The sequence below is a fragment of the Enterococcus sp. DIV2453a genome (assembly GCF_050533535.1).
GTDB classification, from domain to species: domain Bacteria; phylum Bacillota; class Bacilli; order Lactobacillales; family Enterococcaceae; genus Enterococcus; species Enterococcus faecalis.
Window position 1 is genome coordinate 2,598,187 of sequence record NZ_CP172899.1, and the last position, 57,671, is coordinate 2,655,857.

Genomic DNA, 57,671 nt, shown 5'->3' on the forward strand with positions numbered 1-57,671 from the left:
TCCTTTGGCAATCATTTGTGTGCCTAATAAAATATCCGCTTGTCCTTCACCAAATGTTCGCAAAATCTTTTCATGCGCACCTTTGCGACGGGTCGTATCAACATCCATTCGGAGAATACGACTGTCTGGTAACAACGTTTGTAATTCTTCTTCTACTTTTTGTGTGCCTGTTCCGTAGTAGCGAATTTTATCTTGGCCACAGTTAGGACAGCGATAAGGAATCCGTTCTTCATGTCCACAATAATGACATTTCATTGTTTTACTATCCATATGCAAAGTTAAGGAAATATCACAATTCGGACACGGCAACACATAGCCACAATCGCGACACATCACAAATGACGAATATCCACGGCGATTAAGTAGGAGAACACTTTGTTCGTTTTTCTCTAAGCGTTCTTGGAGTTTTTCTTGCAACGACATGGAAAAAGAAGAGACATTGCCATTTTCTACTTCTTGCCGCATATCCACTACATCAATCGTAGGCAAAGTTGCCGCTTGATTGGCACGCTGTGTTAATCGTAACCGCTGATAAACATTTTTTTGTGCGCGAGCGCGTGATTCCAAGGACGGCGTGGCACTACCTAAAACAACAGGGCAATGATGGTACTCCGAACGCCAAATCGCTAAATCTCTCGCGTGGTAGCGGGGGGTTTCTTCTTGTTTATAACTTGCCTCGTGTTCTTCATCAATAATGATCACACCGATGTTTTCGATTGGCGCAAAAATGGCAGAACGCGCGCCAACCACCACTTCCGCTTCTCCTCGTTCAATCTTCCGCCACTCGTCGTATTTTTCACCTTGCGATAAGCCACTGTGCATTACAGCAACATGTTCGCCAAAGCGACTTTTAAAGCGTTGCACCATTTGCGGAGTTAAAGAAATTTCAGGGACAAGCATAATGGCTGTTTTGCCTTGGTTAAGAACTTCTGCAATGACCTGTAGATAAACTTCTGTTTTCCCGCTTCCTGTAATACCTTCCAATAAGTAGGTTTGGCTTTGCTGTTCTTGGACCGATTGTAAGATTGTTTCCACAGCCACCTGTTGTTCTGCATTCAAAGATAACGCAGTCGTTTTTTCAAACGTCTGATTAGCAAACGGATCACGATACGCTTCTTTTTCAATGAACGTTAACCAGCCGTTTTTGGCCGCTTCATTTAAAAGCGCGGTACTGAAACCTAATTCTTTCATTTCCTTCACAGCGGTGACTTTTTCAGTGCCTAAGCGTTGTAAATAGTAAAGAAGTTGCTCTTTCTTCTTAGCTCCCTTGCGTAAACCCAAACGAATTTCCTCTAATTGTTCAAATTCCTTAGCGGCTTGAATGAAGCGGACCATTTTGACTTTATTTCTCGTCGTAACTTCGTAGCGAATATCGACTTTTTGCTGTTTACGCAACGCCATTAGTTGAGGCAAAAGCCCACGTTCTTGCGCTTGGTCCCACGAAATTTCCTCTAAACCATAAAATAACTGATCTTGTAATTCTTCAGAAAGCTCATCCGTTAAATAAATATATTTTTGGTAATCGGCACGCATTACGCTAGGCAACATGGTTTGCAAACAAGTGATTTTAAAAGCAAACGTTTTTTCCTTCATATAATCAGCTAAAGCCAACATTTCTGTATTTAAAACAGGTTTTAAATCCAACACCGCCACTAGTTCTTTCAACTGAACATTGGTTTCGTCAAGAACCGTTGCAGCTATTGGTTCAATGGCTAAAACAAACCCTTGAACATGCCGATTACCGTTACCAAAAGGCACTTCTACACGCATGCCGACAGCCAATTGCTCATTTAAATTTTCAGGAACTAAATAAGTGAATGGTTGATCGGTTTGCATCGTTGGTACATCCACAATAACTTTGGCTACTTTTTGCATGGTGCATCCTCCTTTTTATGTAAATTCTCTTTGCCTATTGTACTAAAGATTGACTGATTTGTCTTGTGTGTCTCGTTGGCACCTTTCAGAATAAACGAAGAGAAAGCCTCTGAAATAGACAGACGGCTTTCTCCATTCGTTGACAATCATTCAATTAATTTTTTTCGTCACGTAAACGGTTTTCTAATTCTTTTTGTTCTTGTTCACGTTGGCGTTTGCGTTCTTCACGTTCAATGCGTAGACGTTCACGTTTTTCTTCAGGATTTGGATCACTGATCACTGTTCCTGCTTCGATTTCTTCTAACGCACGACCCACACTTTTTACAGAATCAAAGGATTCAACGGTTGGTTGAACGCCTTCATCTAATTCATGCGCACGTTTGCTTGCTAAAATAACCAAAGAATATTTTGAAGGGACTTCTTTTAATAATGAGTCAATTGACGGTTTTAACATCATAAGGCTACATCTCCTCTAACATTTTAATATATTTTCCAATTACACGGTCAACACGGAAGTGCTCACTCGCGATAATGTCTTTAATTCGTTGCACGGCTAAAGGAACTTCATCATTCACTACCGCATAATCATACAGCGCCATCATTTCGATTTCTTCTCTGGCCACAGCCATTCGTTCTTCAATCACAGACATTTCGTCTGTTCCGCGGCCAATAATTCTTGATTTTAATTCCGCTAAATCGGGGGGTGTCAAAAAGATAAATACGCCATCAGGCACTTTGTCTTTGACTTGTTTAGCCCCTTGGACTTCGATTTCTAAAAAGACGTCTTTGCCTTCATCTAGCGTCTGGTTAACATACGTTAATGGTGTCCCATAATAGTTACCAACATATTCCGCATATTCCAACATTTCTCCAGCTTCAATCATCGCTTCAAATTCTTCTCTTGAACGGAAATAGTAATCTACTCCATCCACTTCGCCTTCTCGCTGTTTCCGAGTGGTCATTGAGATTGAATATTGAAAATCATTTTCTTCACTGTCGAAAATAGCCTTTCTTACAGTCCCTTTCCCCACTCCTGAAGGACCTGACAATACGATTAATAACCCGCGCTCTGACATAACGACTTCCTTTCAAAACATAATTTCACAGTATTAGTTCTATTTTGCACTTTTTTTCTGCAATTTTCAAGACTTTCTTGGAGATTCACTGAAAAAATAACATTTCTTCTTTAATTTGGCTTTCATAACTTGTTCTTTTTTTAAACAAATTACCTAGAATTCCTATACAGGCAGCCATTTTTTAAGTAAAATGAAGTGATGACTCCTTTAGGATGAAAAAACGTGAATAAGAAAGGACTGAGAAACATCGCACGAATTAAACCATTTACATTGTTTCTGCTAGGCTTAGTTGTCAGTTGTGGGGCCTTTTTTGCCCAACCTACTGTGACTCATGCAGAAGAAGATATTACCGCGATTGCTAAAAAAATGGGGACGACTCTGAAAGCGGATGGCATTCCCAAAGCAGCCATCGTTGTTGATGCTGATTCTGGAGAAATTCTCTGGTCGCAGCAACCAGATTTAGCGTGGAATCCTGCCAGTATTGCCAAAGTGATGACCATGTATTTGGCCTTTGAAGCAATGGAGCAAGGAAAATTTACAATGGATACGACTGTGACTGCTACGCAAAAAGATGTCGATATTTCTAAAATATATGCCATTAGTAATAACAAAATTACGTTAGGTGTTGCTTATCCAGTCCGTGAACTGTTAAAAATGATTGCTGTCCCCTCTTCTAATGTGGCGACTCTCATGTTGGCAAACTTAATTTCAGGGAACCAGCCTACTGACTTTGTTCATTTAATGAATCAAAAAGCGGCTGAATTAGGGATGACAAATACTACCTATTACAACTGCAGTGGGGCGCAAGCAAGTGCCTTTAACGGCCTGTATCAAATGCAAGGAATTGACCCAAATGGCGATAACGTCTCTACAGCTAGAGATTTAGCTTCACTAACCTATCATTTTCTGAAAAATTATCCAGAAATTTTAGAAATCACCAATAAACCAGTGGTGAAAACAATGGTCGGCACGCCTTACGAGGAAACGTTTGAAGCGTACAATTATTCTTTACCAGGCGCTAAGTATGGTTATCAAGGCGTGGATGGTTTAAAAACAGGCTCTAGTCCAACAGGCGGCTTTAACTATATTGCGACTGTCAAACAAGGAGATTTCCGTTTAATTGAAGTCATTTTAGGCGTTGGTAATTGGCAAAACCAAGATGGTGAATACGAACGGCATGTGGCTGGTAATGCTTTGCTGGACTATGCCTATACGACATACGAACGCAAAAAACTTTTAGACAAAGGACCACAAACCATTGATCACAAAAAAGTCACTTTGGCTAACGATTTATACGGTGTCGTTCCCAAAGGCAGTCAGCCTACTTTTAAATTAGTAGCAGGACAGGTGCAAGTCGACACGCCTTTGACATTGTTAAATAGTACTGTTCAAGCGCCTAAAGTGGCTTACCAAGAAGTTAAGCCAAAACAAACAACAGCTGAAGCTGCGGAAGAATCAAACGAACATTCTGGGGATACCACCGTTGCAGAACCGAATCATTTTATTCCCAAATCGATTGCCACAAGTGTTTTAGTCCTTTTCGGGCTGATTTTCTCAGTAATTACCCGTCAGCTTCAAAAACGTTTAGAACGTCAGAAAAAACACGGCAAAGAAAGCAGTAAAACTGCATCCATGCGGACAATCTTTTTAAGTGCCGCAGTTCTTTCTTTCCTATGCGCCGTTGGCTTGTTTCTTTTATTCTAATTAAAAAAAAATACCACCAAGCGTGAAATGCTTGGTGGCATTTTTTATAAGCCCATATTAGAAAGCGTATTGACCACGTTCATCAATTCATCGCGACGACGAACTTGTTTGTCGACAGGGCCGTCAACTTCTTTCACGTCAATGCGAACAACAAAGTGACGATTCAAAGTAACAAACGTGTCTTCGTTAATTTGGATATTTAATTCTGTTTCAGAATAGCTTGCACAAGCATCTTGCCAGACGTCAAATGGTTCTCTGTCTGAAGCGACTTCTGTTTTTACCACAGAACGACCACTTAATTCTTGAAAGGTTACATCATAAAATTTAGTCATTGCTTTCACCTCTGTCATTTATTCGTTACTTCTATATTATAGCGTTTTCTGGAAAAACACGAAACCATTTTCTCTATTCGACATTTTGAATTTGTTCCCGAATCTTTTCTAAGGTTGTTTTCATTTGAACGACACTATTTTTTATTTCAATTGGACTTGATTTCGAACCAATCGTATTGACTTCACGGTTCATTTCTTGAATTAAGAAATCTAGTTCTCGGCCCACTGGTTCTGTTTCGTCAAGCAACTGATGCAACTTATCAATATGGATATCCAAACGATCCAATTCTTCATGAATATCGCCTTTTTCCAATAAAATGGCCATTTCTGTTAATAAGCGTGTTTCATCCACTTGGCTCCCTAACCATTCGTTTAATTTCGCTTCAAAACGTTGACGGTATTCTTGTTCAAAAACACCCACAAACGCTTGCAGCTCTTGAATTGATTGGGTCAACACTGCTACATAGTCAAGCAGGACTTGTTTAATTTGCGTTCCTTCTTGCACACGGCTTTGGTCAAGACTAGCGATGGCTGCTTCAAATGCTTGAACAAGAAATGGTTCAAATGTCTGATCAGCAATTTCTGCTTCCACTATTTCGACAAAATCATTTTGCTTTAATAAATGGTTGACCGTGCTCCCTGCATCAAACGTTGCTTCCGGATAGTTTTCCTTTAAATGTTGATCTACCGAAGTTAATAATTGATCAATTAAGTCCCACTGCACGCGCACTTCTTTTTGATTGTTGCCGATTTTTTGGAGATTTACATAGACTTCCACACGCCCACGTTTTAACGTGCGTTTGATTACTTGCCGAATCACCAGTTCATAGGCATTCAGTTCCTTTGGCATACGCAATTGAATATCTAAAAACCGCTGATTAACACTTTTGACTTCGATATCCAATTGATAATTTTCATTTTGAATGGTCTTTTTTCCAAATCCAGTCATACTTTTCATTGACAGGGTGCTCCTTTTACATGGATTTAATTGTTTTGCTTAATTCAGCAAATTCTTCGTTGGTTAAGGTGATGCCTTTACCCATTTTTTCGTGATCAGGGGCCCACTCACGCAAATCAAATTTTGGTGGACGACCATTCCAACTAATTAAATTCAATTCTTTACGCCAGCCACGAGCATTCTCAGATAACACAGCGACTTCTTCTAAAATTTCATATGAAAATTCTTCTTTCATAACATTCACTCCTTGTTAGTATTCCTTAGGTTATTGTACCATCTTTTCCTCGACACTTAAAATACACATCTTTTTTCTATCACCCTGTCTATATAAACATACGCAACTTTTTCAAAAAATCAGTAAAAAAAAGCGACAACTGCTCGTTTCAATCGTGTCAGTCACCGCTTCTCTGTCTATTCTTTTTCTGTATAAAGATCCACCACTTCAAAACTTTGGCAAACTAATAACATGTCGGGATAAAATTGTAACTGATAGGGGGACAGTTCTTCTTTAAAGAACCGCGCATGCTCTTCATACCAATAATCCAACGTCAAATCTCCTTCACCTTCCGCTTGCGCAAAAGATTCTGAGACCTTATTCATGGGCATAATTTCAACTTTGGTTGTTCGAATAATAGCCAGAGGTTGAGACTGACCATCTAAAATTATGTCGTATTGACCAGCTTTAGGGAGTTGTTCTTCTTCCATTTTATAAATATCTAAAGAAGAACATGTCGCTGTCTTACGACCAGAAACAACCAATTGACCCAAACGATTACCCATCTCAGAAGAGCCATCACCAAACATCCACACATCGGGCATCAACATATCTAATTCATGTTTATCTAAAAAGTTTTGCCAAAACACTTCTACATTTTTTAACATCCTTTGCTCTCCTTTTTATTTTTACTTCACGCAACCTTCTTTCACTAATTATACATAACTGATTGCTTTTCTCCTATACTATTTTTACAAAATGAAAACTAAAATAATGTCAGTAGTATTTGGACAGAAAAAAAGAGGACTAAGTAACAAAACTTAGCCCATCTTTTTATTTTGCTTGTCGTTCTTTGATTTTCGTGAGTAAAGATTGAACATGCTGGCGTGCCGAGGCTTCATCTTCTTGAAGCATCTTTTCTGATAAAATAAAGGAGCCGCCCACTGCTAATACTTCTTTTGCTTCCACATACTCTATAAAGTTTGTTTCATCAATCCCACCAGTTGGTAAAAATTGAACATCATAAAACGGACCGCTTAAACTTTTAATGGCTTTTAACCCGCCATAAATATCGGCTGGGAAAAATTTAACCACTCGTAAGCCATACGCCAGCGCTCGCTGAATCTCCCCAGGCGTAGCTGTTCCTGGAAAAATAGGCACCTCATTTGCCAGACAAAAATCAATGACTTCTGGAACAATCGCTGGTGAAACAATGAACTGTGCACCGTTCGCTACTGCCTCTTGGGCTTCTTTCAAGGTTCTAACAGTTCCTGCACCCACAATTAAATTCCCTGAAGCAGCAAGTTGTTTGATGGCAGGCAAGGCCAGCTGACTCCGAAAAGTGACTTCAATAAACGGTAATTCGTTTTCTACTAAGACTGATTCTACTTGTGGCAAATAGCGTAAATCTGTTGCAGTGTATAGTGGTAAAAGTTTGCATGTCGCTAATTGTTGATACAGTTGATTTTTTTCAACTTTTGTTTCCATTCTGTCACTTCCTATTTTGTTTGGCTTTGGTTGCTTCGTACAGTCCTTGAATATAGGTCAACCCCATTGCTCGATCATATAAACCATAACCAGGCATCGCTTTTTCATCCCAAATTGCCCGCCCATGGTCAGGGCGAATAACGCCTTCATACCCTACGTCTACCAGTGCTTGCATTAATTCCGCCATATCTAACGAACCAGCGACACTCGGATGCGCCGTTTCTTCAAAACGATGCTCGCCTAAATACTTCACATTGCGGAAATGAACAAAATTAATTCTGTGACCTATTTCACGAATCATAGTAGGCAAATCATTCGTCGGGTCCGCACCGAGGGAACCTGTACAAAATGTAATCCCATTTGCTGGTGAGTCCACCAAGGAAAGGATCCGTTTTAAATCCGCTAAATTTTTAGTGATTCTTGGCAAACCAAAAATTTCCCAAGGTGGATCATCGGGGTGAATCCCCATTTTGATATTTTCTTCTTCACAGACAGGAATCACACGTTCTAAAAAGTAGCGCAAATTTTCGACCAAATCTTCTTCTGTTACGCCGGCATACATGGCTTTCAATTCTTGAAATTGTTGCAAACGCTCCTCTTCCCAACCTGGTAACCGGAATCCTTTTGACTGACTGTGAATTAATTGATACATGTCTTCTGGCTGCATGTTCTCTACCACAGCTTGATCAAATAACAACGATAAGCTGCCATCTTCATTCTCATACGCCAAGTCCGTTTTAGCCCAACCAAAAATAGGCTTGAAACTATAGCACACTAAGGAAATTCCGCATTTCCCCAAGTTACGCAACGTCTGGCGATAATTATCAATATAGTGGTCTCGTTGATCCGTCCCCGCTTTAATGGCGTCATGAATAGCGACACTTTCAATTCCTAAAAGTGCTAATCCTTCTTGTTCCACCGATTGTTTAAGTGCCTGAATTTCGGCTACTGTCCAAACATCACCTGGTAGTTTATTTAACAAGGTACCGACAACGCCAGTAATTCCTGGAATCTGTCGAATATGTTTTAACGGAATGGCATCGCCTGCCGCTCCGTACCATCTAAATCCCCATTTCATTGCTTTCACCCTTTACTACATTCTTAAAAATCATCGTCCTCATCCTCTTCATCCTCAAAGGAAGTCATAGAAATATCCCATGCTTGCACACTTTCTTTGCCTTGCGCAACAATTGCTTGCGCCGCTTCAGCAATCGGTGTGCCCAATAATTGATGGTTTATCGCTTCTAAGACCATTGGTAGGTTGGTACCACTCACCACAAAGATTTTCTTTTGTAGTGCTGGTTCGAGTTCGTTAATCACTAAAACTGCCTGATTGTAAGGACTCGCACTTAATAAGTCAACCATGACCAACACGCCATCCCCTTGTTGGACGTTCTCAATCGCTGTTTTAATTTGTCCGCCTAGTGCTTGGACATCGTCTCCACTATTTAGATTAACAGTTTCGATATTTTCGGTTGTGCCCATAATCACGGTAGCTGCGTCTTTCGCACCGTCACTTAGTGCACCGTGTGTAGCAATCACAATCCCTAACATAAAAGTTCCTCCTTCAATTCAGTGGCTTGAGTCATTACTTCAAACAGTCATGCAATGACTCAAGCGACTGGCCTTTTTTATAAATTAAATTTGCCTAAAACCTCTTTTAAACTAGTTTTTGGTGCAGAAGGCGTTGCTTGGAAATAAATATCTTCTACGCCATACACCTCATGTAGTTCTTTTAATTTTTCGGCATCTTCTTTGTTTAAATAAACTGATTTGGTTACTAATAAATCTTTTTCTGGATTCTTCTGTGCAATACCGCCGATGTTTAACTCCTTCATAGGGACTCCGTGTTTTACTAAGTCATAAATTACAGAGACGGTTTTAGCGATTAAAATACAGTTGTACTCTTTGAATTGGTATTCATCCCAATAAAATTTGGCTTTTTCCGGCGTAATGACAATGGTTTTTTGTCCTGTCCGACTGCCTGCACTTTTGTATAAATCACGCATAAATTTATCCTTTGCCACCACTTCATCGACAACGAAAATGGAATTAACACCACTTTTTTGGGACAAGGTCACCATCACTTGTCCATGAATTAATCGTTCATCTACTCTTGCTAAATTTACTACGCCCATCTGATTCACGTCCTTTTCTTTTTATAAAATACCGACTGTTGCTAAGACAATTAAAATACCTGTTAACCACAATAATGCTTGCGTAACTTTCAAGCCTTTTTTCGTATAGAACCAATACACGCCCATTACGACAGCTAGCGGCAAGAGTCCTGGGACAATCTGATCAAGGATATCTTGGACCACAAACTCACGGCCAGAAAGTTTAAATTGAAGAGTTGAAGAAACTTTGACATAATTACCAGCTAAAATCCCCATCATGAACAACCCTAAAACAGATAACATTTCAATGGCTTTTTGAATCCCAGCACTTTGCATTAAACCTGTGGCATTCCGCCCCATTTTGAAGGATTGTCTCGCAAAGAACACGCCTAACAGTACTTGATAAAGGGCAAACGCCACAAATGGGAAAATCGCACCTAATGCGCTACCTTGTTGCGCCCACGGCACCGCAATCGCAATAAAAATATATTGAACCGTGCCTGAGTCAATCGCATCACCAATCCCAGCTAACGCGCCCATCAATCCAGCTTTGGTGTTATACATTAAATCATCTTGCATCATGATTTCGCGGCCTTCATGTTCTTCTTTGGCCCGCTCTTGTTCCATGGAAGCCATCAGCCCAGTAATGACCCCGCCGCCCCAACTTAATTGCGTATTGAAAAACAGCAGTTGACGCATATAAGCGGCTTTTAATTGTTCATCGTCTTTATATAATTTCTTTAAAAGTGGCATCATTGCGTACAATAACGAAGGCGCCAAGTAACGTTCAAAGGAATGGGGAATTTCATTGGCAAAATGCCAACGGAGATAGGCTTTTGTAACATCTTTATTGGTAATTTCTTCTGGTGCTAAATTCGTTGTTTTCGGCACGACTTTTTCTGTTGTTTCCGTCATTTCAGTTCCTCCTTTTTCTTTTAAAACCCGTCATCGTAATCGTCATCATCATCAAAATCAGTGGTGGCACTGGCGGAACCAGCACTTTCTGCTACAGGTTTGCCTTTTTGGACTTGCACAAAAATTAACGCAATAATTACGCCAAAGATGGCATACGTTACCATGGTAATTTCCAATGACTTAAAGACGATACTCATGAAGTATGCAAGGAAAAAGAAAACCAAGAAATCTTTTCGACCAATGACATAGACCGTTGTCGCAATCCCAATTGCGGCTAAACCACCACCTACTACTTCTAACACGTGAATCACAACGGTTCCTTCTAATGCTTTAATAATATCGGCAATGACTGGTGCCCCTAAATAAAGAGCAAAAAAGACTAATGGAACGAATAAAATAAATGAGGCAATCGTTGGATACCAGATAATTGAGCGGGCAATTTTTTTAGAATTTAGTTCAGCCACCGCACGATCGGTATACTTCCCTAAAAACGTGTTAATAAAGAAACGGAATTGATATAAATAACTTCCTAAAAGACCGACAGGAACCGCTACGGCGATAGCCGCTTCCGGCTTCAAATTCCCTAGCAACGCAACTGGCACAGCAATCGCTGCCGCAATTGATGGTTCTGCTGGCATAGAGCCACCTGGTGAAAAAACACCCATGTAAATCATTTGTAATGCTGCGGTGACGATCATCGCTTTCGGGACATCGCCCATTACTAAACCTGCTACTAACCCTGTCATTAAGGGCGAGAAACGCAACGTTAACGTTGCTCCTCCTCCAAGCCATCTGGACATAATTGCTGCCACCCAAAGCGCCATTATCAAACTTTGTAAAACACTTAACGTTTCCATAGTTCCTCCTTCTTATCCTTGGTTTTGGATATACTTTTCTAGCTCTTCAATCCCTTGACGTAAACGTTCTTCCGAAATCTCAATAGGAATTAAATGAACCTTTTCTTTTGAATCAATAAATTGAACCATTGCATCGAGTACTGCTTCTTCTGGGTAAAGGCCCATTTGTCGTAACGACATGGGCAAGTTTAGCTCTTGATAAAAAGGGATTAATGCGTCTATGATGGCCCACCTTTTTTCCAATGCTAATTGATAGAAGATGCCGTAAGCTACTTTTTCGCCATGTAAATAGTCATGACTTTTTGGTAAAAATTTACTCATAGCATCATGCATGGCGTGTGCTGCTGCATTGCGGGCGTATTTGTCACCGAAGCCGCCGACTAATCCGGAAACGGCGAAAACAATTTCTGAAAGATGGACAAATTCAGGCGTGAGTTTGCCCTCGTCCATCGCTGCTAAGGCTGCTTTTGAGTCCCGCATAATCGCTTCTTGCGAAAGCTTGGCGGTCGCTCCCGCTAATTGTAAAAAGGGTTCCCCTTGCAAATGGGCTTGGCGTAAAATGGTCTCTGATTCATACCATTTCGCTAACGTATCAGCTAAACCAGCGACAAAATAATCACGGGGTGCATCCAGAAGCAACTTAGGATCAGTGATTAAAAACGCAGCTTGGCGAAAGAAATGTTCCGTTTTGCCTTCGGCCGCACCATTTTCTTGATACATCACAGCTAATGGTGTCCACGGCGCACAGTTACTAGCCAAAGTAGGGACCAAGCCAAAATTCAGATTGTTTAAATGGGCGCTGTAGCCCACTAAATCGGCTAACTTACCGCCGCCGACTCCCAGAAGAAAGTCAATCTGGTGTTCCTTTATTTGCTGTGAAATTTGTTCGGCGCCAAAATAACTACATTCTCCTGTGTAAGTGTGATAGAAGAATTGATACTCTGAATCTGCCAAGAAGGGCAAAAATGGCTGAGCTTTTTCAAAGGATACGGTGCCATGCACCACCAAAATTCGTTGGGCGTGATATTCCTTGAAAAGTGACGGCACCGAAGCTAAGGCGCCTTCGTGGTAACGATAAAATTGCGGTCCAACTTTCACTTTTAAATCAGTTAACATGCTCCTCCTCCTTCTTAACTAACGTAACGACTGACTTCTTGCACTGCCCGTTGAGGTAAAATACCTTGCACCACGTCTTCCACATCTTGCACGCATTTTTCTCCCATCGCTTGCAGGCATTCCATGGTATAAGCGGAGGTGTGCGGCGTCATTACTACATTTTCAAACGCAAGATAAGGATGATTTTTCCGACCTGGTTCCTCTTCTAAAACATCTGTCCCAAGCCCAGCAATTTTGCCCGATTCTAAGCCGGCAATCATGGCTTCTTCATCAATCAAGGCGCCTCGTGCGCTATTGGAAAGATAGACGCCGTCTTTCATCTTGGCAATTTCCGCCGAGCCAATCATGTGATAACTTTCTTCAGTTAAATTGGCACATAAACAAATGATGTCAGCTGAAGCTAGCAACGTATCTAAGTCTACTTTTTTGGCTCCATAACTTTGCAGATAAGTGGCGGATTTATAGGGATCATACGCTAACACGTCACAGCGAAATCCGTTTCGTAACGTCTCAACGACACAACTTCCTGTGTTCCCAACACCAATGACACCCACAGTTTTGTTAAATAACGTCCGACCGACAAAATTCGCTCGTTTTTCCCATTGATCTGCTTTAACGCTGGCATCTGCAGCCACGGTTTGCCGTAAAACAGCTAGCAAATTTGTGACATTGTTTTCCGCCACGGCATCTCGTTCTACTAAAGCTGGGATGATGGAAACAATTGTGTCATGCTGTTTTGCAGCGTCTAAATCGATGTTGTTATACCCAATGCCGTGGCGAGAAATCAGCAATAATTCATCTTTATGTTCAAAAAATTCTTTCGTGAAAAATGGCGTCACGCTAGCAATAATAATCGTATATCCTTGTAAACATTCCGCTAACTCTTTGCCACCAATTTCACTGTCGACTGTAAAATGCTTCACGGTGCCTATTTTTTCTAAGCGCGTCAAGTGTTCAGGAAAAATTTGACCAAAACTACTGGAATTCACTATGGCAATTTTTTGTTTTTTTAACATGACTAAACTCCTTTACTGACTTTTTACGACTTCATGCCCGCCAAATCCTTGTCGCAAAGAAGCGACCACTTTGTTTGAAAAATGATTTGCTAGCATACTTTCATTTCGAGTAAATAAGGACAACGCTGTCGTTGGGACGGGCATCTCCAAACGCAATGCTTCTTCAATCATCCATTTGGCTTCGCCATTTGCTGCAACTTTCCCTTCTAAATTGGCTAACGTAGGATTTTCCGCAAAAACCTCTTTCGCTAAGCCCATCAAGCGAGCTTCAATAATCGAGCCGTGATTCCACACATCGGCTACTTTCTCCAACGCAAAATCATATTCAGCAGCTTCTAATAAATTGAATCCTTCGCCCATGGCTTGCATCATGACGTACTCAATCCCGTTATGCACCATTTTCAAATAGTGACCAGCTCCTGATTTTCCAGCATAAAGATACCCTTGTTCACAAGCTAAATCTTCAAAAAATGGGGTTAACACCTTGACAGCTTCAGGCGCACCGCCAACCATTAAACACGCTCCTTCCCGCGCTCCTTTGATGCCACCAGAAGTACCACAATCAATAAAATAAATTCCTTTTTCCTTAGCAAGCTGAGCATTCGCGACACTATCATGAAAATTTGAATTGCCACTATCCACAATGATATCCTCTGGTGCTAATTGCTCTACCAATTCTGCCACTAATTGATTGGTAATCTGACCAGCGGGGGTACTTAAAAAAATCACCTTCCTTTTATTAAGCGCTTTCAATAATTCTGACAACGAATCTACAACGGAAAGACCCTGTTCTCTAGCAGTCGCTCTTGCTTCCTTTGTCACATCAAAGCCAATAATGGGCCAGCCTTGTTCGTGAACATTTAATGCCATGTTCAAACCCATTTTCCCAAGTCCAATAAAGCCAATGTCCATTTTTCTTTCACCTGCCTCTTTTGATACTTCAATCATAAAGGATAAAAAAAATAATGTAAACGATTACACTAATTAAAAAATATTTTTTATTTTTTAGCAAAAATCTTGCCTACTCAAAAGGTAAAACGTTTTTATTTTTAAGGAGCTTTCATACAAAAAACACAAGTAAATCTCTTGGTATCACGTTCTTTTTACTGGCTACTTTCTTTAGTTGAGAGAAGTCTTTTCAAGACCCCTTCATTTTTCAGAAAAAAGATTATTTATTTTTTTTGGCTTTTTTTAAAGAATTTCTTTTTTGTAGAGAAAAAGAGAAATTGTATTTGTCCTCTTTTTCCACTATAATCAGTCTATACCAACAATGAAAAGGCATTCATTCTATTTTAAAAAATAAGATTGGAGGAACGTGTTAATGAAAAACCACTATTTGGATCAACGGATTCGGATCAAAAAACCGAATTTGAGCCTCACAGAAAAGAAAATTTCCGATTACTTTGTTCATTCTGAATCATTATTGACACAAATGACGTTAGAAAGTCTGGCCAACGAAATTGGCGTCTCCCAATCTTCCGTGTATCAATTTGTAAAAAAGATTGGCTATTCTGGGTTCCAAGAATTTAAAATTGATATCGCCAGGAATTCTAATTATCAGCCGACTTTTCAAAACGTCAATAGCGTGAATGGCGCCGATGATATTTCACCAGATGATGATAGTATTACCATTGCTAAAAAAGTCTTACAAGCCAATATTTATTCCCTCAGTAACGCCACACAGTTCTTAACAAAAGAGCTGTTAGATAACGTGTTGGCTTTGATGTACTCTGCCAAAACGCTTCACTTTTTTGGGCAAGGCGGCTCCTCGATTGTGGCTTTTGATAGTTTCCATAAATTCATTCGGACCAACTATCGGTGCAACTACATTTTTGATTACCACATGCAGTTAAGTTTTGTCACAAAATTAACCAGTGAAGATTGCGTGTTTATTTTTTCCCATTCAGGCAAAACCAAAGAATCAATCAACCTAGCACGACAAGTTAAAAAAACCAACGCAAAAATGATTACGTTAACCGGTAACAGCGGTTCAGAGTTGGCAGGCTTGTCCGACGAAGCAATTATTGTCGTCACCGAAGAAGGCTTGTTTCGTGCGGAATCCTTGGCTTCACGGATTAGTTACTTAACGGTAATGGATATTTTATACACAAATACGATGTATCACAATTTTGATCAAAATGCCGATTCCTTGAAAAAAATCCGTGATAACATTAGCACGACTAAGACCGATCCGCATTATTTGTCGTAAAGATCTGAATGGTGCTTATTTTTGTAATATCGGTCCTCGCAAATTGGCTTTATACCGTGACTCTACATTTTATGAAGCAAGTGAACTATCATGGAGGTATTTAAAAAGCGACCAATTTTTTGGTCGCTTTTTATCTTGTGGGTAAAAATAAATTAGAAAAAAGAACTTGGGGGTTATGTCCAAGTTCTTTCTAAATCTTAAGACAATTAGTTAAATGCATGTGTTGTCTTAGCTTCATTTTAAGTTTGCTTATTTCGTTCATTCCATTACTTTAAATTGTTCGGACACATATTTAGCGTAAGTTTTATGTTTACTTACTAGCTCATCATGTTTTCCTGAACCAGTTACTTTCCCTTTTTCAACAAAGTAAATGCTATCCGCATCAACAATTGTCGACAATCTATGGGCAATAACCAATGTTGTTCGGCCCTTCATTAAATTGGACAATGCCTCTTGAACCTTCATCTCAGATTCTGAATCTAGGCTAGCAGTAGCTTCATCTAACATTAAAATCTTGGGATTCCGCAAGAATGCACGAGCAATTGCAATACGCTGTCTTTGTCCTCCAGAAATTTTAACGCCACGTTCACCGACTTCCGTATTCAATTTATCTGGCATTTCTTCTACAAATTTTCGCGCATATGCTAGTTCCAAGACATCCCATAGTTGTTCATCTGAGAAGTTTTCTGCTAAGCCATACGTTAGATTATCTCTGATTGTCCCTGCCATAATCGCAGAATCCTGTGATACAAAGCCGATTTGACGACGATAATCTGATAATTTGATATCTTTTATGTCAATATCTCCAAATTTAATTTGTCCTTCTGTAGGTTCATAAAACCTTTCAATTAAACTAAAAATCGTCGATTTCCCGCCACCTGATGGGCCAGCAAAAGCAATTACTTGGTTTGGCTGAGCAGTAAAAGAAATGTCTGTTAAGATAGGTTCCTCTGGTGCATCTTCATAAGAAAATTTTACATTTTTAACTGATAAAGTCTTTTCCGATAAATCAATATCTTGTCCACTTTCAAAGTCTTCAGGTTCTCTAGATAACAATTCTTGCACTCGTCGCGTTGATCCTGCTGCTTTAGCTACTTCAGAAAATAACGTCGCAATGATTGGCATGGCGCCAATAAGATTAAATAGATACATTAAGAAACTCATCAATGTTCCGATTGTCATCACACCAACGGCAATTCGATGCATCCCATATGCTAATAGCCCAAATACCATGCTCATAAAGACCATCATCATAATTGGTTGCATAGATGCATCAAATATTGCTTCTTTTTTCCCTACATTAAATAACCGATCCACTTCATTTGCAGCACGAACCTGCGCCTGAGATTCAGCATTAGAAGTTTTGACTAAACGAATTTCACTCAACGTTTCAGTAGCAAGTCCGTTAAATTGACTCATAGCATCTTGGCGAATGTGACTAACTTTTGAACCAAATGCCATTACTGGAATCATACAAAGGATTACAACAGGAACAGCAATTACCATAGCAAGCGACATATGCCAATCCATTTTAATCATCATATATACCGTACCAATAACTGTAATCACACTGGCAACTGTTTGAGGAAAAGTAACGGCTAACAATTGCTTAACTTGATTAGTATCATTTACGACCCGGCTGGATATTTCACCCGCTTTAACAGAGTCAAAATAAGAAACTTTTAGAATAGTTAATTTATTCCATAAGCGTTTACGCATATTTTGGATGACATTTTCACCAAAAATACCTAAAATTGTCCCTCCTAATGCAGAAACGAGTGCTGAAAATATAAATAACCCAACAACTTTACCTAATAAACTATAATCTACTCCCTTTTGAAAATTATTGACTAAACTTGAAGCAAGTTTTGGAACGTACACTTGGACACTAGAAGAAATCACAAGAAATATCATCCCGATGCCAAGCAGTAAATAGTTAGGCTCTGTCATCTTGATTAAGCCTAAAAATTCTTTAAACGAAAATTTTGTTTTATCTGCTCGGATAGAATCATGACTATTTTTGCCGCCTCCACCTACTGCCATTATCTTCTCCGACCTCTCTTCCATCCTTCAAAGCCACCGTATTCACCATTGAATTCACCAAATCTACCAAAGCCATCATGTCCCATCATCTGTTCTCTAGCTCTACCATATCTAGCTGATATTTTTCTGAAATGTTCCCAATTTTTATCGTCGCCAAAAATTGTTTCAATTTTATCTAAAAATTCTTCACTAGAAATATTCTTTTCTATACGTTCTAAATAATTATTTAAAGACTCTAGTTCCTCCTCTGAGAAGCCCTTAAACATTTCTTCATTAAATCCATTAGAAATATTTCCTTGAGTACTTAAACTTTCTCGTCCCTTATCGGTCAATACAACGAATGTGACCCGAGCATCTGATTCATTTTTGACTCGTTTAACTGCTTTAACAGACTCTAATTTTTTTATGATTTGTGTCACACTAGAAGGTTTTATATCTAAATATTCAGCGATTCTTCCAGCTGTTACATTTTCTTCAGAAGCAAGCAATTTTAACGTTTCAAAAGTGTTATCTGGTTTCTCCTCTATGCTAGAAGCAAAGATTAAGTAAGGTTGTTGAGCAATTTTTAATAGTTTATTTAAAATATCTGTTTTTTTCATAATTTCCTCCAAAAAATTTATTTAGTTTATATATAAGCTAACGAACTAAATAGTAATCTATTTAGTTTACTTTGTCAACAACAAACTAATTATTTGTATGTAGATATAACCAAAATGAAAAATAGCATACAGAAACTGCCGATTTGTTTTATCGATTCATCTGTTCCTCTACTTAAAAATCTATTTGTCCATTCAATCATGAATACTAAAAAAACGCTTGGCACAAGCCAAGCGTTTTGATTCTCTCTTTACATCGAACCTTTAAAAACATCTTTATTCTTAGCAAAATAATCAACACCAGAGTAAATGGTGAAAATCAAGCAAGCATATAGCATGATTTGATCTAGTGGTAGATGAAGTGCTGAAAATGGAATGTTGTTAATGAACAGTAAAATAATTGCAACCATTTGGGTAGCTGTTTTTACTTTTCCTGGCCAAGCTGCTGCCATTACTTCGCCATGTTCGACTAATAACAACCGTAAACCAGTTACTGCCAATTCACGACAAACAATAATTGCTACAATCCAAGCGGGTACTTTGCCTTGACCAACTAAGACGATAAAAGCGGTCATCACTAGCATTTTGTCCGCTAATGGGTCCGCAAATTTTCCGAAGTTCGTAACCAAGCCTTGCGCACGGGCAATTTTGCCATCCAACCAGTCTGTAAAACTAGCAACTGCAAAAATAATCGCGCCCACTAATTGGGTAACGGCTAACGTTGTGTCGCCAAAACTAATCGTTCCCCAGTCCATTGGCACTGACACAATAATAATAAAAATCGGAATCATAAATATTCTTAAAACTGTTAATTTATTTGGTAAATTCACTTCAATTGCCCCTTCCTTCTCCTGTTCTATTTTACGTTATCTTGCTGGCAGTGTCACGAAAAAAAGAAAAGAATCTGGAATAATTGCCGTTTGACCGTTTATTCAGAAATATTCTTGCCTTTTTTTAGAAAGAGCTGGTAATAGCCTAAACCTAAATTAATCATTCCAATCAATGTGATACTGTCTAAAAATTTAGAACCATAGATAAAGTAGAAATACAGTTGTAAGCCAACAATCAAGAAGCCCATGACCAACAGAGCGATTGAAAATATGGTGATAAGATTAAATTTTTTATTAACTATTTTAAGCATTGATAACCCCTTCTCTCTTGAATTATTATTGTCGTCTTTTTAACCATTCGCTGTTAATTATAAAAGAAAAGAATCTGGAATAATTGCCGTTTGACAGTTTATCCAGATTCTTCTTACACCATTTCTAACGATACGTAATCCCTAATGTAACATCCTTACGAATTAAAACTGGCGTTTTTTCCAGTGTTAAATCGGCGCCATCGACTTGAATGGCGACGTTATTTGAGGCGCCTAGAATCAGTGTTGCATTGGCGGCATTCGCAGGTAAAGCTGTTGTTTCTGTTTCTCCTGCTTGCAGGGTGTGTTGGTACGTATAGTTGCCATCGACCATCACGCCAATCCAGCAAGAGCCTTCAGTCCCTTTAAAGGTAATGTTGATTGGACTATTCGCATCTTTAACCGTTGCAGTTACTTGATTATTGGCATCACTCACCACAGCCACAGCTGTTTTCTTCTCTGGTTCGCTTGAAGAAGACGGCGGTGTACTACTTTGTGTGCTACTTTCTGGGGCTTGACTTGATTCTTTGGGTTTTTCCACACTGGCACTAGTTGCCGGTGTTTGAATAATCGGTTCGGCTTTTTGATCTTGCCACATAATATACAGCACTACGACCGCAATGGCTAAACCAATTAACGAAAAGGCAATGGCTGGTAAGTTCCGCAGTAACCAACTGGATTGCTTTTCTTCGTCATGCAATTGCTTACGTGATCCTTCAAGCTCTTCATACACTGGCTTGGGTTCTTCGACAATTTCAGGCTCTTTGCCATCATAGATATCTACCAATTGATTGCCATCTAAGCCGACCGCACTTGCATATTGGCGGATAAACGCCCGCACATAAAAGGTGCCTGGTAAGGACTCAAAATCGTTTTGTTCAATAATTTCTAAATATCTTTTTTGAATTTTTGTCATTTGTTGCAGTTCATCAATTGTGATGTTCTTCTGCAATCTTGCTTCTTTTAGTGTTTCTCCAATATTTACGCTGGCCACTCGTCCATCTTCTCCAGTCTATTTTGTTAATTTATCGATTGTCTCATCAGTCTTTTTCAATTGCCAAGGAAAACATTCCCGTCCTTTAAGAATACCACAAAAGAAGCCAACTGAGGATAACAAAATTGAAAGATTTCAAAGATTTTTCTTTTTCTTAAACAGTTGGTTTATTGCTCGGTTTCTCCTTTAGGATACATGTAGAAACGGCTCAATCCTTCTTCACGAATAAAGGTCTCTGCTACTTGGCGGACGTCGGCTAATTGAATACTTTCAATGACTTCAATCTTATCAAACAGCGTGGTTTCCCCAAACAATGATTGTGAAAATTGGTTGGCGATATACTCTAAAGAGTTTAAGGATTGGAAATATTTACCAATCATTTTTTTCTTCAATAAGGACAAATTTTCTTCCGTTAATTCTGGACTTGTTGTGGCAGATAATAAAATAGCTTCAATTCGTTCTGCTAAGACTTCTGGTTGCTCACTATCGCCGCCAATATCCGCAAAATGGAAACTGCGATCTAAATTAAAGTCATAACTAAAACTATCATCTAACAAGCCTTCATCATAAAGAGCCAAATAGTTTTGAGAGGTATTACCAAACAATAATTGTAACAACAAGTTCACGGTGACTTGATATTTCATTAAGTCACGACCCGTTGTTGGCACTTCATCTAAGCCTTTCAAGCCAACAAGCACTTTTGCCCGTGTGACTGCCATTTCAATGGCGCTCTCTTTGACAATGTCAGCAGCTGTTTCTTCAGGAAAATGCCGACGAATAGGTTGGGCGGCAGGAAACTCTTTCGCCGCTTGGTTTTCACGAATGAAGGCCATTAACGCTTCAGGGTCCATTTTCCCTACCACGAATAAGGTCATATTACTTGGATGATAAAACGTATTGTAACATGTATACAAATCCTCTGCGGTAATCTCCGCAATACTTGCCACTGTACCGGCAATATCAATATGCAATGGATGTTTCGGATAAAGGTTGCCTAAAATCCCAAAGAACAAGCGCCAGTTAGGATCATCTAAATACATTTGAATTTCTTGTCCAATGATGCCTTTTTCTTTTTCGACCGTTTCCTTCGTAAAATACGGCGATTGCACAAAATCAAGCAACGTTTCTAGATTTTGTGTCACTTGATCCGTCGTTGAAAACAAATAACTCGTTTTCGTAAAACTGGTAAAGGCATTCGCTGAAGCCCCTTGTTGCCCAAATTTTTGGAAGACATCGCCATCTTCTTTTTCAAACATTTTATGTTCTAAAAAGTGGGCGATTCCGTCAGGTACTTCAATCATTTCCTCTTGACCAATTGGCACGAACGTATTGTCAATGGAACCATAATCGGTCGTAAACAAGCCATACGTTTTTTGGAAATCATTTTTCGGTAATAGGTAAACCTTTAACCCATTTTCCAGTGTTTCTGTATACAATGTTTCTTTAATTTGTGCATAGTCTTTTTTAATCATTTTCCGTTTCTCCTTCCAAAAAGAAGATCGCTTGAAGTTCCAAGCGTTTGGCTACTTCTTGGATTTCTGGAATAGTCACGGCATTAATCCGCGCAATCCATTCCTCCGCCGTCAGCATCGTCTGCGGCATTAATTCGTTCAAGTATTCTTTTTCCAGCCACGCGCCTGCATTATCTAACGCTAAGATATACTGATTTTTTAACATTGCTTTCGTTTGTTCAATTTCTAATTCGCTAATCTTACCTAAGCGAATATTTTCCAATTCTGTCGAAATCAAACGCAAGACCTGATTCCGATTTTTGCCATCGATTCCTGTTTGAACCGTCATGAAGCCACGGAAGGTGTCGATACTACTAGAAGCATAATACGCTAAATGCTCTTTCTCACGGACATTCATGAATAATTTAGAATGCGGGAAACCGCCAAAAATCCCATTAAACACTTGCAACGCAAAATAATAGCTATCGCCATAATAAATATCTGTGTTATAAGCCAAGTTTAATTTCGATTGGGCTAACACCTCACGCTCGGTCCGCTCTTCAATCACATTGCGAATTGGTTGATTGTAGAAAATCGCGGCTTTGCCTTCTTCACGAGGCGTAAACGGTAATTGCTTGAATAGTGGCACTAACTCCGCCTCATTGACATCGCCTAAGACAAAAATATCCACTTGATCTTCCGCCAGCATTTTTTGATAATACGCTGCTAATGACGCCGCTGTTTCCTCAGCTAACGCCGCAACGGTCCCGAAACTAGGGATTTTTTGATCCTCCGATTGATTAAAATAGACACTTTGAAGCGCCAAAGAAGCATAGGTTTGCTTATCCTCCACAATACTTTCCAAGTACGCTTTCAAGTTCTCTTTCTCCCGTTGGAAGGTTTCCGCTTCGAATTGGCCCGCTTGAATATTGGGGGCAAAAATAATTTCCTTCAAAAAGTCCACCGCTTCGGCAAGCACCTGACTATCCTGTAAATAATGATCATTGACAATGTTCATAGAAACATTAAACCAATGTTGATTGCCTTTTTTGGAAACGCCAATCCCAAAGCTGGCGCCGTAAAGTTCCGCCAAACGCTCACTTAACTTGACTTGATTCGGGTAATTCAAGCTGTTGGTTTCCATCAAACTGGACAACAGCGTTCTTTTTGTAATGGTTTCATGATTTAATCGTGTATTAAAGCGGACTAAAAGACGCACCGTTTTATATTTTTCTGTAGGAATGACGTGTAAATTCACGCCTTTAACTAATTGAACAGACATTGCCGCATCGCTCCTTCATTTGCTTCATCTTACCTAAAGAATGCTGTGAAATATATGTATCGCGTAAATTCTAAAGCATTTTTTAATGTTTTTTCCAATAGCTCCATTATAACACAGCTTCAGGTGCTTTCTGAATGATAAGAGTTTTTCAGTTCAAATTTTCAAGAAGATTCGGTATACTGTTTTTAAAGTGAGGAGGGAAAAAAGAATGATTAAAGAATTTAAAGAGTTTATCATGCGCGGAAGTGTCTTAGATCTAGCCGTCGGTGTTGTCATTGGTAGTGCGTTTACTGCAATCGTGACACAAGTGGTGGAAGGCTTGATTACCCCGTTAATTAGTCTGATTTTTGTCTTGACGACTGGGAAAAAGAGTGCCGACGATGCATTGGGTGCCCTTGTCTATAAAGTCGAAGGCGTTGAATTCAATATTGGTAGCGTGATTAGTGCACTTATTACATTTTTAATTACGGCTTTCGTCCTCTTCTTGATTGTCAAAGCGGCCAACAAAATGAAAAACCGTGGCAAAAAAGAAGAAGCGGCAGAAGAAGAAGTGGTACCAACGAGCGAAGATTACTTAAAAGAAATTCGCGACTTGCTAGCGGCACAAACACCGCCTGCTGAAACTGTCAAAACAGACAGCACCGTCACAGAGAAATAAGCAAAAAGTCATCCTGAGGGGATGACTTTTTTGTTTTGTCTTAGAGAGATGGTCCTGCGACAAGGTTCCAGGTGACGTTCCCTGTGTAGGTCCCTGCTTTGAGTTGTTGGTAAGGGGTCGTAATGTTTAAATATTTGTTGCGCATTAAAGAATACCACATTCCTTGACCTTTTCCACCAACTGCATTCCCCACTAATGTAGCACCACCACCAATTGTAATACTATTGGTAGCTAGAAATTCGGGTGCAGCAGGATTATTCGTAAAAATAACCCCCCCTACTCCTGAAAACATATTTGTTGCTTCATCATAAGATACAACAAATCCTGATTGAGTAAAAGAGAATTCACCTGTCAATGTCTCTTCACCATTGACCATTTCAGGAATTGTGGCAGTAACATGCCAACCCTCTTTCGTCCCTCTTAAATCACCTACTCCATAACGGGTTTCAGATATAGAAGAAATGGCGGATAAATCATCAGATATCATTTTTTTCTGAAACGAAATCATTTCAGGAATATAAAGCAAATCAAAATCAGTGTTTGTAGCACCTGGGTCAGGTCTTACTGTATTTGCTCCGTCGAAGTCCCCATCTGGCAACTTCCCTCCGCCAAATTCCACCTGCACTGGCGTATTCCCTGTCGTCACAGCCTGTGCCGACAGCGGTGCCAAACTAGCGCCAACCACTACGCTACTTACCAACAAACTTGCGAGTAATTTCTTTTTCATTTTACATACCTCTCTTTTTTTAATTGATTGTTTAAGAACGGACGGAAGACCATTTAAACAGCTCTTCCGTCCGCTATTGTTTACCTGTTTATGCTTAAATCGCTGGTCCTGCGACAAGATTCCAGGTGACATTTCCTGTATACGCGCCTTTTTTCAGTTCTTGCATTGGTGTCGTTACATTTAACGTTAAGTTATCTAGACGACCTGACCAAGTCCCTTGCCCCTTTCCTAGAGGAGCGTTAATTAAAGCTGCGGCGCCGCCACCAATCTTAAGGCTCGCACCGTTAAAGCTAGGGGCCGTTGGATCATTAGCGATATTCATGCCATTCAGAGTATTGAAGCCCCCGTAAGAACTCGTACTTTCATTGAATATGGCATAGTATGGTGTCATTCCAAAAGTAATCTGTCCATCTAATGTATCTGTGCCATTACTCATGCCCACTACTTCGCCAGTGACATGCCAGCCTTCTTTGGTCCCACGGACATCACCCACCATGATCGATTTTGGCGCAGTTGAAATGGGTCTAATAGCGGTTATATCCTCACCAATTTTTACGGGAGAAAAGTCAAAAATTTTCGGAATGGCTAATAAGTCAAAATTCGTATTCGGTTGCGTCGGATCGGGATCTACGATTGGGCCAGTATCATCCCCCTGATCTTGCAATGTTCCACCTTCAAATTCTACCTGTACTGGTGTATTTCCTGTCGTGACAGCCTGTGCCGAAAGAGGCGCCAAGCTAGCCCCAACAACTGCGCTGCCAACGAGTAAACTTGCAAATAATTTCTTTTTCATCTATGTACGTCTCCTTTTGTTTAAGAATTTCCAGAATGTACTTCTGAAGCTATGGCCTTAATTATACAAGATTCCCCTGTGTCTGTGATTTTAAATATTTAACCGCGCATAGAAAAAATCAACAGTTCTTTTAATATCAATGATATCTCTTGGTTTTAAACATAAATTTCAACACTTTTTGACATTCGAAAGTGTTATTTAATGATTTTCGCGGCAAAATCGATTAATAAACAGCAAGAAAACGTCAAAAAGTAAGGGTTCAACTCTTACCTTTTGACGTTTTCTCCTAAATTCTTATAAATTTATCCGCGATTTCGGCGAAAAAATCTTCAAATTTCATTTAATGACAGCCGTTTTTGCGTTTGCTAATCGCCAAGACTTACAACTTGCGGCGACGCGCAAATTCCACAAACTTAAATTTGTTTAAGCGGTGACGAGATTCCGTATAGCCAAAACAGCGGGTATCTTCCAAGTTCATGATACTGCGGACCACGACGACATGATTGCCTTCCACTTCACCAATCAGCTGCTTGTCCATCTCTGTGAGCGGTTCCACGGTAATTTCTTTCTGGGCATAACTAATCGCCAAGCCAAGGTCGTTTTCCAGATAATCGAAAATCGAATCTTCGGCACGATGCTTCGGCAGTTCAGGGACAATCTCTTTAATCAAGTAATCAATATCTAAAATATCGACTTCCCCTTCAATCTCCCGTTGCCGAACTAAGCGCCACACAGGGGCCCCTTCGGTCCAACCAGTCAACTGAGCCAAGTTGCGCTCCACAGGAATTTCTTCTAAGGAAACTACATGAGTATGACTTTCAATATGTTGCGTTTGTTGTAACTCCTTGTAACTGGTCACCCCTGAAATAGGAAAATTAAATTTTTTAAAGTTTAAGACAATCGAGCCTTTGCCTTGCTTTTTCTGAATGTAGCCAGCGTTAATCAGTAAATTCAAGGCTTTCCGAATTGTTTCACGGGAAACATTGTAAGTTTCCACTAATTGATTTTCACTAGGTAATAAATCGCCTGGCTGATAGTCGCCTTGGACAATTTGTTGTTCTAATTCTAAAAATATGTCATGAAACTTGTTCATGCCGATCCTCCTCTACCAACAATTTCTTTTCTAAAAGCATAGCATATTCCCTCCGAAAAACCTAGAGCTGGTCAGAAAAATCCCCCGCACTTTCTGCCTTGCTTACGCCACTGACTCCCCCAGCCAAACCACTGCTTGACCGCCTTTTTTTCGGACCCAGCGCAGTCTGTTACAGCCCCCTTCTGGAAAACTTTTCCCAAGAATCTAGGGAAAATCCTTGTAATTCTGATTCGTTCATACTATACTGTAGTCAAACGAAACATGTCTATACAAGTTCGCAAGGAGGCGCCAAACATGACCATTTTAGAATTAACATTCGCAACGAACCAACTAACGACGACTTTTTTTAACCATAAATTGGAACCGCTTCACCAAAAAACGTTCCCTTTTGAAGCCTTGACTATCGAAGAAACGGTTCCTGAACTGTGCCAATTGATTGTGGCAGAGGCTGCGCCGATTCTGGGGGGAATTGTGGCTGATTTCCCAGCGGACTTCTTTTCGCCAGAGGAAACGTTGGCGCTGGTTCCGCAAGCGGTGATTCAAGCATTCGCGGAACAGTTGAACACGCCACTTTTAACGGCAGCCGAACAAGCGGCGGCACCGAATCTGCTGGAAGCATTTGGAGAAAAACGGCAGTATCTGGCTTGGCATTTAGATTATTATGGCTACGTGCCTGGGAAAAATGAATATGCGGTGGAGTCCCTGTTAACTGTCGGCAATGGCTTTTTAGGCTTGCGCGGCACAACCCCTGAGATGACGATTTCTGATGATCATTATCCAGCGACCTACATTGCGGGGCTTTATAATACAGCGGCTTCGGAAGTTGCGGGTCAAGTAGTGGAAAATGAAGATTTCGTCAATGCTCCTGATAACCAACACATCGCTTTAAAAATTGGCGATGCCACTGACTGGTTAACGATTTCTCCAGACACGCTACAACAATTACATCGTCAATTGAACTTGAAAACGGGATTGTTTGTCGCAGAAATGATATTGAAAGATGCGGACAATCAGCAAATTAAATTAACGACGAAAAAAATCGCCAATATGGCACAGCCGAATGACTATCATCTGCAATATACGTTTGAGCCGTTAAACTTTTCGGCCCCGATTACTTTGAAAACCGTCACGGATGGCAGTGTCTACAACTATAACGTGGCGCGGTATCGTAACTTAACAGCCAAACATTTTCAGGTGACAGCATTAAGCGCGCAGGAAAACAAAACCGTGATTGAGGTTTGTACCAATCAATCCAACTTGAGCGTCCGAGAAACGGCCTTGATAACCGGTGATTTTTTTGAAAAAGAAGCCATTATGATTCAAGAAGAAGCGGAAAAAATCGCCCAAGTGGTGACCGTGATGGCGCACCAAGGCACGCGCTATACGCTAGAAAAACAAGTCTATGTGCAAGCCAGCCACGCCGAACAAAGTTGGCAAGTACCGTTTACGCCGAAGGACTCTTTTGCGGCCGCCGCTCAGGAAAGCGCCCGCGCTTGGCAAACCCTTTGGCAACAAGCCAACATTACCGTGACAGGCGATTTGATGTCTCAAAAACTTTTACGGATTCACAGTTATCACTTGCTGGCTTCGGCTTCGCCTTTTAGTAACCAAGCGCAAGCATTGGACGTCTCGATTACCGCCCGAGGCTTGCATGGTGAAGCGTATCGTGGACATATTTTCTGGGATGAAATTTTTATTTTACCTTTTTATATTCAACATTATCCTGACACGGCGAAACAATTGTTGCTGTATCGCTACCATCGATTAGAGAAGGCGAAGGAAAATGCGGCGGCTAGCCAGTATCGTGGCGCAATGTATCCGTGGCAATCAGGACGTGACGGGCGTGAAACCACGCAAAAACTTCACTTAAATCCGTTGAATGGACATTGGGGCGAGGATCATAGCATTCTGCAACGGCATGTGTCCTTGGCGATTGCTTACAATGCTTGGTTGTATTGGCATAGTACACAGGATCATGAATTTATGAAACAATATGGCGGCGAAATGTTGTTAGAAATCGCTCAATTTTGGAACAGCGCTGCGACGTTAGATGACGCAACAGGACGGTTCTTTATTGATAAAGTGATGGGACCTGATGAGTTTCACGAGGGCTATCCAGACCAAACGGAAAGCGGCTTGAAAAACAACGCCTATACGAATTTGATGGTGGTTTGGCTATTCGAAGAATTAACCAACATTTTGGCACTTTTCTCTGAGGAAGAACAGGCACAACTTTTTGCCAAAACGCAGACCACTTCGGCTGATCTAGCCCGCATGCAGCAAATTCAAAATTCACTGGAAATTGAAGTTAATTCTGACGGTATTATTGCGCAATATGAAGGGTATTTCGGCTTAAAAGAGATTGACTGGGCAGCGATGAAAGAGAAATACGGCAATATTTACCGCATGGATCGAATTTTAAAAGCCGAAGGGGAATCCCCCGATGATTACAAAGTGGCGAAACAAGCCGACACGTTAATGTTGTTCTACAACTTAGACAAAACTCGGGTGGATCAAATTTTAGAAGATTTAGGGTATCAATTGCCTGCGGATTATTTGGAAAAAAATCTTTTGTATTATCTAAAACGGACGTCTCATGGTTCGACTTTGTCACGAATTGTTCATGCCCAATTGGCAGAAATGGCGCAATTCCATGAGCTATCTTGGCAACTTTATCAAGAAGCGTTGTATTCCGATTATCGTGACATTCAAGGTGGCACGACCTCTGAAGGGATTCATACAGGGGTCATGGCTGCGACGATCCACGTTACTTTAGCGACGTATGCAGGCGTTGACACGCGCCAAAACGAGTTATCAATTTGTCCAAACTTACCTGAACATTGGCAATCGCTGGCCTTCCAGTTTATTCATCAAGGCGTGACGTATCAATTTTCATTAACACAAACCAGTGTCACGATTACAGCAGATAAAGACACACAATTATTGGTTCAGGGCGCGTTGATTCCGTTAACCGCCGAACGACCAAAAGAAGTACATTATCAATAAAGGAGCGAACCACAATGACGATTGGATTTATTTTTGATTTGGATGGTGTCATTACTGACACCGCCAAATTTCATTATCAAGCTTGGAAAGCGTTGGCCGATTCGCTAGGCATTTCCATTGACGAAACCTTCAACGAAACATTAAAAGGCATTAGTCGGATGGATTCCTTGGACCGCATTTTAGCCCATGGCCACCGTGAAAATGCGTTTACTCCAGCAGAAAAAGAAGCCTTAGCTCAGCAAAAAAATGACCACTACGTTCAATTATTAGAACATTTAACGACAGAAGATGTTTTACCTGGTGTCGTGCCATTGCTACAGCAAGCCCAAGCACGTCACATTCCCTGTGCCGTGGCTTCGGCTTCAAAAAACGCCCCCCTGATTTTGGAAAAATTAGGCGTGCGCGCGTACTTCGCCACAATTGTCGATCCCGACTCGTTAAGCAAAGGCAAACCTGATCCTGAAATCTTTTTAGCCGCCGCTGACAGTATTGGCGTGCTACCGCAAAACGCCATTGGCTTTGAAGATGCACAATCAGGCATTGACGGCTTGAAAGCCGCGGGCATCTATGCCGTCGGCTTGTCGGCCAACCACCCCTTAATCGGAGCCGACATGCAAGTCTCTGAAATGACTGAACTAAGCGTTGATGCACTGCTCAATCGCTAAAGAAGGACAAGAACCTTTAGCAGCAGGCACCTCTTTTCATCTACATTGTATCTATGCTAGAATGTAGATGAAAAGAGAGAGATGCGTCAACGTACCTCTCTAGTGTAGAGCCGTTTGAGACGGTGACCTTTTGGATTATTTAAAAATAACCGTGCTGGTCAAAGTTGACGGTTATTTTTTCTTGTCATTACACTCCATTATTGGATTAAAAAGGATTGAGTTGAACGTGGTTCTGTGGTAGACTTTTATTAGAAACAAGTAGATGTTTCTTGATGATCAGGCATCATAATAACTCAATACTGAAATCGGAAGTAATAGCCGATAGTTGGCGAGCAACAGAAAAACTCGATATAGAATTGGACGTAGAGCCAATAGTTGGTGAGCAACAGAAAAACCTGAATTATATTTGAAGTTTAAAGAAGGCAAGCTAAGCTTGGCTTCTTTATTTATAGGAGAAACTAATGATTGAGAAAAAAGATTTTGACACAATTAGAAAGGCGTTCTTAATTTATGACACCAACTTCAATAATCATATGTTCACTTATACATATCAACATCGGAAAACAAAGAAATTGTTAGAAATGAACGTTCAATTTGAAGCTGGGAATTTTATGCATTTATGCGGAGTTGACTATTATCAAATAGATAAACAAGGGAGCTGTAAATTTCGTTTTAAGGCTACTCAATTTTACAGAGCTTTAAAAAATAATAAAGTTTCACTGCGCGGGATTAAACCTAAAGATGATGGAACCATAGGCCAAAAATTACAAGTAATTTCTCTATTAGAAATGCTTATTTCTCCAGGTGTACGAATATGCGATGGAGGAAAATTTTATAATTTACAGTATGAAAAAGCAATTCGTTCAGGCAAAATGATTGTGGCGTTAACATGTAAAGAGAATAACAAAAAGTACGTCCCACAATCTTTATTATCGTTAATAAATCAGCCACGAAAGAGCCAATCGAAATCTTTAACTGAATCCCATGAAGTAATTAAAATAAGTAAGTCTGAGCTGAATAGCACCTCAGTAATTGAAGTTTACGATAAATTTTAACAAAAAAGCGGGCTAAACAGACTATAGGCAAAGAGAAAAAGCCCAGAGGTTTTTCTCCTCTTTAACAGCTTTTAGGATTTCACGGATTAACGCTAAATTTATTCGTACTTTTCGGGAAAATATGCTATAATAAAAACGAAAAGAGAGATATGCGTCAACATACCTCTCTGATGTAGAGCCGTTTAAGACGGTGACCAATTTAGTTATAAAAAATAACCGTACTCGATCAAAGTAAACGGTTATTTTTTATTGTCATTTTTAAGCAATTTCACAATCAGCGCGATCAAAGCAATGGTAAACATACCAAACCCTAGGATCGTCTGAATTGTTTCATATGCTGACAAAAGGCCTCTCCTTTCTGTAAATTTTGGAAGTACGCTCATACGCACCACCTCACCGAAAGGGGAAAGTCTCTGCTCCTATGTTTCTCACTTTGTTGCGATGCTCGTCGCAAAGCGCATCTTCCTTTGCGCTTGCCTCCGCCTTAACTTCTCTACACTTATCGTATATCATGAATACCTAATAAATATTCAGGTTACAATATTTTTTTAGATAAAATGATTTAGAGAAAAAACCGCCCACATCAGAAAAATGATGTGGGCGGTTTTTTGTAATTATTTATTTTTTGTTTCAAATAACGGACTAACTGGTTTGTTTTCGTGGATACGTTTAATCGCATCTCCGATTAATTCACCAACGCTGACTTCGTCAATTTTTGCAATTTTACGATCATCCGATAGGTAAATAGAGTCTGTTACAACTAAGCGTTCAATTGCTGAATCTTCAATACGTTGTAAGGCTGGTCCTGATAAAACGGGATGTGTACAAGAAGCGTAAACGTCTTTTGCTCCGGCTTCTTTCAATGCGTTTGCAGCAAGAGAAATTGTCCCCGCTGTGTCAATCATGTCATCAATTAAGACACATGTTTTGCCTTCCACATGACCAATGATATTCATTACTTCTGCTACGTTCGCTTTTGGACGACGTTTGTCAATGATCGCAATTGGTGCTTTTAAGAATTCTGCCAATTTACGTGCACGCGTTACACCACCATGGTCAGGGGAAACGACAACGACGTCATCGCCTTGAATGCCGTGTTCGATGAAGTAATCGGCAATTAATGGTGCACCCATCAAATGATCCACTGGAATATCAAAGAATCCTTGAATTTGGACCGCATGTAAGTCCAATGTCAACATTCTTGTTGCGCCAGCTTTTTCAATCATGTTTGCAACAAGTTTAGCAGTGATTGGTTCCCGGGCACGTGCTTTACGGTCTTGACGTGCATACCCATAATAAGGCATAACCACGTTAATTGTTTTAGCACTCGCACGTTTTAACGCATCAATCATGATTAATAGTTCCATTAAGTTATCGTTAACAGGGCTACTTGTTGATTGAATGACGTAAACATGTGCACCACGAATACTTTCTTCAATATTCACTTGAATTTCGCCATCACTAAATTGTGTTACAGAGCACTTTCCTAGCTCCACACCCACAGCATCCGCAATTTTTTCTGCTAAGGGACGATTAGAGTTCAAAGAAAAGATTTTCAATCTTGGATCAAAATAATGTTTCGACATTAGAACCTCCACTTTCTATTTCAGCCAATTCGTTAAAACTGAACAATACTTTCCTTCTAAAATAATAGTAGTCCTAGCCAAATAAATCAAGAGATTTTCTGTATTTCATACAAGATATTCATCAAAAGTCGCTTTCTTCTAACTATTTTATCGTATTTGTCTAAAAAATGAGGATTATTTGAATAAAGAAAGGTACTCGCCATAGCCTTCTTTTTCTAAATCTGCCACTGGCACAAATCTCAAAGCTGCCGCATTAATGCAATAACGTAAGCCGCCTTCTTGGAGTGGGCCATCAGTGAAAACATGCCCTAAATGTGAATCTGCTTCTTGACTGCGAACTTCTACTCGGTGCATGCCGTGACTAAAATCAGCTTTTTCTTTGACGCCACGTTTTTCAATTGGTTTGGTAAAGGATGGCCAGCCGCAACCAGCATCGTATTTGTCCAGGGAGCTAAACAACGGCTCGCCACTAACAATGTCTACATAGATTCCGTCTTGGTAAAAGTCATCATATTCTCCTGAAAAAGGGCGTTCTGTTGCGTTTTCTTGTGTGACGGCATATTGAAGATCCGTCAAGGTTTGTTTTAATTCTTCTTCTGTTGGTTTTGTCATTCTGTCCACTCCTTTTCTTCTGTTCAATTTATTGGGTTCAATGATACCACGTTTGCCAAACAGGCACCTAATAGTTTGCATAGTAAAAGACAGTCCTTTCTCTTTTGACGAATGAAAAGGACTGTCTTTTATTAGTTGAATTCTTTTAGTAGTCGGGCTACTTTGGCAATTGGTAAGCCCATAATGGCGTAATAATCGCCGGCGATTGCTTCAATTAGTAATGCCCCTTGTCCTTGGATACCATAAGCGCCTGCTTTGTCGGCATATTCTGCGGTATCTAAGTACGCATGGATTTCCGTGTCTGTCAGTGGATAAAACGTAACGGTTGAATGAACTGTCGCGGAGCGCTCTTTTTCCCCTTGTTTCAACGTCACACTTGTATACACGTCATGTGTTTTGCCACTTAACAGGCGCAACATGCGATAACCGTCTTCCCGAGAAGTCGGTTTACCGAGGATTTCTCCCGCCAATGCCACAATTGTATCGCAGCCAATGACTAGTGCTTCGGGGGATTGTTCTGCTATAGCCGCTGCTTTTTGGGCAGCCATTTGCGCCACATATTCTGCTGGTAAGCCGTCTTTGCCAACAGTTTCATCGATATCGGCTGGTGCAATCGTAAAAGTTGGAACCACACGCTTTAATAACTCCTGACGGCGAGGAGATTGGGATGCTAAAATAATTTGCATAAATTGATGACGCCTCGTTTCTTTTTAATGGGGGTCTTGAATGCGTTTAAACATTCGTTCCATATCTGAATTCGTAAAATGAATCAGCACCGGACGTCCATGCGGACAATTAAACGGATTTTCGCACAAGGCTAAATCTTTTAATAGCACGCGTGCTTGTTGCTCATTGAGGTAATGATTGGCTTTGATGGATCGCTTACAGCTCATCATAATGGCAGTTGCTTCACGGAATTTTTTCACGCTGACCGAGCCAGTTGTTAGCAACATGTCAATCATCTCGCGAACAATGCTTTCCTCTTCGCCTGCAGGATACCAAGTTGGGTGCGCCCGCACAATGAAACTATTTTGTCCAAAGTCTTCCAAATGGATGCCGACTTCCGCAAGGGTTTCTTTCTGCTCTTTAATTTTCAAGGCATCGCTATTTGGATAATCAATAACGATTGGTACCAATAGTTCTTGTAAATCATCACTGACTTCGCCAATTTTTTCACGGAAGTACTCGTATTTAATTCGTTCTTGGGCAGCGTGTTGGTCGATAATAAACAGGCCATCTTTGCTTTGTGCGAATAAATAAGTTCCGTGCATTTGACCGAAGTATTCTAGCTCAGGAAAACGTTCTGTCGGTCGTTCTTCTTCCAACTTGTTCAGGGCTTGTTTCAGTTCTCTTTGGCTCGCAGCGCTATTGGCATCGAATTCCGGGTGAAGTTTCATTTCTTCTTGGAAAACCTCGTCAGCAGCCTCTGATGAACGCAGAGAAGGTTCTGAATCAGGCACTTCAGTTATTTTCGTTTCTTCGGCTATTACCTGTTGCTCATTACTAGCTGTTTCCCAATGATTTGCGGAATCAGCAGCTGCCGAAGAGGTTTCGTAAGCTGACGTTTCTTCCGCTACACTCGTTGATTCTGGCACTGGCGGCGCAAATGGGTCGTCCATTGGATCCACTGCTCTTTCTGTCTGGTTGACAGTTTCAGGGGCGCTTGAGACTGGTGTTTCGTCTGTCGCATGTTCCGCATAGAAGCGACCCGTTGCAGGATTATAGCTTAAGCTGCCCGGTCGTTGTTTTACCGCAGGTTGTTCAGTCGATAGAGGAATTTCCATTTGTTCGGCTTTAGGTTCTGGCGGTAGTTTCTTTTTAAAACGCAAATTGTCTGCCGCATTGGGAATCAACTGTTCTTGGCTCAACACTTCTTGAATCGCCTGTTCAATTAATGCCATTAAATCTTTTTCTTTACTTAAACGAACTTCTTGCTTAGTAGGATGGACATTGACATCGACTAACAGCGGATCCATTTCAATTTCTAACACAGCAATTGGAAAACGCCCCACCATTAGTTTCGAACCATAGCCGGCTACAATTGCTTTATTTAACGCGAAATTTTTAATATAACGACCATTGATAATCGTTGATAAATAGTTGCGACTGGCCCGTGTGACTTCTGGCAATGAGACATACCCTGTCAAAGTAAAATCAAGGTCTTTTCCTTCAATTTTCAACATTTTCTTTGCGGTGCTAATGCCATAAATCCCCGCAATCGTTTGTTTTAAATCACCATTGCCTGTTGTACTCATCATTTTGTGGCCGTCATGAACTAAGCGAAAAGCGACTTTAGGGTGACTTAACGCCAGACGATTGACAATGTCACCGATATTGGCCAATTCCGTTTGGATCGTTTTGACGTATTTCAAACGAGCAGGCGTATTATAAAATAAATTAGAAACGGTCATTTTTGTGCCTTTACGGAGGGCTGCTGGTCGGTTTTCTTCGACCTTGCCCCCTTTTAGAATCACATAGCTGCCTTCTTCTTCCTCAGCTGTGGCAGTTTCGACAATCATTTCAGAAACTGAGGCAATACTTGGTAAGGCTTCGCCTCGGAACCCCAAGCTGCGAATTCGGAACAAATCATCTCTCGTATGAATTTTGCTTGTGGCATGGCGTTTGAAGGCATTCAGTACATCTTCTTTGGCAATTCCTTCACCATTATCAATAATTTGAATGGTTTTCAAGCCAGCTTCTTCAATAAAAATATCAATTTGGGTGCTTCCTGCATCCAGTGCATTTTCCACCAATTCTTTGACGACAGAAGCGGGACGTTCAACAACTTCACCAGCAGCAATCTGGTTGGCTAGTTGTTCGGATAGTTCTTGAATTTTCCCCATTTCACGACCTCCTAACCGGTTCGGTTCCTAATTAGATACGTTTTTGCAATTGATGAAGCATGTTTAACGCATCTAGTGGTGTCATTTCTAATAGATTCATTTTCTTCAATGTGTCAATGACACTTAATTCTTCTGTTGAAACTTCTTTAAATAATGAAAGTTGCTCGGTTTCTTCATGGACTTCTGAAACTTCTTCATGATGAACTGAACTTGGAATCGTTGTTTCTTCCGCTTCTAAAGCGGATAAAATGGTGGCTGCTCGTTCTAAAAGCGAGCTTGGTAAACCAGCGATTTTAGCAACATGTATCCCATAGCTCTTATCAGCAGGTCCTTCCATCATTTTATGAAGAAAGACCACTTCGCCATCTTTTTCGACAGCGCCCACGTGAATATTCTTCAAGCCTTTTAAGGTTTCATCTAGAACAGTTAGTTCATGATAATGTGTAGAGAATAACGTTTTGGCTTGTACTTCACGATGGATATATTCAATGATGGCTTGCGCTAGCGCCATTCCATCATAGGTTGCCGTGCCGCGTCCTAATTCATCAAATAAAATTAGGCTGTTAGGCGTGGCGTGCCGCAGTGCTTGGTTGGCTTCCATCATTTCTACCATAAAGGTACTTTGCCCTGCAATTAAGTCATCAGAGGCCCCAATCCGTGTAAAAATTTGATCAAAAATTGGCATTTCAGCACTTTCCGCTGGTACAAAACAGCCAATTTGCGCCATGACCACCGTCAAAGCCAATTGACGCATGTAGGTACTTTTCCCTGACATGTTTGGTCCAGTAATCAAGAGAATATCTGTTTCTGGGTTCATGCGGATACTGTTTGGAATGTATTCTTGATGCCCTAAAACTTTTTCCACGACTGGGTGTCGTCCTTCGACAATCGCCAAATTTTTCGTGTTACTTCTTAACGTTGGTCGAACGTATTGATACCGTTCACTAATTGTTGCAAAAGATTGTAAAACATCAACCGCACTAATGGTTTTAGCCAGTGTTTGCAACCGATCAATGTTCGTTTTCACTTGTTCTCTCACGGCCAAGAACAATTGATATTCTAGTTCAACTGATTTTTCTTCGGCTTCTAAGATTAAACGTTCTAGTTCTTTTAGTTCTGGCGTAATAAAGCGCTCCGCATTAGCTAATGTTTGCTTCCGCTCGTATTTTCCTTCTTCTAAATTCGCTAAATTTGACTTAGTGATTTCAATGAAATAACCAAAGACACGATTGTAGCCAATCTTCAAGTTTTTAATCCCTGTTTCTTGGCGTTCTTTCGCTTCTAACTCCGCTAACCATTGCTTACCATTGCGCATGGCATCACGGTATTCATCTAATTGGTCGTTATAGCCGTCTTTAATAACATTTCCTTCAGTAATTTGTAAAGGGGCTTCTTCATTAATCGCCGTCGCAATCAATGCCACTAAATCTTCAACAGGGTTTAAGTCGACTAACAAATCATCCCATTCCCCTTGATTGATCCCGACAATTAACTGTCGAATCGTTGGTACTTGTTCTAAAGAGGTCCGTAATTGAATTAAATCACGCCCATTCACACTGCCGAATGCCACGCGTCCTGCTAACCGCTCTAAATCATAAACGTTCGTCAATGCTGCTTGCAAATCCAAGCGTTCAAAATAGGCATTTAATAAGGATTGCACCATTTCTTGACGCGTCTTAATTTGACGTTCTTGAATCAGTGGACGATCCAACCATTGTTTCAACAAACGGCCACCCATAGCTGTTTTCGTTTCATCTAATAGCCACAATAGAGTCCCTTTTTTCTGTCCTGTTCGAATCGACTGACTCAATTCTAAATTGAATTTAGAATAATGATCCATTTTCAAGAAATGATCTGGCTGATATTCCACAGCTTTCTGAATATGGGACAAGCTCCGCTTTTGGGTAACGGATAAATAAGATAATAATTTTCCTGTAATTTCAATTTCTAATGGATTAATCAGTTCATTGGTTAAAAAACTAAACTCGGCATTTTCTTCCACCGTTTCTTGTGTCGAAAAGATAATATTTAAACGTAAACTTAAGTTCTCTTTTAACGATTCAGGAATCCCGGAACCTAGGACCATTTCTTTTGTTTGCAACGCAGAAGCTTCGTTCAAAACGCCCTCTTCATCAGCCAAGACTGCTGTTTTTAATTCGCCTGTACTCAAGTCTACATAGGCAAAACCGAACTGATTACCATCTGTTAGCACAGCGGTTAAGTAATTATTGTCTTTGGCTTCCAAGCCTTTACTATTCATCACCGTTCCTGGCGTTACCAACTGGACCACTTCTCGTTTGACCATGCCCTTGGTAGTCTTTGGATCTTCCACTTGCTCACAAATCGCTACTTTATAGCCTTGCTCAATCAACGTGTCAATATAGCCTTGCGCGGCATGATAAGGAACGCCACACATAGGAATCGGATCATCCGCATTGCGGTTACGACTTGTTAACGTCAATTCTAAGATTTGCGCTGCATTGATAGCATCTTCATAAAATAATTCATAAAAATCACCTAAGCGATAAAATAAAAACGCATCCTTGTATTGGGCCTTAATGGATAAATATTGTTCCATCATGGGTGTATTTTTTGTCTTTTGTGGCATTTAATTCCCTTCCTTCTCTAGCTCTTCGTTCACGCGGTATTGAATGAGCGCCGTGACATGTTGGACTAAGTCATTGGCTTCGATCAGTTGTTCGCGGTAGGCTACAACGAGTGGGTGCTCATCAAATTCTTTTGTTTTCGCATCAGCTCGTTGAATGGCTTCTTTTTCAGCAGTTGGTTTGCCATAGTGAGCAAATTGAACCGCATCTTTTTGCGCAGCTTTAATTTCTTCCACTAATTCTGTCAGCTTTTTGTTTTTCTTTACCTTTTCTTCAATCGCTTGGTAGCGCTGAATGACTTCATCTTGTCCAATTAAATGTAGCAATTTTTCTAATTCTTTATTACTTTGTGCATCTAAATTCAACGGCTCCATTTTTTTCACCTCCATCTTTCACCGGCACTTTTTCTATAAGAGCAGAAAAAGTTAACCTCTTAATGATCCGAGATTAACTTTTCTTCTATTATTCTTGAAACGGGCGATCTTCGCTAATCTGAATCGGCTCAATCATCTTCGCTTGGCCCGTTTGGTCATCAATCTCTAAAATACAGGCAGATAAAATCGTCCGACCTGTTTCGACTACCTCAAAGCGCTTCGGCAATGCTGTCATAAACTTCTCAATAATCGGTTCACGCTTCATTCCTAGAATCCCATCATAAGGTCCGGTCATACCGACATCACTTAAGAAGGCTGTCCCTTTCGGTAAAATCCGAGCGTCATTTGTTTGAACATGCGTATGTGTTCCAACAACGGCTGAAACTTGGCCATCTAAAAACCAGCTCATGGCTTGTTTTTCACTCGTCGTTTCGCCATGAAAATCCACAAAAATGAGCGGTGTCCGTTTGCGAGCGATAGCCACTAGCTCGGCGGCTTTCTTGAAAGGATCTTCCAATGGCACCATAAATGTGCGGGCCTGTAAATTAATCACCGCTAGTTCCAATTGATTGACTTTCACAAAAACCATTCCTTGACCAGGCACATCTTCTGGAAAGTTCGCTGGACGAACCATTTTCTTCGCATCATCAATGAATTCAAAGATATCCTTGTTGTCCCACGTATGGTTACCCATCGTAACAACATCGACACCATCTTGCAAAAATTTCTTATAAATCTTGCCAGTAATTCCCCGACCAGATGCCGCATTTTCACCATTGGCAATGGTCACTTGTGGACGATATTTTTTCTTTAATTTAGGGACATACGTTGCTAAGGCTTCTCTTCCTAAAGAACCGACAACATCTCCTATAAATAATATACGCAAAAAGGTTCCTCTTCTCTTTTTAACATCTCTTGTTTATTATAGTTGTTTTCGCTTTGAAAAGAAAGTTTTGGTTTTAAAAGATTAAAAAAAGTGTCTCAACGAACAATCCTTGCAATTGTTCGTTGAGACACTACACGCGATACTTATTCGCTTTTTATTTTATTTCGCATAGTCTACGGCACGTGTTTCACGGATAACCGTTACTTTGATATGTCCTGGATAATCCAAGTCATCTTCAATTTTCTTCCGAATGTCTCGAACTAAACGAACAGATTCTAAATCAGAAATTTCTTCTGGTTTCACCATGACACGAACTTCACGTCCTGCTTGAACAGCAAAACTTGAATCAACGCCTTCAAAACTATTAGAAATATTTTCTAAGTTTTCTAAGCGGCGAATGTAGTTTTCTAACGATTCACTACGTGCACCTGGACGGGCTGCAGATAACGCATCTGCGGCTGCCACTAAAACAGAAATAACTGAGGTTGCTTCCACATCACCATGATGCGAGGCAATGGCATTAATAACTACTGAATTTTCTTTATATTTCGCAGCTAATTCTGCGCCAATCTCAACGTGAGAACCTTCAATTTCATGATCCAATGCTTTCCCAATATCATGTAGTAAACCTGCACGTTTGGCTAATTGAACATCTTCGCCTAATTCGGCGGCTAAAACGCCAGCCAGTTTTGCTACTTCGATTGAGTGGTTCAAGACATTTTGACCATAACTTGTTCTGAAACGTAAACGGCCTAAAATTTTAATTAAATCAGGATGTAACGTATGAGCACCTACTTCAAAGGCTGCTTGTTCTCCGTATTCACGAATCCGTTCATCCATTTCTTTACGTGATTTTTCTACCATTTCTTCGATACGAGCGGGATGAATCCGACCATCTTGGATTAATTTTTCCAAGGTCATTCGAGCGATTTCTCGTCTGATTGGATCAAATCCGGATAACACAACCGCTTCTGGCGTATCATCAATGATTAAGTCAATCCCTGTTAATGTTTCCAATGTACGAATATTACGTCCTTCACGACCAATAATGCGACCTTTCATCTCATCATTTGGTAAAGTGACCACGGAAACAGTTGTTTCAGAAACAGAATCGGCGGCGCAACGTTGAATTGCTAGGGAAAGCAAGTTCTTCGCTTTGCGATCAGATTCTTCTTTGGCACGTTGTTCTGACTCCTTGACCATCAAGGTTAGTTCATGATTCAACTCTTCTTCTGTTGACTTCATAATAATCGATTTTGCTTCTTCTTTTGAAAGGGAAGCAATTCGTTCTAATTCTTGATGTTGCTGATTAATTAAGTTTTCTACTTCTTTTTCTCGCTCATCAATTAATTGCTGTCTAGCACCAAGTTTCTCTTCTTTTTCTTCCAGTGAGCCTTCACGTTTTTCAAGAGAGTCATCTTTACGATCCAACGTTTGTTCCCGTTGAATTAAACGATTTTCTTGAGATTTAAGTTCTAATCTGCTTTCTTTCAACTCACTTTCAATTTCTGAACGATACTTCTGGTTCTCTTCCTTAGCTTCTAGCAATGCTTCTTTTTTCAGTGTTTCTGATTCTTTCCGAGCGTTCTCGAGAATACTCGACGCTGAAATTTTTGCACCATTTATTGCTTTATCATGACGTGACTTTGCAATAACAAATCCTAAACCAAGACCGACAATCAAACCGACGATAGCGAGGAGAATATTTAAAACCATATTTCCACCTCCATACTATCTTTTTGTTAATTCATATCTTGTAGTTTTTTGATAAACTAAAATCAATTATCAATATGCCTACTTGCATATTTGTGCATACACACAGTTTTATTCTAATGTTTGTCGCGAAAGGTGTCAACTTAAAAAAGCCCTTTCTTTTGGAAAGGGCAGCAAATATTAGACAACGTCACATTTTTAGGTTTCCGCCGTCACGAATTGTTTAAATTTTAGAACAAACGCCGCATAGTCTGCTGTTTGACTAAGCTGCTTGATGTGGATGGGTTCGGACATGGACAACAGTCTATTTAACAATTTAGTTCTAAACAAAAAAAGACAACACCTGTCCTGTTCAGTAAGTGTTGTCCTTCTTCTTAACGAGTCGTATTCACTCGTTATTTATTCATCTAAAGGTAGTTCTTCTTGACCTTCTGCTTCTTCTGTAATGGTTGAACCGTCACCGATGCCATATGCATCACGGACCAATTTAGACACTTCTGCCATCATTTCAGGATGATCCGCCATGTATTGTTTGGCATTTTCACGGCCTTGGCCAATTCGTTCTTCTTTGTAGCCATACCAAGCACCACTTTTACTAATAAGGTCTTTTTCCACAGCCATATCTAGTAATTCGCCTTCTTGGGAAATCCCTTGGCCATACATGATATCAACTTCTGCCACTTTAAATGGTGGCGCCACTTTGTTTTTAACGACTTTAATTTTTGTGCGGTTACCGACGATGTCTGTTCCTTGTTTTAACTGTTCTGCACGACGGACTTCTAGACGAACCGTTGCGTAGAATTTCAATGCACGTCCACCAGGAGTTGTTTCAGGATTTCCGAACATCACGCCAACTTTTTCACGAATTTGGTTAATGAAAATAGCAATTGTTTTTGTCTTATTAATTGAGCCTGATAATTTACGTAGTGCTTGAGACATTAGTCGAGCTTGTAAGCCGACATGGCTCGCTCCCATCTCACCATCAATCTCTGCACGAGGAACTAACGCAGCAACCGAGTCGATGACAACGATGTCAATCGCACCACTTGAAACTAAGGCATCGGCAATCTCTAAGCCTTGCTCACCCGTATCTGGTTGAGATAAAAGTAATTCATCAATGTTAACGCCTAGTTTCTCCGCATATTGAGGATCCAATGCATGCTCAGCATCGATAAAAGCGGCTGTTCCACCATTTCGTTGCACTTCTGCAATTGCGTGTAAAGAAACAGTTGTTTTACCTGAACTCTCAGGACCATATACTTCAATAATTCGGCCACGTGGATACCCACCTACGCCCAATGCAACATCTAACGCTAAAGAACCACTAGGGATAGTTGAAATTTTTTGATCAGCTTTTTCGCCTAATTTCATAATAGAACCTTTCCCAAAGTTCTTTTCAATTTTTTTCAGTGCGGCATCTAAAGCCACTTTACGATCATCTGCCAATGGATAATCCTCCTTTAATTTATATAAACTTATTTTTCATTTCCTGTTAGTAGGTCTATCATATCTCTTTTGTACCAAAAAAGCAAGAAAAAACCGAACAAACATTCGCATATTTATTTTTTATTAATGATTCGGCGCCGCAAAAGATCTAACCCCCGCATAACCGCACTCTGTCTAATATAATTTCGGTCACGGTTAAAATGGAAACATTCTGCAACGGTTGGTTGGCCTTCTTCCGCCAGCCCAATCCAAACAGTGCCTGTCGGTTGACCTTCGATTGGGTCACCAGCGACCCCAGTAAATGATAAACCATAGTTAGATTTAGCTAACTGACGCGCTTTCTCTGCCATTTCTTTGGCACACGCTTCACTTACCGTGCCATGTTCTTCTAAAAGTTCATGAGAAATTCCTAAAAAGTTCTCTTTTGTTTCTTGCGAATACGTCACGAAGCCTCCCTTAAAAATCTTCGAAGCACCCGCAATTTCCCCCAGTGTACTTTGGAATAGGCCAGCGGTGAGGCTCTCAGCAGCCGTGACGGTTTGTCCGTTTTGTAATAACAAATCCACTGTTACCTTGGCTAAACTATTGTCATCCCCATACCCATAAAAATAGTCTCCCACTTTAGCTAAAACCTTTTCTTCCGTCGCTGTTAATAATTCTTCGCCAGCTACTAAGTCTTTTGTTTTAACTGTTAAACGAAGTGTCACTTCATTAGCCTTAGCATAAGGCGCAATGGTTGGATTCGTTTGGTGCGCAATCAACGATTGAATCTCGGTCACCAGCTGTGATTCACCAATGCCATAAAAACGCAAGACTCTTGAAATCAATTGTTCTTCTTGTGGAAACGCATCAATCAATAAAGGTCGTGCCGCTTGTTGGAACATCGGAATTAATTCATTGGGCGGCCCTGGTAAGAGCAAATAGCTTGTTGTCCCTTCTGTTACGAAAGAACCAACCGCTAATCCTGTCGGGTTTTGAAGAACTTGTCCACCTTCAATGGCTAACACTTGTCGTAGATTATTTTCCGTCATTGGCCGCTTAGACTGTTGGAAAAACTGGTGCAAGCGGTTCAATCCTTCTTGATCTTCTACTAATGATTTATGGAGATGTTGTGCGACAACTTGCTTGGTTAAATCGTCTTCTGTAGGTCCTAGCCCTCCACAAAGGACAATTAAATCACTTCTTTGTTCTGCTTCTGTTAGTAGCGTTTCTAAGCGGCCGCCGTTATCGCCAACAACGGTCTGATAGTAAACATCGATGCCTAGCGCAGCTAACTCTTCTGATAAAAAGGTGGCGTTGGTATTCACTACTTGTCCCAGTAATAATTCTGTTCCGACTGCAATGATTTCTGCTTTCATTGATTTCCCCTTCTCTAATAACATACGTAGTTAAACTCACTTTCCATTTTAGCACAACAAAATTTTTACAAAAGAATTTGAGCTTCAGGAAATAATTTTTTTATCAGGAAATTTATTAATTATTACGAAAAAAATGTTCATTTTCTCACAATACATTGTATAATAACGTTATATCGAAAGGAGAGAAATGAATGAGTGTAGTATTAGTACTTTTAGGTCTATTAGGGTTACTTGTCAGCGGGGGACTGACTATCAAAGCATTAATTAAGAAACAACCGAAAAAACAATATGGCTATGCCGCATTAGCAAGTGCCGCTCTATTTATTGGTGGGGTTGCCACGACAGATTCTTCCCCAACGCTTTCACTTGATGCAGAGAGTGTTGAAACCGATGCCAATGGCTCAGCCACCATCAAAGGCGAATACGATGGCAACAGCAAACTAACGGCCAATGGCAAGGAAGTAAAAACAAAAGACAAAACGTTTGCTTACAAAGTAAAACTGTCCGATGAAAAAACGCAAAAAATCACCTTTGTGGCTGAGAAGAAAGATACCAAAGTTGAAAAATCAGTCGAAGTCACACCGTCAAAAGAATTTATTGCGAGCATCACAGATTCTGAGCAAGAATTGGCCAAAACAGAAAAAGCCTTAGCTTACGCTGAAAAACAACCTTCTCAGAAAAACTATGATGAAGCCGCAACCTTAGTATCTTCATTAAGTCAAGAATACGAGGAATACAATGATCGCCTTGAAAAAATCAAAGAAGCAGTACCTGTTGATAAAGCAGTTACAACTGCTGAAAAGTCCAAAAGTAAAAGCGATTATCAAGCAGCTGAAAAATTAGTAGCTGCTGCCCCAGTTGGCAAAGAAGGATTTCAACAACGATTAACGACTGTTCAAACCGCTATCGCTGAAAAAGAAAAAAATGAACAATTAGTCGCCAGTGCGACAGCCGCTGTTGAAAAAGCTGAACAAGAACCAACCAATGAAGCTTACTATAATGAAGCGATCAAACAAATTGATGCTTTAAACTCCCCAAATCAAGCTTTAACAAAACGGGTAGCCGTTGTTAAAACTCAATTAGATGCCCACAAAGAAAAACAACGAAAAGAAGCAGAAGCTCAAAAACTAGCTGCTGAAAAAGCGCAAAAAGAACAAGCCGAAGCGGCAGCAAAAGCGCAAGCTGAAGCAGAGGCGCAACAAGCCGCACAGGCACCAGCGGAAGTCGAGACGGCTGCTGCGGAAGCACCAAGCGGTAACGCCTTAATTAAAGGGTCACGTAATGGAATTTATCATGTGCCTGGAAGTAGATATTATAATAGAACCACTAATCCAGTGGCTTGGTTCTCTACTGTTGAAGAAGCAGAAGCAGCAGGATACCGAGCACCCAAACAGTAAATACATTAGCAATAATTAATCAAACAAGAAAATGGGGCCTCCGTTGTTTTAACGGAGGCCCCATTTTTCTTGTTTCTTTTATTGATACACACTAATTCGTTGATTTGGGTGTGCATTACTTTCCACTTCATCTAACATGGCAACGGCGTAGTCTGCGTAACTAATGTAGCTGTCACCTTGACTATTGGTTGTTAATTCTTCGCCAGCGATTTCATAATGGCCTGTCGCAGGACCATCAGCATCAAACATGGCTGCAGGACTAATATAGGTCCAGTGGATGTTTTGAGCTTCTTTCAATAAGTTTAAAGCTTCGCCCATCGCCGAAGCTAATGGCTGAATTTCTGCTGGGAATGATGGTGTATCTTTTAATTGAGTTGTGTGTTCTGGGTCCACATACAAGGTTCCAGCGCCCCCAACGACAAACAAGCGCGTTTTTTGATTGGTTAAAATCTCAATCAAATGCTGGGTAGATTTGGGGAAATCTTGCACATTAGGGAATCCTAAGGCACTAATTAATACATCAAACGCTTGAATATCTTCTGTTGTTAATTGATAAACATCTTTTTCAATGGTCGGTGTGCCATCTGTTATTTTTGAGGAATTACGAACGATGGCTGTCACGTCCATCCCGCGACGTTTAGCTTCTGCTAAAAGTAATTGTCCTTCTTTTCCTGTTGCTCCTAATACTGCTACTTTCATGTAAATCATCCTTTCATTTTTAAATAGAACTAAAATAGTTACATTTGACACTTTAAAAGTAGAGAGATTACTTATCTCTCTTAACTTCTATTTCATGAATCACATCTGCTAAGGTGATGCTTTTCAATTCTTCTTCCATTTTTTGTTGCACTTTAGTAAATTCAGTTTCTAGTACCGATTGGATATTTGCCCCAACGGAACAGTTTGGATTAGGATTCTGATGAATATTGAAAATCTCTCGTTCCAATTCAACCGCTGTATAAATTTCATACAGTGAGATCTCTTCTGGTTTCTTTAATAAGGTATTTTTATTGGCTCCACGCATGGAATGAATCAAGCCGGCTTTTTTTAACTGGCTCATTAGTCGTCGAACAACGACTGGATTCGTATTCACGCTCGAAGCAATGTATTCAGAAGTCACTTGTTCTTGAGGACCTGTTTCAATCAAACTTAAAATATGAATCGCAACACTTAATTTCGTTGACATGGCCATGTCTAATCACTCCAAACTAAATGTAACGTTATTTGTTACATTTACAGAATACGCTGTTTCGTTTTATTTGTCAATGAGAAACCTCTGACTATTCAAAATAAAAATCATTTGTTGAAACAACACGGGCCCCAAACGGCATTAACGCTAATTTCGCCAATTTAAAGGATTGTTGCCCAAACGGAATACCGATGATTGTCAGACAAAGCAACAAGCCACTAATACAATGCCCAATTGCTAATGGTAGTCCACTGATAATCAGCCAAATAATGTTTACCACCAAAGATACGCCGCTATCACTATACACGACTCGCTTTTTAAACGGCCAAAAGCTCAACCCCGCTAATTTAAAACATTGTAAACCAATCGGAATACCAATGATTGTAATACACCAAATCACGCCTGCGAATAGCCAAGATAAGCCACCAAAAAAGCCGCCAAAGATGAACCATAAAATATTGCCAAGTGTTTTCATTCTTGTTCCTCTACTTTCCTCATTAAAAATTATGTATGTGAGTAAGTATACCATGAAAGCTTCTTTTTGTTTCAAACAATATTGTAAGGTCGCTGACTCGTTAAAAGACGAAGACGCTATTTCATGATACAATGAAGAAACTAACGATAAAGGAGCAGACTTCATGGACTTACATTTAACCGTTGATCTAAAAAAAACAAAGACACTCATTGATTTAGCCGATCAGGCCCACTTAATCATTGAACAAACAACTAAATTACCGAAAAAAGAGGCAGCGATTCTTTTCTTGCTAAGAGATAACCAACTAGTTGCTTTAGGACTTGCTGAAGAAAAAGCTACATATAAAGAAGTTTCTTTTGATCACTCGATTTTATTGAAACCGACTTGGGACACAGAACTTGCCTATTTAGCGCAAGCTTTCCTAGATGATGCGAAAGAAAGTGGTTTAACATTGGAAGCAACCCCAACGACAGTCAAAATTCCGAAAAGTGCGGTAGCGACAGTGACTAACTATAAAGAAACAGTCACCTTTATCTTGGAACGTTTTGGCTATTCTCTGTTTAAAAAACCGGCGCCGAAAAAAGCCAGACCAGCCAAAGCACGCCACAAATGGACAAAAGAAGTTAGCCAAATTCCTTTTTATATTGATACTCGACAAAGCAAAGCAACTGTTTTTTGGCAAAAGCGCAATGAAATGCTTATTAAAGCTGGCGCGACAATGATGCCAGAAGCCCCTTTAAATAAAGACGGGTCTGTCGGTTTCTCCGCTAGATTTGGTGAAAAACTTCGTGATGAACGCAAGGGCCAATTTAAAGAGTTTGTCACAACGGAAGATATCATCTTAAAAAGCGTTAATGAAGTCGGCTTGTTTCTCTATTTTGCTGGAACAAACAGCTGGTTAGAGCTAGTTGATGAGAACGGCAAAACCTTAAATGAATGGACTGTGGTGGAATAAACCTTATAAAAAATGTCGCACCTGATTTTTATGATTCAGGCGCGACACTTTTTTAATTTAAATAACTTTTTGCTATCGCTTGATACTTATCAATCATATCTAAATAATTATCAATTTCGACATATTCGTCGACTTGGTGTGCAGTAGTGGTCACACCTGGTCCAAAGACAACGCAATCAAATGTATTGTCTGATTTAGTAAATTCAGCTAAGTCTGTGGTCCCAGCGCTTGTCACTAATGGTAATGGTTGATCAAATTGGGCTTGAATGGCTTGAATTAACGCAGAATCTTTCTCAGCTTTTACAGGAATTTTATTGTAATCAATCGTTAATTCTAACTGATGTTTTTCTTTTTTGTTCAATTCATCGACAATTTTTTGTAATAATGCAATGACTTGGTCGTTGCTGAATTCTGGAATTGAACGGATATTCCCTTGCAAGGCTGCTTGACCTGGAATACTGTTCACTTGTGTGCCACCTTTAATGACGGTTACATTGTGAATCGTTCGACCCAATTCAGGATTTTCATAGTTTGCTGTGACTTCCGCCATTTGTTGGTTTGCTTCTGTAATAAATTCGTTCAAATTATTAATCGCGTTAATGCCTTCTTCTGGCATCGAACTGTGGGCTTCTTTTCCGTGTGACACAACAGAATAGTTAATTGAACCCATGTGCGCATACATCAAGTTATAATTGGTTGGTTCTCCAATGACTAAGGCACTTAAATCATCCGCATAGCCTTTTTCAGTTAATTGGCCAGCACCTAGCTCACCGACTTCTTCACCAACTGTACCTAAAAATTTAACCGCTCCATTTAATGGAACTTCCTTTTCTTTTAATTCAATCATTGCTAAAACCATTGCGACTAAGCCGCTTTTCATGTCCGTTGCGCCACGGCCATACAATTTATTTCCTTCAATATGGGCCGCAAATGGCGGGAAAGTCCATTGACTTTCGTCCCCTTCAGAAACCACGTCCATGTGGCCACTAAACCCTAAGACTTTTTCTCGGTTTTCACCTAAATAAGCAACCAAACTACTACGATTTGGTGCATAAGAAACAAGTTCAGAAGGGATCTCATATTTTTTCAAAAGATTTTGTAAATAGATTGCCACTTCTTCTTCGTTTCCATTTACAGATTTAATTTTAACCACATCTTGTAAAATACTAATTTTTTCTGATTTTTCCATTGCCATTCGCCCTTTCTTGTTATGCTTAATTCTAGTGTACGCTTCTCTCAGTAAAACCGCAACTGACTTGGTTAGGTCAGTAAAAAACACGCGACAGTTTTAAGAAATGTCGCGTGTTTTTTGCTGAGTTTATTTTAAATAATTAGGCGCTGCCAATTCATTCTCAATGACTTGATTAGGGATCACAAATTCAGGGGTGCCCATATAGTAAGGCGCAATTTCTCCTTGAGGAAACACAATCACTAATTGGTGTTTTTCATTGATATAGAAAGGTTGGTCCTTTTTAATTTTTTTGAAGGGTTGAACATCACTGGGGGCATCCTCTTTTTCGGACCAGTATATTTTATTGCTATCGTTCTTCATTTGGTCTGCTATTTGTTGTTTAATTTCACTACTAATGACATCAATGTAAAAATCATTTTTAAAAATTAAGGGGAGTGAAACGACAACATTGGCTCGTTTGTCGATGGTGTCATATTTCGTTGTCGTCGCAGAGCTGCCTTTAATTTCTGTGAAGGTTCGTTTGACCACTAGGAAGCGACGGTCGTCCACAACTTTTTCATAATCTCCAGTGACTGAAACACGAGAACCATCAAACAATTGCCCTTTGACTTGTTGAAATTCTGTTTGGGCTTCTTTCAAGTATTTTTTGTTGAGCGTGTCGGCTACTGAAGATTCTTGGGATGTTTGGATTTTAGGGACATCGATGTTTACTTCACTTTCCTGTTTTTTCGCTGTCAACGTTTTGATGGTGACTAATTGAACAATTTTATCTAACACAGGAATGTTGCGGGCTGCTTCACTAAAACCTGGAAACAAATTGACTGATAAGACAAAGCCACAAGCCACCACTACACTACTTTGCAGTGAGCGGTTTCTAAAACGAAGCCAGGTGTACCGCTTTTTCTCTTTATGAAAACGCGCTTTGACTTCCGCTTGTAGATCCGTTGGCAACGGTTGTTGGCGGTATTCTTTTGAAAAGTTTTTAACAACACTTTTTACAAAATCTTCCATTATTTTTTCGCTTCCTTTCTTTTACTAATTCAATAGACTTCGGAGTTCATTCAAACTGCGGTACATCTTCGTTTTAATCGTGTTTTCGTTAATATCCAGGATCAAGGCGATTTCTTTTAGCGTAAATCCTTCAAAAAATTTTAATAGAATAATTTCACGATTGGGACTATCTAATTGATTAATAATTTCTTCAATTTCTAAAAAACTGCGTTGGGGATTATTTAAAAGGGCTAACACATGTTCATCTTTTTCAATATGAACAGCTTCTCGTTTCTTTTTACGCCAATAATCTGTCGCTACAGAAAGCAGAATTCGAAAGAACCACGCGTCAAAATCATTAATATCGGGTCCTTTTTGGATGGCCTTCAGTGCCTTTTCAAAGCTTTCTTGAATCACATCCAAGGCATCTTCTTTCGAATGTGTATAGTTAAAGGCAATGCGATACATTTTTTCATATTTGGTATCAACAAGCGTTTCTAACGCACGAATTTGTTTTTTTCTTTTCCAACCATCGAAAACCATCGATTTCTGGAACCTCCTTTCCTGTACACTTATATAGACGAATCACAAGCATAAAAAGTTTCAACTTTTTTATTATTTTTAATTTTTATATTCTAAAAGAAAAAGCGTGGTACAAAAATCACTTTGGATTTTTGCTTCACGCTCAAAATCTGATAAACGGCGGGAACAGAACCAGCTCCTTCGGAAATAAGCCGAAATTGTTGAGAATCACGAAGAACGTAGTGATTCGATGATGAACAATACCTACTTGGTCTCCAAAAATTAAAGAACAATTTCCGGAAATTTCTTCTTATTTCTCGGAGCTAAGCGGTGCTGTCCCGACCTTGTTTTCTTCTCCCGAGTGCGGTCTTAGTGCACTCAGCGTTTTAATAAAATGCGACCAATCAACAGGACGTGGTGGCGCTAGCCAAATAATTTGGGTAATCTCAGGCCAATCGACAAAATGAATATCCGATAAAATTAATTGTACACTTTCATCTACATGTGCTTTGAAAATGATATTCCATTCCGTAATTTTTTCAATATTTTTTTGTATCATACGATTATAGGCTTCACCAAAGGAAAAGTCGACACACAATGTAATCGGAGCCAAAACTTTTTTCAATGGTAACGCATCCACCATTAACAACAGATACCGATAAAATAAAAACTGTCTGGCATCCCAAACAGCGGGATTCGTTTTTTGTTCTTGAATAAATTGTCGACTAGCAGAAAAATACTCTGTATACGTTTCTGCAAAGTAGGTTATATCCATTTTGCGATAACTATAGTTTGCTTCTATTGGAAAATGGAACAATTTAAAATGTACGATTGTTACTTTTTGTTCAAAACCTTGCAGGACTTCCTCGGAAAGCTGAAATTGTATTTTTAAATAGCTTAACAAGTCACGATTCAATTGTTGAATTTCTGCAAATCTTTGGCAAAGTGCTGCTGAAGCTACTTGAAGCCACTCTTCAGCAATTAAAAATAAGAGTAAATAATTGCCTTCGTTTGTTCGTTGTGGTTCTGGGATTTGAAGACTCTCTAACCAATTGAAAACATTCTGCTGATTGTCACCGGCTAATTGTTTTAACACTTGCGAATCTACTTTTTTCTCTACATAAAACTGTTGCTGCGTTCGTACTAAAGAAACCGCCAAAAAATGAAAACATTTAGCTTGTGCATAGCCCGCACGCTGATTAAGATGAACCTTCTCAGAAAAAAATAGCTCAAAGTTCCGAATCTGCTCTAAAACTTTTTTACCGTACAATGAAAAATCACGTTGGTATAATTGTAAAAAAACCAGTGTTGTTACTTCGCGTAAATTGGTTTCATTTCCCACCAAGTGAAATTCTTTATTAATTGTAATTTGATAATTTTCCAGCATTTTCTTTAATTCCTTGAACTCCTTATAAGCCAATGTGTGACTAACAAAGTGTTCTAACGCAAACTCATTTACAGAATCAAAACGCTGAAAAAAGAAATCTTGAAACATAGCAAAACGTAACGACTCTTTAATATAGCAATCAATCAAAGTAGCAGAAGTTTCCGTTCCTGATTCATTAAGCGTTAAGAAAATACCATCGCTCACAATTTGAAAATCCTCTGATAAACCAAATTCAATAAAATCAGCATTTAATTCAGCGACCGTTTTGTTCACGATAAATTCAGATAATTCTAACTCCTGCATTACGGTTTCTTTTGACTCTGTTAACATCGGTGCATTTTCCAGTAACTGAAATAAGGCGATTTTTCTTTTATCCACTTTATTTAAAAACATCATCAATATCATAGACTTCTCTCACATCCATTTTTTTCCCATACAATCCATTTCCTGAAAGAAAGTACCCAACCGCTGCTAAATAGCTTTCAGATTCTTCATCGCCGCCTGCACCAAGTCCGTTAGGAAAGACAAAATCTTTATTCACTTGTAGGGGATGAGCCGTTGTTTCTTTTGTTTGTTTCTTTTTTTCTTTTGACATTGCCGGTTTCTCCACAGGTTTGTCTTTTTTCTTGGGTGAAGGCTTTTTTTCTTCAGAAGGAACCGTAGTTTTTTGATCTTCCTGAGGGGTTGGCGCAGGTTGTTCCGGTTCTGACTTTTCCTGAGGGGTGATTGATTCTGGTTTTGGTTGAATTTCTTCCGTTGGTTCTAAGGGATTATAAATAGGTGTCGCCAATGTTTGAATTGGTTCTATTTCGACAGCCGTAAAAATTAGCAAAGAACTAAATAAAAAAAGATACTTTTTTCTCATGGCTTCTCACTCTCTCTACCTCTACTTTATGGGAAGCAATTCCTTGTAAAAGTACCTTTACTTTTACAAGGAAAACCCTTTTTGTCAATAGATAGCCCTTTTTATTGCTCAGATTGTTGTTCTTCCTCTTTTTTCTTTTTACGATACAAGAAGAAAATCAATAAGAGCAGCGCTAGAATGATGAATGCAATCAGTAGATACAACCACCAATTGGTTCCTTTAATGGTTACGTCTTTTTCATTTAATTCTTTAGCAACGTCCCCAGAAATAGTAAATTCTTTTGTAAATTCCCATTTGTACAGGTACCGTTCTTCACCATTGGCGCCTTTGACTTGATAGGTGCCCTTTTCATCTTTTACACCATAGGCCGTTGATTTCAAGACATATTTCCCTGGCGTTAATCGTTCCCCTTTTAAAGAAATTGGGTAACTAAAGTTAGAGTTTGGCGCCACTTGCATATCCTCAGTATCGGATTGGTAAAGCGTTTCGCCTCCTTTTGAAACAGTGTTGATTAAATGTAATTGGTTTAAGTAGGCCGCTTGTGGGTTTTGTAAAGAAACATTGATGACGTTTCGCGCGTTGACTTGGCCTGGTTTAACCCCCAGTAATTTTAAATCTGGTTGAACCTTTGTCTCATTTTGCTGAAGAATAATAGCCACAACATAGGAGTATTCATTATTAATAGCTAACCCTTTTGATTGATCCGCAGAAGTCGTGGTTTCTTTCTTTTTCTCTTTGAGTGTTATGCCGCCAGCCATCACGCCATCAAAAGAATCTTTAGGCATCGTGATGGTTAAAGGTAATGTCTTTTGGGAATGCTTCGGCAAGATGATTTCTTTCGGTGCTTCCACATAATCTTTTAAGTTAAAGCGTAAAGTTTTGTCAGGTTTGATCCCGTTTTGGCCATATTCTACTACGCCATTTAAATTCGTTGTCGCTGAGTTCACCGTATTTTCAATGGTAATGTCTTCATCTGTATCATTGCGTAACTGAATTTCTACGGTTTGTTTGGCACCAGGCGCCATTTTTAAGTCAAAGTAAGTTTTTGATTTATCCACTTGATTTTCGGGAATTGTTGGTGTGACCGCAAAATTAAATTCAGAAGCGTGCGCCTCCACGCCAATCCAGCCAAATAACATACAAGCGATTACCGTTGCATATACTTTCCATCTGTTCATATTCATTCTCCTATGTCTGTCATTCTTTGTTGTATTATAAGCACCAAAAGACCGAAAGATAAGCCAAAAATTTTTGACTTATATCCCGATCTTGCGTGTATGCTGTCGTTCTTAGTTTCCTGTGTTAGCAGGTGTATCTGTCAAAGTCCAAGTAAAAGTTGTCGTGTATTTTTTCGCATATTTTGTGGTTGAACCAGGTACTTCTAATGAAATACTTGTTTTAGCGGCATCTACACTATCGCCCCAGCTCATTAAGTACGTACCCGCACCTTCTTTATCGCCAGCAGCCATGACCACTGATTCAGCCCCAGTTGGGTTTAATTCAATCATAGCTGGCGCTGTCGTTGGTTTTGCAGATTGTGAAGCTGAAACCACGCGTCCGTTGCTTAAAGTTACTTTGGCCGCTGTTAGTTCTTGATTGGCTTCAGTTTTGAATTGACCATTTTGTTTTACTTTTAGCGTCCAACCTGTTTCAGTCCCACGATTATCTGAGACTTGAACAAAGTTCGGGCCTTCTTGGTCGGCACCAGCATTATCTTTGTATTTTTGTGTTTCTGCATAGTAGGTCATATTTTTTGAGGTAATCGTTTGTTCCCCAAAAGATAAGCTAGATGCATAGTCAATGGATAACGGACCTGCTGTCCCTGGCTTAGGCCCTGTCGGATCAGTTGGATCAACTGGCGTAATTGGTTTATCCGGATCTGGATTCGTCGGATCAACTGGATTCGTTGGGTTCGTATTTGGTGCAAATTGAATCGCTCCGTTTGTTTGGTATTCACCACCGTCGACTGCTAATGCACTCATTGGTACAAGTGCCAATGCGCCTAAAGTTGTGGTTGCCATCAATGTCATTACTTTTGTCTTTTTCATTTATTTCCCTCCATTATTTACTGGTACATCTGAAAGTAGCCAAGTCAAAGTTGTTTTATATTGTACTGCATCCTTAGGGGTTTTCCCGGGAACAGTTAGTGAGATTGCCCGTGTGATTGTGGCATTTACTTGCTGTCCTTGTTGATTTTTTTCGGTCACTTTTTCCGCTTGCCCCCACAGCGTGATCCACGTTCCGGCGCCGGTCTTTTCTGGGGCTTGCATGACAACAGTTTCTGCGCCTGCAGCATCTAATTGAATGTTTGCGGTAGCAGTTGGCGGCAATACGTCCGTCGCATTTGAGCGCACACTGGGCTCAGTAAAGGCGACGGTGGCGCCTGTTAATTCTTTGTGTAATGTTTCTGCATTACGAAATTGACCATTTTGTTTCACTTTTAAAACCCAGCCAGCATTGGTTCCCCGTAAATCACTTACTTGTACATAATTAGCAGTTGCCAATTCACTTGCTGAACCATCTGGATTTTTATAGGTTTGCGCTCTGGCAAAATACGTTTGATCCTTATTCGATATCTCATTACTCCCAAAATCCAAACTTGAGGCATAATCGATGGAAAGCGGCCCAGGGGTACCTGGATTAGGTCCATCAGGATTCGTTGGATCGACTGGTCGAACTGGTTTTTCTGGATCGGGATTTTCTGGATTTACTGGATCCGTCCCATCTGTGCTTGGGGTAAAAACAATCGACTGTTCGCTATCAAAAACGACCGTCGCCGCTTCAGCAGGAACAGTGGCGCCAAGCAACATTGTTCCGAATAACAAGGAGTAGACGACTGTTTTTTTCATTTACTTAGCCTCCAACATTCGTTGGTACAGATTTCAATGTCCATGTTAAGGTCGTACGATATTCTTTTGCTAATTTAATCGCTTTACCTGGGACATTTAATTTCACGGCAGTAGCACCTTCTGTCGCATCTTTCCCAAAACGATAGACCCAAGTCCCCATTCCTTTACCATCTTCTGCTTTGACTAATTCTACTTCTGTTCCAGGAACAAAGGTATGTGCTGCTGTTGGTGTTGGCGCGTATGCGGCATCAACAATCGATGTCACACCTGCATTGGCAATCGATAAAGCGGCCCCCACTAATTCTTCATTTTGGGCTGTTTTGAATTGCCCATTTTGTACAGCGCTTAACGTCCAGCCTTCTTGTGTCCCACGTTTATCCGTTACCTGAACATAGTTGGGACCTGTTGTTCCATCTTTAAATGTTTGAATTTGTGCGTAATAATCTTTCGTATCGGAAGTGATTTTTTGGGCCCCAAATTGAAAGCTTGAAGCATAGTCAATTGATAAGGGGCCTGCAGTCCCTGGTTTTGGTCCAGTTGGGTCAGTTGGATCTTCTGGTTCAACTTTTTCATCTGGATTGGTTGGGTTAACTGGCTTCGTTGGATCTGTATCTGGTTCAAATGTAATGGCGCCATTACTTGTATAGTTCACGTTAATATCTTCCGCAAATGCTTGTTGTGTCGCTAGGACACCGCTAAATCCTACAATCCCTACTACTGCTAATACTGTTTTTTTCATCTTCTTTTCTCCTTTTAATAAATAATATGCCTATAGTGATAAGGCTGATTCCCAAATAAATAAATGGTTCTTGATTGGTGGTACCTGTCGCTGGTAATCTTCCTTGTCGCGACCCATATATGCCAGAAGAAAGGATAGATGAAGCACCTCCGTCAGCTGGCTTGGTGGGTTCGGTCGTTGTGGAAGAATTACTAGTCGCTGTTGTCGACTCTTCTGTGGGATATTCATACGTTCCATAAAAGGAGACAACACCACTATTTTCATAAGCTGCTTCCCCAAACGCAGTGTCTGAATGACAGAAGCTGAAAA

At 40.0% G+C, this 57,671-nt stretch carries 59 protein-coding genes (1 of these 59 running past the window's edge); 9 read left to right on the top strand and 50 right to left on the bottom strand.

From position 1 onward, the window contains the following. The 3 genes from priA to gmk all read right to left on the bottom strand — a co-directional run. A protein-coding gene (priA, locus tag IGK03_RS12580; RefSeq protein WP_049095409.1) for a primosomal protein N' crosses the window boundary here: on the bottom strand, window positions 1-1,875 show its 5' portion. It extends 558 nt beyond the left edge of the window; 1,875 of the gene's 2,433 nt are visible here — the first part of the coding sequence; its start codon is at window positions 1,873-1,875; its stop codon lies off the left edge, out of view. Between the two features lie 154 nt (window positions 1,876-2,029). Beyond that, a complete protein-coding gene (rpoZ, locus tag IGK03_RS12585; protein ID WP_002354916.1) occupies window positions 2,030-2,332 on the bottom strand; it encodes a DNA-directed RNA polymerase subunit omega in 303 nt (100 codons plus the stop codon). 4 nt (window positions 2,333-2,336) lie between these two features. Next, window positions 2,337-2,951, bottom strand: a complete 615-nt coding sequence (gmk, locus tag IGK03_RS12590; protein WP_002354915.1) for a guanylate kinase — start codon at window positions 2,949-2,951, stop codon at window positions 2,337-2,339. Window positions 2,952-3,173: 222 nt separating this feature from the next. On the opposite strand from gmk, the gene IGK03_RS12595 reads away from it, so the two are divergent. Then, window positions 3,174-4,655, top strand: coding sequence for a DUF1958 domain-containing protein (locus IGK03_RS12595; protein WP_002386255.1), 1,482 nt, complete (start codon window positions 3,174-3,176; stop codon window positions 4,653-4,655). 44 nt (window positions 4,656-4,699) lie between these two features. On the opposite strand, the gene IGK03_RS12600 is transcribed toward IGK03_RS12595, so the two are convergent. The 13 genes from IGK03_RS12600 to gnd form a co-directional block, all read right to left on the bottom strand. Then, window positions 4,700-5,005: a hypothetical protein gene (locus tag IGK03_RS12600; RefSeq protein ID WP_002383233.1), complete on the bottom strand. Its 306-nt coding sequence runs from the start codon at window positions 5,003-5,005 to the stop codon at window positions 4,700-4,702. A 55-nt stretch (window positions 5,006-5,060) separates the two neighbouring features. Beyond that, window positions 5,061-5,945, bottom strand: a complete 885-nt coding sequence (locus IGK03_RS12605) for a YicC/YloC family endoribonuclease (protein WP_010707001.1) — start codon at window positions 5,943-5,945, stop codon at window positions 5,061-5,063. 16 nt (window positions 5,946-5,961) lie between these two features. After that, window positions 5,962-6,180, bottom strand: a complete 219-nt coding sequence (locus IGK03_RS12610) for a YdbC family protein (RefSeq protein ID WP_002381076.1) — start codon at window positions 6,178-6,180, stop codon at window positions 5,962-5,964. A 176-nt stretch (window positions 6,181-6,356) separates the two neighbouring features. Beyond that, on the bottom strand, window positions 6,357-6,827 hold the full coding sequence (locus IGK03_RS12615; RefSeq protein ID WP_010713713.1) for an ASCH domain-containing protein: 471 nt from the start codon (window positions 6,825-6,827) through the stop codon (window positions 6,357-6,359). 166 nt (window positions 6,828-6,993) lie between these two features. Then, window positions 6,994-7,647: a bifunctional 4-hydroxy-2-oxoglutarate aldolase/2-dehydro-3-deoxy-phosphogluconate aldolase gene (locus IGK03_RS12620; RefSeq protein WP_002354907.1), complete on the bottom strand. Its 654-nt coding sequence runs from the start codon at window positions 7,645-7,647 to the stop codon at window positions 6,994-6,996. 4 nt (window positions 7,648-7,651) lie between these two features. Continuing rightward, the gene (gene uxuA / locus IGK03_RS12625; protein ID WP_002388613.1) at window positions 7,652-8,725 is read right to left on the bottom strand and encodes a mannonate dehydratase; all 1,074 of its coding nucleotides are present in this window, start codon (window positions 8,723-8,725) and stop codon (window positions 7,652-7,654) included. Between the two features lie 23 nt (window positions 8,726-8,748). After that, window positions 8,749-9,201, bottom strand: coding sequence for a PTS sugar transporter subunit IIA (locus IGK03_RS12630; protein WP_002381074.1), 453 nt, complete (start codon window positions 9,199-9,201; stop codon window positions 8,749-8,751). Window positions 9,202-9,278: 77 nt separating this feature from the next. Further along, window positions 9,279-9,785, bottom strand: coding sequence for a PTS system mannose/fructose/N-acetylgalactosamine-transporter subunit IIB (locus IGK03_RS12635; protein ID WP_002354904.1), 507 nt, complete (start codon window positions 9,783-9,785; stop codon window positions 9,279-9,281). 21 nt (window positions 9,786-9,806) lie between these two features. Then, window positions 9,807-10,679, bottom strand: a complete 873-nt coding sequence (locus tag IGK03_RS12640) for a PTS system mannose/fructose/sorbose family transporter subunit IID (protein WP_002354903.1) — start codon at window positions 10,677-10,679, stop codon at window positions 9,807-9,809. 20 nt (window positions 10,680-10,699) lie between these two features. Continuing rightward, window positions 10,700-11,536, bottom strand: coding sequence for a PTS mannose/fructose/sorbose/N-acetylgalactosamine transporter subunit IIC (locus tag IGK03_RS12645; RefSeq protein WP_002354902.1), 837 nt, complete (start codon window positions 11,534-11,536; stop codon window positions 10,700-10,702). Window positions 11,537-11,548: 12 nt separating this feature from the next. Continuing rightward, the gene (locus IGK03_RS12650; protein WP_002401114.1) at window positions 11,549-12,652 is read right to left on the bottom strand and encodes an iron-containing alcohol dehydrogenase family protein; all 1,104 of its coding nucleotides are present in this window, start codon (window positions 12,650-12,652) and stop codon (window positions 11,549-11,551) included. Between the two features lie 14 nt (window positions 12,653-12,666). Next, window positions 12,667-13,668, bottom strand: coding sequence for a D-isomer specific 2-hydroxyacid dehydrogenase family protein (locus IGK03_RS12655; RefSeq protein WP_049095415.1), 1,002 nt, complete (start codon window positions 13,666-13,668; stop codon window positions 12,667-12,669). A 12-nt stretch (window positions 13,669-13,680) separates the two neighbouring features. Next, window positions 13,681-14,616, bottom strand: a complete 936-nt coding sequence (gnd, locus tag IGK03_RS12660; protein ID WP_002378821.1) for a phosphogluconate dehydrogenase (NAD(+)-dependent, decarboxylating) — start codon at window positions 14,614-14,616, stop codon at window positions 13,681-13,683. Between the two features lie 373 nt (window positions 14,617-14,989). On the opposite strand from gnd, the gene IGK03_RS12665 reads away from it, so the two are divergent. Next, the gene (locus IGK03_RS12665) at window positions 14,990-15,877 is read left to right on the top strand and encodes a MurR/RpiR family transcriptional regulator (protein WP_002383224.1); all 888 of its coding nucleotides are present in this window, start codon (window positions 14,990-14,992) and stop codon (window positions 15,875-15,877) included. 258 nt (window positions 15,878-16,135) lie between these two features. Here IGK03_RS12665 and IGK03_RS12670 read toward each other — a convergent pair whose 3' ends face one another. The 7 genes from IGK03_RS12670 to yfmF form a co-directional block, all read right to left on the bottom strand. Then, window positions 16,136-17,920 carry an ABC transporter ATP-binding protein gene (locus tag IGK03_RS12670; RefSeq protein WP_202334924.1) on the bottom strand — a complete coding sequence of 595 codons (1,785 nt, stop codon included), beginning with the start codon at window positions 17,918-17,920 and terminating at the stop codon, window positions 16,136-16,138. Beyond that, window positions 17,920-18,519, bottom strand: a complete 600-nt coding sequence (locus tag IGK03_RS12675) for a MarR family winged helix-turn-helix transcriptional regulator (protein ID WP_002359022.1) — start codon at window positions 18,517-18,519, stop codon at window positions 17,920-17,922. The genes IGK03_RS12670 and IGK03_RS12675 overlap by 1 nt, the downstream gene beginning before the upstream one ends. Window positions 18,520-18,767: 248 nt before the next feature. Further along, window positions 18,768-19,346 carry a CDP-diacylglycerol--glycerol-3-phosphate 3-phosphatidyltransferase gene (pgsA, locus tag IGK03_RS12680; RefSeq protein ID WP_002365382.1) on the bottom strand — a complete coding sequence of 193 codons (579 nt, stop codon included), beginning with the start codon at window positions 19,344-19,346 and terminating at the stop codon, window positions 18,768-18,770. Window positions 19,347-19,444: 98 nt separating this feature from the next. Next, window positions 19,445-19,657 (bottom strand): hypothetical protein, encoded by a 213-nt coding sequence (locus tag IGK03_RS12685; RefSeq protein ID WP_002359021.1) that lies wholly within the window; start codon window positions 19,655-19,657, stop codon window positions 19,445-19,447. A 124-nt stretch (window positions 19,658-19,781) separates the two neighbouring features. Continuing rightward, entirely contained in the window at window positions 19,782-20,648 is an 867-nt protein-coding gene (locus IGK03_RS12690; RefSeq protein ID WP_010776182.1) for a RodZ domain-containing protein, read from the bottom strand. Between the two features lie 167 nt (window positions 20,649-20,815). Beyond that, window positions 20,816-22,120, bottom strand: coding sequence for an EF-P 5-aminopentanol modification-associated protein YfmH (gene yfmH, locus IGK03_RS12695; protein ID WP_002383221.1), 1,305 nt, complete (start codon window positions 22,118-22,120; stop codon window positions 20,816-20,818). Then, window positions 22,113-23,381, bottom strand: coding sequence for an EF-P 5-aminopentanol modification-associated protein YfmF (yfmF, locus tag IGK03_RS12700; protein ID WP_010820324.1), 1,269 nt, complete (start codon window positions 23,379-23,381; stop codon window positions 22,113-22,115). Before yfmF ends, yfmH begins: the two co-directional genes overlap by 8 nt. A 208-nt stretch (window positions 23,382-23,589) precedes the next feature. Here yfmF and mscL point away from each other — a divergent pair, with 208 nt between their 5' ends. Further along, a complete protein-coding gene (mscL, locus tag IGK03_RS12705; protein WP_002359018.1) occupies window positions 23,590-24,039 on the top strand; it encodes a large conductance mechanosensitive channel protein MscL in 450 nt (149 codons plus the stop codon). A 40-nt stretch (window positions 24,040-24,079) separates the two neighbouring features. Here the strand turns inward: mscL and IGK03_RS12710 are convergent, their stop codons facing one another. The 3 genes from IGK03_RS12710 to treR form a co-directional block, all read right to left on the bottom strand. After that, complete coding sequence (locus IGK03_RS12710; protein WP_033921599.1) at window positions 24,080-24,766, bottom strand: WxL domain-containing protein; 687 nt, start codon at window positions 24,764-24,766, stop codon at window positions 24,080-24,082. A 94-nt stretch (window positions 24,767-24,860) separates the two neighbouring features. Next, on the bottom strand, window positions 24,861-25,559 hold the full coding sequence (locus tag IGK03_RS12715) for a WxL domain-containing protein (RefSeq protein WP_010824023.1): 699 nt from the start codon (window positions 25,557-25,559) through the stop codon (window positions 24,861-24,863). Between the two features lie 379 nt (window positions 25,560-25,938). Then, window positions 25,939-26,652 (bottom strand): trehalose operon repressor, encoded by a 714-nt coding sequence (treR, locus tag IGK03_RS12720; RefSeq protein WP_002354877.1) that lies wholly within the window; start codon window positions 26,650-26,652, stop codon window positions 25,939-25,941. A 261-nt stretch (window positions 26,653-26,913) separates the two neighbouring features. On the opposite strand from treR, the gene IGK03_RS12725 reads away from it, so the two are divergent. The 3 genes from IGK03_RS12725 (at window position 26,914) to IGK03_RS12735 (ending at window position 31,378) form a co-directional block, all read left to right on the top strand. Beyond that, the gene (locus IGK03_RS12725) at window positions 26,914-29,658 is read left to right on the top strand and encodes a glycoside hydrolase family 65 protein (RefSeq protein WP_202334925.1); all 2,745 of its coding nucleotides are present in this window, start codon (window positions 26,914-26,916) and stop codon (window positions 29,656-29,658) included. Window positions 29,659-29,672: 14 nt separating this feature from the next. Then, window positions 29,673-30,323: a beta-phosphoglucomutase gene (gene pgmB, locus IGK03_RS12730; protein ID WP_137685824.1), complete on the top strand. Its 651-nt coding sequence runs from the start codon at window positions 29,673-29,675 to the stop codon at window positions 30,321-30,323. 461 nt (window positions 30,324-30,784) lie between these two features. Then, a complete protein-coding gene (locus IGK03_RS12735; protein ID WP_175404155.1) occupies window positions 30,785-31,378 on the top strand; it encodes a PBECR4 domain-containing protein in 594 nt (197 codons plus the stop codon). A gap of 239 nt (window positions 31,379-31,617) precedes the next feature. Here the strand turns inward: IGK03_RS12735 and pepG1 are convergent, their stop codons facing one another. The 11 genes from pepG1 to IGK03_RS12790 form a co-directional block, all read right to left on the bottom strand. Beyond that, entirely contained in the window at window positions 31,618-31,761 is a 144-nt protein-coding gene (pepG1, locus tag IGK03_RS12740; protein WP_002392696.1) for a type I toxin-antitoxin system toxin PepG1, read from the bottom strand. 231 nt (window positions 31,762-31,992) lie between these two features. Next, on the bottom strand, window positions 31,993-32,964 hold the full coding sequence (locus IGK03_RS12745; RefSeq protein WP_002381060.1) for a ribose-phosphate diphosphokinase: 972 nt from the start codon (window positions 32,962-32,964) through the stop codon (window positions 31,993-31,995). A 174-nt stretch (window positions 32,965-33,138) separates the two neighbouring features. Continuing rightward, entirely contained in the window at window positions 33,139-33,576 is a 438-nt protein-coding gene (gene msrB, locus IGK03_RS12750; protein WP_002354871.1) for a peptide-methionine (R)-S-oxide reductase MsrB, read from the bottom strand. Window positions 33,577-33,707: 131 nt separating this feature from the next. After that, window positions 33,708-34,262 (bottom strand): Maf family protein, encoded by a 555-nt coding sequence (locus IGK03_RS12755; RefSeq protein ID WP_002354869.1) that lies wholly within the window; start codon window positions 34,260-34,262, stop codon window positions 33,708-33,710. Between the two features lie 24 nt (window positions 34,263-34,286). Then, complete coding sequence (gene mutL / locus IGK03_RS12760; RefSeq protein WP_010713705.1) at window positions 34,287-36,419, bottom strand: DNA mismatch repair endonuclease MutL; 2,133 nt, start codon at window positions 36,417-36,419, stop codon at window positions 34,287-34,289. Between the two features lie 31 nt (window positions 36,420-36,450). Further along, window positions 36,451-39,027 carry a DNA mismatch repair protein MutS gene (gene mutS / locus IGK03_RS12765; protein WP_016617409.1) on the bottom strand — a complete coding sequence of 859 codons (2,577 nt, stop codon included), beginning with the start codon at window positions 39,025-39,027 and terminating at the stop codon, window positions 36,451-36,453. After that, window positions 39,028-39,414, bottom strand: coding sequence for a RicAFT regulatory complex protein RicA family protein (locus tag IGK03_RS12770; protein WP_025188759.1), 387 nt, complete (start codon window positions 39,412-39,414; stop codon window positions 39,028-39,030). Between the two features lie 73 nt (window positions 39,415-39,487). Continuing rightward, complete coding sequence (locus IGK03_RS12775) at window positions 39,488-40,285, bottom strand: TIGR00282 family metallophosphoesterase (RefSeq protein ID WP_002354864.1); 798 nt, start codon at window positions 40,283-40,285, stop codon at window positions 39,488-39,490. Window positions 40,286-40,444: 159 nt separating this feature from the next. After that, window positions 40,445-42,001 (bottom strand): ribonuclease Y, encoded by a 1,557-nt coding sequence (gene rny, locus IGK03_RS12780; RefSeq protein ID WP_002354863.1) that lies wholly within the window; start codon window positions 41,999-42,001, stop codon window positions 40,445-40,447. 396 nt (window positions 42,002-42,397) lie between these two features. Then, window positions 42,398-43,444 carry a recombinase RecA gene (recA, locus tag IGK03_RS12785; protein ID WP_002354860.1) on the bottom strand — a complete coding sequence of 349 codons (1,047 nt, stop codon included), beginning with the start codon at window positions 43,442-43,444 and terminating at the stop codon, window positions 42,398-42,400. Between the two features lie 113 nt (window positions 43,445-43,557). Continuing rightward, window positions 43,558-44,802, bottom strand: a complete 1,245-nt coding sequence (locus IGK03_RS12790) for a competence/damage-inducible protein A (protein WP_010706982.1) — start codon at window positions 44,800-44,802, stop codon at window positions 43,558-43,560. A 191-nt stretch (window positions 44,803-44,993) separates the two neighbouring features. Here IGK03_RS12790 and IGK03_RS12795 point away from each other — a divergent pair, with 191 nt between their 5' ends. Further along, window positions 44,994-46,199, top strand: coding sequence for a hypothetical protein (locus IGK03_RS12795; RefSeq protein ID WP_202334926.1), 1,206 nt, complete (start codon window positions 44,994-44,996; stop codon window positions 46,197-46,199). A gap of 78 nt (window positions 46,200-46,277) precedes the next feature. Here the strand turns inward: IGK03_RS12795 and IGK03_RS12800 are convergent, their stop codons facing one another. From IGK03_RS12800 to IGK03_RS12810, 3 genes are all read right to left on the bottom strand, one after another. Further along, window positions 46,278-46,907, bottom strand: a complete 630-nt coding sequence (locus IGK03_RS12800) for an NAD(P)-dependent oxidoreductase (RefSeq protein WP_016618615.1) — start codon at window positions 46,905-46,907, stop codon at window positions 46,278-46,280. 58 nt (window positions 46,908-46,965) lie between these two features. Next, window positions 46,966-47,391, bottom strand: coding sequence for an Rrf2 family transcriptional regulator (locus tag IGK03_RS12805; RefSeq protein ID WP_002383201.1), 426 nt, complete (start codon window positions 47,389-47,391; stop codon window positions 46,966-46,968). A gap of 88 nt (window positions 47,392-47,479) precedes the next feature. Then, window positions 47,480-47,863, bottom strand: coding sequence for a YccF domain-containing protein (locus IGK03_RS12810; protein WP_002358999.1), 384 nt, complete (start codon window positions 47,861-47,863; stop codon window positions 47,480-47,482). A 163-nt stretch (window positions 47,864-48,026) separates the two neighbouring features. On the opposite strand from IGK03_RS12810, the gene IGK03_RS12815 reads away from it, so the two are divergent. After that, entirely contained in the window at window positions 48,027-48,818 is a 792-nt protein-coding gene (locus IGK03_RS12815; RefSeq protein WP_049095454.1) for a hypothetical protein, read from the top strand. 52 nt (window positions 48,819-48,870) lie between these two features. Here the strand turns inward: IGK03_RS12815 and IGK03_RS12820 are convergent, their stop codons facing one another. The 10 genes from IGK03_RS12820 to IGK03_RS12865 all read right to left on the bottom strand — a co-directional run bounded on the left by IGK03_RS12820 (window position 48,871) and on the right by IGK03_RS12865 (window position 57,417). Continuing rightward, window positions 48,871-50,007 (bottom strand): ArgE/DapE family deacylase, encoded by a 1,137-nt coding sequence (locus tag IGK03_RS12820; RefSeq protein WP_002367472.1) that lies wholly within the window; start codon window positions 50,005-50,007, stop codon window positions 48,871-48,873. A 129-nt stretch (window positions 50,008-50,136) separates the two neighbouring features. Then, window positions 50,137-51,021: an RsiV family protein gene (locus IGK03_RS12825; protein ID WP_002370130.1), complete on the bottom strand. Its 885-nt coding sequence runs from the start codon at window positions 51,019-51,021 to the stop codon at window positions 50,137-50,139. A gap of 24 nt (window positions 51,022-51,045) precedes the next feature. Further along, a complete protein-coding gene (locus IGK03_RS12830; RefSeq protein WP_002372752.1) occupies window positions 51,046-51,543 on the bottom strand; it encodes an RNA polymerase sigma factor in 498 nt (165 codons plus the stop codon). 289 nt (window positions 51,544-51,832) lie between these two features. Then, window positions 51,833-53,314, bottom strand: coding sequence for a helix-turn-helix domain-containing protein (locus IGK03_RS12835; protein WP_002378832.1), 1,482 nt, complete (start codon window positions 53,312-53,314; stop codon window positions 51,833-51,835). Further along, a complete protein-coding gene (locus tag IGK03_RS12840; RefSeq protein WP_002372750.1) occupies window positions 53,289-53,774 on the bottom strand; it encodes a hypothetical protein in 486 nt (161 codons plus the stop codon). The genes IGK03_RS12835 and IGK03_RS12840 overlap by 26 nt, the downstream gene beginning before the upstream one ends. A 101-nt stretch (window positions 53,775-53,875) precedes the next feature. Continuing rightward, window positions 53,876-54,958 carry a DUF916 and DUF3324 domain-containing protein gene (locus IGK03_RS12845; protein ID WP_002372747.1) on the bottom strand — a complete coding sequence of 361 codons (1,083 nt, stop codon included), beginning with the start codon at window positions 54,956-54,958 and terminating at the stop codon, window positions 53,876-53,878. Between the two features lie 105 nt (window positions 54,959-55,063). Further along, entirely contained in the window at window positions 55,064-55,822 is a 759-nt protein-coding gene (locus tag IGK03_RS12850; RefSeq protein WP_010824036.1) for a WxL domain-containing protein, read from the bottom strand. Next, a complete protein-coding gene (locus tag IGK03_RS12855; RefSeq protein WP_002385162.1) occupies window positions 55,823-56,623 on the bottom strand; it encodes a WxL domain-containing protein in 801 nt (266 codons plus the stop codon). 4 nt (window positions 56,624-56,627) lie between these two features. Next, window positions 56,628-57,362 carry a WxL domain-containing protein gene (locus IGK03_RS12860; RefSeq protein ID WP_002365407.1) on the bottom strand — a complete coding sequence of 245 codons (735 nt, stop codon included), beginning with the start codon at window positions 57,360-57,362 and terminating at the stop codon, window positions 56,628-56,630. After that, window positions 57,319-57,417: a hypothetical protein gene (locus IGK03_RS12865; protein WP_229203123.1), complete on the bottom strand. Its 99-nt coding sequence runs from the start codon at window positions 57,415-57,417 to the stop codon at window positions 57,319-57,321. The genes IGK03_RS12860 and IGK03_RS12865 overlap by 44 nt, the downstream gene beginning before the upstream one ends. A gap of 19 nt (window positions 57,418-57,436) precedes the next feature. Here IGK03_RS12865 and IGK03_RS12870 point away from each other — a divergent pair, with 19 nt between their 5' ends. Next, window positions 57,437-57,601, top strand: coding sequence for a hypothetical protein (locus IGK03_RS12870; protein ID WP_229201446.1), 165 nt, complete (start codon window positions 57,437-57,439; stop codon window positions 57,599-57,601). Window positions 57,602-57,671: the final 70 nt, after the last annotated feature.

Excerpts from the sequence above, each read along its gene's own strand:
- pgmB (WP_137685824.1), top strand. The coding sequence starts at position 29,673 with ATGACGATTGGATTTATTTTTGATTTGGATGGTGTCATTACTGACACC.
- IGK03_RS12685 (WP_002359021.1), bottom strand. The coding sequence starts at position 19,657 with ATGCTTAAAATAGTTAATAAAAAATTTAATCTTATCACCATATTTTCA.
- uxuA (WP_002388613.1), bottom strand. The coding sequence starts at position 8,725 with ATGAAATGGGGATTTAGATGGTACGGAGCGGCAGGCGATGCCATTCCG.
- IGK03_RS12745 (WP_002381060.1), bottom strand. The coding sequence starts at position 32,964 with ATGTCGAAACATTATTTTGATCCAAGATTGAAAATCTTTTCTTTGAAC.
- IGK03_RS12840 (WP_002372750.1), bottom strand. The coding sequence starts at position 53,774 with ATGAGAAAAAAGTATCTTTTTTTATTTAGTTCTTTGCTAATTTTTACG.
- IGK03_RS12860 (WP_002365407.1), bottom strand. The coding sequence starts at position 57,362 with ATGAAAAAAACAGTATTAGCAGTAGTAGGGATTGTAGGATTTAGCGGT.
- mutS (WP_016617409.1), bottom strand. The coding sequence starts at position 39,027 with ATGCCACAAAAGACAAAAAATACACCCATGATGGAACAATATTTATCC.
- mscL (WP_002359018.1), top strand. The coding sequence starts at position 23,590 with ATGATTAAAGAATTTAAAGAGTTTATCATGCGCGGAAGTGTCTTAGAT.
- treR (WP_002354877.1), bottom strand. The coding sequence starts at position 26,652 with ATGAACAAGTTTCATGACATATTTTTAGAATTAGAACAACAAATTGTC.
- IGK03_RS12805 (WP_002383201.1), bottom strand. The coding sequence starts at position 47,391 with ATGGCCATGTCAACGAAATTAAGTGTTGCGATTCATATTTTAAGTTTG.
- IGK03_RS12815 (WP_049095454.1), top strand. The coding sequence starts at position 48,027 with ATGGACTTACATTTAACCGTTGATCTAAAAAAAACAAAGACACTCATT.
- IGK03_RS12645 (WP_002354902.1), bottom strand. The coding sequence starts at position 11,536 with ATGGAAACGTTAAGTGTTTTACAAAGTTTGATAATGGCGCTTTGGGTG.
- IGK03_RS12795 (WP_202334926.1), top strand. The coding sequence starts at position 44,994 with ATGAGTGTAGTATTAGTACTTTTAGGTCTATTAGGGTTACTTGTCAGC.
- yfmF (WP_010820324.1), bottom strand. The coding sequence starts at position 23,381 with ATGTCTGTTCAATTAGTTAAAGGCGTGAATTTACACGTCATTCCTACA.
- IGK03_RS12725 (WP_202334925.1), top strand. The coding sequence starts at position 26,914 with ATGTCTATACAAGTTCGCAAGGAGGCGCCAAACATGACCATTTTAGAA.
- msrB (WP_002354871.1), bottom strand. The coding sequence starts at position 33,576 with ATGACAAAACCAACAGAAGAAGAATTAAAACAAACCTTGACGGATCTT.
- IGK03_RS12830 (WP_002372752.1), bottom strand. The coding sequence starts at position 51,543 with ATGGTTTTCGATGGTTGGAAAAGAAAAAAACAAATTCGTGCGTTAGAA.
- IGK03_RS12635 (WP_002354904.1), bottom strand. The coding sequence starts at position 9,785 with ATGGGCGTAGTAAATTTAGCAAGAGTAGATGAACGATTAATTCATGGA.
- IGK03_RS12825 (WP_002370130.1), bottom strand. The coding sequence starts at position 51,021 with ATGGAAGATTTTGTAAAAAGTGTTGTTAAAAACTTTTCAAAAGAATAC.
- IGK03_RS12735 (WP_175404155.1), top strand. The coding sequence starts at position 30,785 with ATGATTGAGAAAAAAGATTTTGACACAATTAGAAAGGCGTTCTTAATT.
- IGK03_RS12820 (WP_002367472.1), bottom strand. The coding sequence starts at position 50,007 with ATGGAAAAATCAGAAAAAATTAGTATTTTACAAGATGTGGTTAAAATT.
- gnd (WP_002378821.1), bottom strand. The coding sequence starts at position 14,616 with ATGATTGAAGTATCAAAAGAGGCAGGTGAAAGAAAAATGGACATTGGC.
- IGK03_RS12845 (WP_002372747.1), bottom strand. The coding sequence starts at position 54,958 with ATGAATATGAACAGATGGAAAGTATATGCAACGGTAATCGCTTGTATG.
- IGK03_RS12715 (WP_010824023.1), bottom strand. The coding sequence starts at position 25,559 with ATGAAAAAGAAATTATTTGCAAGTTTACTCGTTGGCAGCGCAGTTGTT.
- gmk (WP_002354915.1), bottom strand. The coding sequence starts at position 2,951 with ATGTCAGAGCGCGGGTTATTAATCGTATTGTCAGGTCCTTCAGGAGTG.
- IGK03_RS12655 (WP_049095415.1), bottom strand. The coding sequence starts at position 13,668 with ATGTTAAAAAAACAAAAAATTGCCATAGTGAATTCCAGTAGTTTTGGT.
- IGK03_RS12610 (WP_002381076.1), bottom strand. The coding sequence starts at position 6,180 with ATGAAAGAAGAATTTTCATATGAAATTTTAGAAGAAGTCGCTGTGTTA.
- IGK03_RS12800 (WP_016618615.1), bottom strand. The coding sequence starts at position 46,907 with ATGATTTACATGAAAGTAGCAGTATTAGGAGCAACAGGAAAAGAAGGA.
- IGK03_RS12710 (WP_033921599.1), bottom strand. The coding sequence starts at position 24,766 with ATGAAAAAGAAATTACTCGCAAGTTTGTTGGTAAGTAGCGTAGTGGTT.
- yfmH (WP_002383221.1), bottom strand. The coding sequence starts at position 22,120 with ATGATTAAAAAAGACTATGCACAAATTAAAGAAACATTGTATACAGAA.
- IGK03_RS12770 (WP_025188759.1), bottom strand. The coding sequence starts at position 39,414 with ATGGAGGTGAAAAAAATGGAGCCGTTGAATTTAGATGCACAAAGTAAT.
- mutL (WP_010713705.1), bottom strand. The coding sequence starts at position 36,419 with ATGGGGAAAATTCAAGAACTATCCGAACAACTAGCCAACCAGATTGCT.
- IGK03_RS12810 (WP_002358999.1), bottom strand. The coding sequence starts at position 47,863 with ATGAAAACACTTGGCAATATTTTATGGTTCATCTTTGGCGGCTTTTTT.
- IGK03_RS12835 (WP_002378832.1), bottom strand. The coding sequence starts at position 53,314 with ATGATATTGATGATGTTTTTAAATAAAGTGGATAAAAGAAAAATCGCC.
- IGK03_RS12630 (WP_002381074.1), bottom strand. The coding sequence starts at position 9,201 with ATGTTAGGGATTGTGATTGCTACACACGGTGCACTAAGTGACGGTGCG.
- IGK03_RS12755 (WP_002354869.1), bottom strand. The coding sequence starts at position 34,262 with ATGCAAATTATTTTAGCATCCCAATCTCCTCGCCGTCAGGAGTTATTA.
- IGK03_RS12675 (WP_002359022.1), bottom strand. The coding sequence starts at position 18,519 with ATGAAAAAAACAGATATTTTAAATAAACTATTAAAAATTGCTCAACAA.
- IGK03_RS12615 (WP_010713713.1), bottom strand. The coding sequence starts at position 6,827 with ATGTTAAAAAATGTAGAAGTGTTTTGGCAAAACTTTTTAGATAAACAT.
- IGK03_RS12605 (WP_010707001.1), bottom strand. The coding sequence starts at position 5,945 with ATGAAAAGTATGACTGGATTTGGAAAAAAGACCATTCAAAATGAAAAT.
- IGK03_RS12670 (WP_202334924.1), bottom strand. The coding sequence starts at position 17,920 with ATGGCAGTAGGTGGAGGCGGCAAAAATAGTCATGATTCTATCCGAGCA.
- pepG1 (WP_002392696.1), bottom strand. The coding sequence starts at position 31,761 with ATGAGCGTACTTCCAAAATTTACAGAAAGGAGAGGCCTTTTGTCAGCA.
- IGK03_RS12850 (WP_010824036.1), bottom strand. The coding sequence starts at position 55,822 with ATGAAAAAGACAAAAGTAATGACATTGATGGCAACCACAACTTTAGGC.
- rny (WP_002354863.1), bottom strand. The coding sequence starts at position 42,001 with ATGGTTTTAAATATTCTCCTCGCTATCGTCGGTTTGATTGTCGGTCTT.
- IGK03_RS12665 (WP_002383224.1), top strand. The coding sequence starts at position 14,990 with ATGAAAAACCACTATTTGGATCAACGGATTCGGATCAAAAAACCGAAT.
- IGK03_RS12640 (WP_002354903.1), bottom strand. The coding sequence starts at position 10,679 with ATGACGGAAACAACAGAAAAAGTCGTGCCGAAAACAACGAATTTAGCA.
- rpoZ (WP_002354916.1), bottom strand. The coding sequence starts at position 2,332 with ATGATGTTAAAACCGTCAATTGACTCATTATTAAAAGAAGTCCCTTCA.
- IGK03_RS12790 (WP_010706982.1), bottom strand. The coding sequence starts at position 44,802 with ATGAAAGCAGAAATCATTGCAGTCGGAACAGAATTATTACTGGGACAA.
- IGK03_RS12600 (WP_002383233.1), bottom strand. The coding sequence starts at position 5,005 with ATGACAGAGGTGAAAGCAATGACTAAATTTTATGATGTAACCTTTCAA.
- IGK03_RS12620 (WP_002354907.1), bottom strand. The coding sequence starts at position 7,647 with ATGGAAACAAAAGTTGAAAAAAATCAACTGTATCAACAATTAGCGACA.
- IGK03_RS12650 (WP_002401114.1), bottom strand. The coding sequence starts at position 12,652 with ATGTTAACTGATTTAAAAGTGAAAGTTGGACCGCAATTTTATCGTTAC.
- IGK03_RS12855 (WP_002385162.1), bottom strand. The coding sequence starts at position 56,623 with ATGAAAAAAACAGTCGTCTACTCCTTGTTATTCGGAACAATGTTGCTT.